General features: G+C 45.4%; 40 protein-coding genes, 1 tRNA gene and 2 pseudogenes (1 of these 43 only partly in view). 20 read left to right on the forward strand and 23 right to left on the reverse strand.

Features of this window, described 5'->3' with window-relative positions:
* Together ABUL11_RS00275 and ABUL11_RS00280 are read left to right on the forward strand one after the other, a co-directional pair.
* Positions 1–1,150, forward strand: partial view of a S41 family peptidase gene (locus tag ABUL11_RS00275; protein ID WP_350281862.1) — the 3' portion only. It extends 281 nt beyond the left edge of the window; only the last 1,150 of its 1,431 coding nucleotides appear in the window; the start codon falls outside the window, past its left edge; its stop codon occupies positions 1,148–1,150.
* Positions 1,151–1,178: 28 nt separating this feature from the next.
* Positions 1,179–1,955, forward strand: a complete 777-nt coding sequence (locus ABUL11_RS00280) for a HesA/MoeB/ThiF family protein (protein ID WP_350281863.1) — start codon at positions 1,179–1,181, stop codon at positions 1,953–1,955.
* Between the two features lie 6 nt (positions 1,956–1,961).
* On the opposite strand, the gene ABUL11_RS00285 is transcribed toward ABUL11_RS00280, so the two are convergent.
* Positions 1,962–3,710 carry an ABC transporter transmembrane domain-containing protein gene (locus tag ABUL11_RS00285; RefSeq protein WP_350281864.1) on the reverse strand — a complete coding sequence of 583 codons (1,749 nt, stop codon included), beginning with the start codon at positions 3,708–3,710 and terminating at the stop codon, positions 1,962–1,964.
* A gap of 122 nt (positions 3,711–3,832) precedes the next feature.
* Between ABUL11_RS00285 and ABUL11_RS00290 the strand changes: the two genes are divergently transcribed.
* From ABUL11_RS00290 to ABUL11_RS00300, 3 genes are all read left to right on the forward strand, one after another.
* Entirely contained in the window at positions 3,833–4,333 is a 501-nt protein-coding gene (locus ABUL11_RS00290; RefSeq protein WP_350281865.1) for a low molecular weight protein-tyrosine-phosphatase, read from the forward strand.
* 132 nt (positions 4,334–4,465) lie between these two features.
* Positions 4,466–6,613 carry a PQQ-dependent sugar dehydrogenase gene (locus ABUL11_RS00295; protein ID WP_350281866.1) on the forward strand — a complete coding sequence of 716 codons (2,148 nt, stop codon included), beginning with the start codon at positions 4,466–4,468 and terminating at the stop codon, positions 6,611–6,613.
* Positions 6,614–6,675: 62 nt separating this feature from the next.
* Positions 6,676–8,049: an alkaline phosphatase family protein gene (locus ABUL11_RS00300; RefSeq protein ID WP_350281867.1), complete on the forward strand. Its 1,374-nt coding sequence runs from the start codon at positions 6,676–6,678 to the stop codon at positions 8,047–8,049.
* Positions 8,050–8,054: 5 nt separating this feature from the next.
* On the opposite strand, the gene ABUL11_RS00305 is transcribed toward ABUL11_RS00300, so the two are convergent.
* From ABUL11_RS00305 to ABUL11_RS00340, 8 genes are all read right to left on the reverse strand, one after another.
* On the reverse strand, positions 8,055–8,951 hold the full coding sequence (locus ABUL11_RS00305) for a TatD family hydrolase (RefSeq protein WP_350281868.1): 897 nt from the start codon (positions 8,949–8,951) through the stop codon (positions 8,055–8,057).
* A gap of 157 nt (positions 8,952–9,108) precedes the next feature.
* A complete protein-coding gene (locus ABUL11_RS00310) occupies positions 9,109–9,861 on the reverse strand; it encodes an EboA domain-containing protein (RefSeq protein WP_350281869.1) in 753 nt (250 codons plus the stop codon).
* Positions 9,858–10,724, reverse strand: coding sequence for a UbiA family prenyltransferase (locus ABUL11_RS00315; RefSeq protein WP_350281870.1), 867 nt, complete (start codon positions 10,722–10,724; stop codon positions 9,858–9,860). The genes ABUL11_RS00310 and ABUL11_RS00315 overlap by 4 nt, the downstream gene beginning before the upstream one ends.
* A gap of 2 nt (positions 10,725–10,726) precedes the next feature.
* Positions 10,727–11,941 carry a metabolite traffic protein EboE gene (gene eboE, locus ABUL11_RS00320; RefSeq protein ID WP_350281871.1) on the reverse strand — a complete coding sequence of 405 codons (1,215 nt, stop codon included), beginning with the start codon at positions 11,939–11,941 and terminating at the stop codon, positions 10,727–10,729.
* 2 nt (positions 11,942–11,943) lie between these two features.
* The gene (locus tag ABUL11_RS00325) at positions 11,944–13,107 is read right to left on the reverse strand and encodes a 3-dehydroquinate synthase (protein WP_350281872.1); all 1,164 of its coding nucleotides are present in this window, start codon (positions 13,105–13,107) and stop codon (positions 11,944–11,946) included.
* 768 nt (positions 13,108–13,875) lie between these two features.
* Entirely contained in the window at positions 13,876–14,172 is a 297-nt protein-coding gene (locus ABUL11_RS00330) for a transposase (protein ID WP_350281873.1), read from the reverse strand.
* Between the two features lie 405 nt (positions 14,173–14,577).
* Positions 14,578–15,846: a putative O-glycosylation ligase, exosortase A system-associated gene (locus ABUL11_RS00335; RefSeq protein WP_350281874.1), complete on the reverse strand. Its 1,269-nt coding sequence runs from the start codon at positions 15,844–15,846 to the stop codon at positions 14,578–14,580.
* 9 nt (positions 15,847–15,855) lie between these two features.
* Positions 15,856–16,668 (reverse strand): transglutaminase-like domain-containing protein, encoded by an 813-nt coding sequence (locus ABUL11_RS00340; RefSeq protein WP_350281875.1) that lies wholly within the window; start codon positions 16,666–16,668, stop codon positions 15,856–15,858.
* Positions 16,669–17,332: 664 nt separating this feature from the next.
* Between ABUL11_RS00340 and ABUL11_RS00345 the strand changes: the two are divergent.
* From ABUL11_RS00345 to ABUL11_RS00370, 6 genes and pseudogenes are all read left to right on the forward strand, one after another.
* Positions 17,333–17,901: pseudogene (locus tag ABUL11_RS00345) on the forward strand (transposase).
* Between the two features lie 247 nt (positions 17,902–18,148).
* Complete coding sequence (locus ABUL11_RS00350; RefSeq protein WP_350281876.1) at positions 18,149–18,412, forward strand: hypothetical protein; 264 nt, start codon at positions 18,149–18,151, stop codon at positions 18,410–18,412.
* 751 nt (positions 18,413–19,163) lie between these two features.
* Positions 19,164–20,600 (forward strand): lipopolysaccharide biosynthesis protein, encoded by a 1,437-nt coding sequence (locus ABUL11_RS00355; RefSeq protein ID WP_350281877.1) that lies wholly within the window; start codon positions 19,164–19,166, stop codon positions 20,598–20,600.
* An 80-nt stretch (positions 20,601–20,680) separates the two neighbouring features.
* Positions 20,681–21,814 (forward strand): sugar-transfer associated ATP-grasp domain-containing protein, encoded by a 1,134-nt coding sequence (locus tag ABUL11_RS00360; RefSeq protein WP_350281878.1) that lies wholly within the window; start codon positions 20,681–20,683, stop codon positions 21,812–21,814.
* Between the two features lie 81 nt (positions 21,815–21,895).
* The gene (locus ABUL11_RS00365; RefSeq protein WP_350281879.1) at positions 21,896–23,035 is read left to right on the forward strand and encodes a sugar-transfer associated ATP-grasp domain-containing protein; all 1,140 of its coding nucleotides are present in this window, start codon (positions 21,896–21,898) and stop codon (positions 23,033–23,035) included.
* Between the two features lie 3 nt (positions 23,036–23,038).
* A complete protein-coding gene (locus tag ABUL11_RS00370) occupies positions 23,039–23,731 on the forward strand; it encodes a GNAT family N-acetyltransferase (RefSeq protein WP_350281880.1) in 693 nt (230 codons plus the stop codon).
* A 55-nt stretch (positions 23,732–23,786) separates the two neighbouring features.
* Here ABUL11_RS00370 and ABUL11_RS00375 read toward each other — a convergent pair whose 3' ends face one another.
* The 12 genes from ABUL11_RS00375 to ABUL11_RS00430 form a co-directional block, all read right to left on the reverse strand.
* The gene (locus tag ABUL11_RS00375; RefSeq protein WP_350281881.1) at positions 23,787–25,022 is read right to left on the reverse strand and encodes a GNAT family N-acetyltransferase; all 1,236 of its coding nucleotides are present in this window, start codon (positions 25,020–25,022) and stop codon (positions 23,787–23,789) included.
* 513 nt (positions 25,023–25,535) lie between these two features.
* A complete protein-coding gene (locus ABUL11_RS00380) occupies positions 25,536–27,473 on the reverse strand; it encodes an XrtA/PEP-CTERM system amidotransferase (RefSeq protein WP_350281882.1) in 1,938 nt (645 codons plus the stop codon).
* 12 nt (positions 27,474–27,485) lie between these two features.
* A complete protein-coding gene (locus ABUL11_RS00385; protein ID WP_350281883.1) occupies positions 27,486–28,652 on the reverse strand; it encodes a TIGR03088 family PEP-CTERM/XrtA system glycosyltransferase in 1,167 nt (388 codons plus the stop codon).
* 16 nt (positions 28,653–28,668) lie between these two features.
* Positions 28,669–30,201 carry an exosortase A gene (gene xrtA / locus ABUL11_RS00390; protein WP_350281884.1) on the reverse strand — a complete coding sequence of 511 codons (1,533 nt, stop codon included), beginning with the start codon at positions 30,199–30,201 and terminating at the stop codon, positions 28,669–28,671.
* 109 nt (positions 30,202–30,310) lie between these two features.
* A complete protein-coding gene (locus ABUL11_RS00395; RefSeq protein WP_350281885.1) occupies positions 30,311–31,525 on the reverse strand; it encodes a TIGR03087 family PEP-CTERM/XrtA system glycosyltransferase in 1,215 nt (404 codons plus the stop codon).
* 6 nt (positions 31,526–31,531) lie between these two features.
* Positions 31,532–32,581 (reverse strand): FemAB family XrtA/PEP-CTERM system-associated protein, encoded by a 1,050-nt coding sequence (locus ABUL11_RS00400; RefSeq protein WP_350281904.1) that lies wholly within the window; start codon positions 32,579–32,581, stop codon positions 31,532–31,534.
* A 25-nt stretch (positions 32,582–32,606) separates the two neighbouring features.
* Positions 32,607–33,455: an XrtA system polysaccharide deacetylase gene (locus ABUL11_RS00405; protein WP_350281886.1), complete on the reverse strand. Its 849-nt coding sequence runs from the start codon at positions 33,453–33,455 to the stop codon at positions 32,607–32,609.
* Entirely contained in the window at positions 33,452–34,285 is an 834-nt protein-coding gene (locus ABUL11_RS00410) for an XrtA/PEP-CTERM system-associated ATPase (protein ID WP_350281887.1), read from the reverse strand. Before ABUL11_RS00410 ends, ABUL11_RS00405 begins: the two co-directional genes overlap by 4 nt.
* A 17-nt stretch (positions 34,286–34,302) precedes the next feature.
* Positions 34,303–35,784, reverse strand: a complete 1,482-nt coding sequence (locus ABUL11_RS00415) for a TIGR03016 family PEP-CTERM system-associated outer membrane protein (RefSeq protein ID WP_350281888.1) — start codon at positions 35,782–35,784, stop codon at positions 34,303–34,305.
* 95 nt (positions 35,785–35,879) lie between these two features.
* Positions 35,880–36,815 (reverse strand): XrtA-associated tyrosine autokinase, encoded by a 936-nt coding sequence (locus tag ABUL11_RS00420; RefSeq protein ID WP_350281889.1) that lies wholly within the window; start codon positions 36,813–36,815, stop codon positions 35,880–35,882.
* An 82-nt stretch (positions 36,816–36,897) separates the two neighbouring features.
* Positions 36,898–38,448, reverse strand: a complete 1,551-nt coding sequence (locus tag ABUL11_RS00425) for an XrtA system polysaccharide chain length determinant (protein WP_350281890.1) — start codon at positions 38,446–38,448, stop codon at positions 36,898–36,900.
* 42 nt (positions 38,449–38,490) lie between these two features.
* Entirely contained in the window at positions 38,491–39,108 is a 618-nt protein-coding gene (locus ABUL11_RS00430; protein ID WP_350281891.1) for an XrtA/PEP-CTERM system exopolysaccharide export protein, read from the reverse strand.
* An 803-nt stretch (positions 39,109–39,911) separates the two neighbouring features.
* Between ABUL11_RS00430 and ettA the strand changes: the two genes are divergently transcribed.
* Positions 39,912–41,579, forward strand: coding sequence for an energy-dependent translational throttle protein EttA (gene ettA / locus ABUL11_RS00435; RefSeq protein WP_350281892.1), 1,668 nt, complete (start codon positions 39,912–39,914; stop codon positions 41,577–41,579).
* Positions 41,580–41,847: 268 nt separating this feature from the next.
* On the forward strand, positions 41,848–43,215 hold the full coding sequence (locus tag ABUL11_RS00440; protein WP_350281893.1) for a DEAD/DEAH box helicase: 1,368 nt from the start codon (positions 41,848–41,850) through the stop codon (positions 43,213–43,215).
* Positions 43,216–43,316: 101 nt separating this feature from the next.
* Here ABUL11_RS00440 and radA read toward each other — a convergent pair whose 3' ends face one another.
* Entirely contained in the window at positions 43,317–44,666 is a 1,350-nt protein-coding gene (radA, locus tag ABUL11_RS00445; RefSeq protein ID WP_350281894.1) for a DNA repair protein RadA, read from the reverse strand.
* A gap of 174 nt (positions 44,667–44,840) precedes the next feature.
* Here radA and ABUL11_RS00450 point away from each other — a divergent pair.
* From ABUL11_RS00450 to sucD, 4 genes are all read left to right on the forward strand, one after another.
* A tRNA-Ser gene (locus ABUL11_RS00450) sits at positions 44,841–44,933 on the forward strand.
* 377 nt (positions 44,934–45,310) lie between these two features.
* A complete protein-coding gene (locus ABUL11_RS00455; protein WP_350281895.1) occupies positions 45,311–46,261 on the forward strand; it encodes an HpcH/HpaI aldolase/citrate lyase family protein in 951 nt (316 codons plus the stop codon).
* 192 nt (positions 46,262–46,453) lie between these two features.
* Entirely contained in the window at positions 46,454–47,629 is a 1,176-nt protein-coding gene (locus tag ABUL11_RS00460) for a malate--CoA ligase subunit beta (RefSeq protein ID WP_350281896.1), read from the forward strand.
* A gap of 30 nt (positions 47,630–47,659) precedes the next feature.
* Positions 47,660–48,547, forward strand: coding sequence for a succinate--CoA ligase subunit alpha (gene sucD, locus ABUL11_RS00465; protein ID WP_350281897.1), 888 nt, complete (start codon positions 47,660–47,662; stop codon positions 48,545–48,547).
* 487 nt (positions 48,548–49,034) lie between these two features.
* Here sucD and ABUL11_RS00470 read toward each other — a convergent pair whose 3' ends face one another.
* Positions 49,035–50,045: an SAM-dependent methyltransferase gene (locus tag ABUL11_RS00470; protein ID WP_350281898.1), complete on the reverse strand. Its 1,011-nt coding sequence runs from the start codon at positions 50,043–50,045 to the stop codon at positions 49,035–49,037.
* Between the two features lie 248 nt (positions 50,046–50,293).
* Here ABUL11_RS00470 and ABUL11_RS00475 point away from each other — a divergent pair, with 248 nt between their 5' ends.
* The 3 genes and pseudogenes from ABUL11_RS00475 (at position 50,294) to murI (ending at position 52,531) form a co-directional block, all read left to right on the forward strand.
* Entirely contained in the window at positions 50,294–50,428 is a 135-nt protein-coding gene (locus tag ABUL11_RS00475; protein WP_350281899.1) for a hypothetical protein, read from the forward strand.
* A gap of 201 nt (positions 50,429–50,629) precedes the next feature.
* Positions 50,630–51,601: pseudogene (locus ABUL11_RS00480) on the forward strand (integron integrase).
* Positions 51,602–51,718: 117 nt separating this feature from the next.
* Complete coding sequence (gene murI, locus ABUL11_RS00485; protein WP_350281900.1) at positions 51,719–52,531, forward strand: glutamate racemase; 813 nt, start codon at positions 51,719–51,721, stop codon at positions 52,529–52,531.
* Positions 52,532–52,583: the final 52 nt, after the last annotated feature.

Below are 52,583 nucleotides of genomic sequence, written 5' to 3' on the forward strand. Positions count from 1 at the left end.
ACTGCAAATCGGTACACAGGGAGAATTTGGCGGACTGGGCATACAGGTAACAATGGAAGATGGCCTGGTCAAAGTTATCTCTCCGATCGAAGACACACCCGCTTTCCGTGCAGGCGTCAAAACCGGTGACCTGATCATAAAAATTGATGACACAGCCGTAAAAGGTATGACTCTCAACGATGCTATCAAACGGATGCGCGGAAAACCGGATACCTCGATTGCACTGACTGTCATCCGTGAAGGTGAGGCAGAACCCCTTACTTTCACACTCGTTCGTGCCATTATCAAGATTGACAGTGTCAAGTCCAAGCTTATTGAGCCCGGTTATGCTTATGTCCGCATTACCCAGTTCCAGGAACGTACTGGCGAAAATCTGGCGGAAGCTATTACTAAGCTTTACAGCGGAAGCAAAGTTCCTATGAAAGGTCTGGTACTGGATCTACGAAACGACCCGGGCGGATTGCTGAACAGTGCTGTCGCAGTCTCAGCTGCCTTCCTGCCGAGCAACGCATTGGTTGTATACACTGAAGGACGTACAAACGATGCCAAGATGCAACTTCGTGCCAATCCCGAGTATTATCTTCGCGGATCAGGGCGTGATTTCCTGGCGAATCTCCCTCAAAGCATCAAAACCATACCGATGGTAACATTGGTCAATGGCGGTTCAGCTTCTGCTTCAGAAATTGTGGCGGGTGCTCTGCAGGACCATAAACGATCCATCGTCATGGGTTCACAAACCTTTGGTAAAGGATCGGTACAAACTATCCTGCCGCTCAGCAATAACACCGCTATCAAACTAACGACAGCACGTTACTTCACGCCCAATGGCCAATCGATACAAGCAAAAGGTATCACGCCGGATATACTGGATGAAGAAACTGACAATGACTCGCGCCTGTTAAGAGAAGCCGATCTCAACCGTCATCTGAGCAATGGCCGAGAAGAAAAAACCGATAAAGCGTCAGTATCTGGCAAGAAAGACGCACAATCTTCCAAAAAGTCAAAAAACAAGGCAGATAAGAAACAGAAAAAGCATGAACCTATGGAATTTGGGTCTAGTGACGATCTACTGCTAGCCAAAGCAGTTAACCATCTGAAATCCATGGCTCAGAAATCCAAGCATAAAACAGCCAAATCAACTCAAAGCTGATTTTTTCTGAATAGATGGCGGAAGCAACGTGGATGATCAACAGCTTTTGCGTTACAGCCGCCATCTTTTATTACCGGAAATCGATATTTCCGGTCAGGAAAAGTTAACACAATCCAGTGTTTTCATTTTGGGAGCAGGCGGTTTAGGTTCTCCTGCCGCACTTTACCTCGCTGCTAGTGGAGTTGGAAAACTGATTGTTTGCGACCACGATCAGGTCGATCTGACAAACCTGCAACGTCAAATTCTGCACGAAACCGCTTCAATTGGTAAATTTAAGGCTGACTCCGCCAGAAACACGCTCCAACGTATCAATCCGGAAATAGAAATTATCTCTTTGCCAGAACATGCTACTGCCTCCCTGCTGAACCGAGAGATCGGAAATGTTGACGCCGTCATTGATGCCAGTGACAATTTTTCAACGCGCCATCTCATCAACCACGCTTGCATCGTCCATTGCAAACCTTTGATATCAGCAGCAGCTGTCAGGTTTACCGGGCAGATAACCGTATTTGATCTGCGCCATCCTGACAGTCCCTGTTACCACTGTCTGTTTCCTGATTCAGGTGACAGTGATGACCCCACGTGCGCAATTATGGGTGTATTTTCTCCACTAACAGGCATTATCGGTTGTATCCAGGCAGCCGAAACCCTCAAAGTATTGCTGGGAATTGGTGAAACACTCCATGGCCGGCTCCTTCTCCTGGACGGACTGACCATGCGCTGGCGCTCACTCAGGCTGGATAAAGATCCGCAGTGCACGATGTGTCACCCTGCCTCAGTACAAAGCATATCCGATTTTCAGTAAAACAAATCAGCCAGAGACGTGAAACTGCGCCATCGCCAGACGTGCATACAGTTCACTAGATTCCATCAATTCTGCGTGTGTACCCAATGCTTCCAGGCAGCCACGATGGATAAGAGCAATACGATCAGAAGTAACAACAGTACTCAGGCGATGTGCAATGATGATAGTTGTCCGACCGGTACTCAATCTGGCAATTGCCTGCTGCACCCAATGCTCACTCTGACTATCCAGTGCACTGGTAGCCTCATCCAATAGTAAAACCGGAGCATCTGCCAGAATGGCCCGGGCAATTGCCAATCGTTGTTTCTGACCACCCGACAACCCTAATCCAGTATCACCCAGGTTGGTCTGGTAACCCTGTGGCAGCGAAATAATGAAATCATGGATAAAAGCAGCCTTGGCTGCCATTTCGACTTCCACATCCGAAGCGCCCGGGCATGCATAACGCAGATTCTGCTCGATACTGCCGTGAAACAGTACAGGGTTCTGAGATACCAAGGCAAAACTACCCCTGAGATCAGATAAATTCAAATCGCGGAGATCCACATCTTCCAACCTGATACAACCAGACTGCACATCGTAAAAACGAAGCAACAAATCGAATAAAGTGGATTTACCCGCGCCCGAGAGACCGACCAGCGCCAACGTTTCACCCGGATGTACCGTCAACGAAAAATCATCGATCACTTGTATTTCAGGCCGTGATGGATAAGCAAAACATACTCGATGGAATACGATATTACCTGTCACTGCCGGTAACTGACGAGGATCGGCAGGTGAACTAATCTGACTGGGCTCCTCCAGCAGCTCCATGGTACGCTCTGCAGCGCCCGCAGCACGCTGCAATTCCCCCAACACCTCCGATATAGACCCCACCGCCGAGCCAATGATGATGCTGTAAAAAACGAATGCCGCCAGCTCTCCCCCGCTGATTTTACCTTCAATCACATCCATACCACCAACCCAGAGCATCATGCCGATCGCACCGAATACCAGAACAATCACCACCGCAGTCAACCAGGCGCGTTGCACCGTCCGCTGGCGGGCTATATGAAACGCATCTTCCACATATTGATCGAAATGTACTTTATCCACAGCCTGATGGTTATATGCCTGTACCATCTTGATTTGCCCGAGTATTTCTCCAACATAAGCACCGACAGCCGCCACCCGATCCTGGCTTTGTCGCGACAATACACGCACACGCCGGCCAAACAGCAGAATAGGGACTACAATCAATGGAGTGCTGAGCATAACGATCACTGTCAGCTTGACATTGGTAATAAATAACCAGATGACGCCACCCACTAGCATAATCAGGTTACGTAACGCTACCGAAACGGAAGAACCCACTACGGATTGCAACAAGGTCATATCTGCTGTCAGACGAGACTGGATTTCAAGGCTGCGGTTGGCTTCGAAAAATCCCGGATGTAACTCGATCAAATGTGCGAAAACTTTACGCCGTATATCTGCAATCACTCGCTCGCCCAGCCAGGTTACCCAGTAGTATCGCGTAAATGTACCTATCGCAAGCAATACCACCAGCAACAGAAAAATCAACACATACCGGGCCAGCAGATCGGGGGACTGTGTAGAGAATCCACGATCTACCATTAATCGTATCCCTTGCCCTAGCGATAAGGTAATCCCGGCAGTCAAGAATAACGCTGCCAGACTGAAACTTAACGATAACTTATAAGGCTTGAGGAAAGCAGCCGTTTTCAAAACAGCTTGCCAGCGATTGCTCGTCATGAATAAATCCCGGAGCTGAATCTCAGATCGGGCAGAAAAAGGAAACAGAGACGAAAATTCTGAATTTTGATGATCGACAGTATAATTACAGAGTTTTCGGTTTAATTATAACAGCAGGATAAATGAAACATTCAGAAGTAGAAAAAATCGGCGTGCTATTCGTTTGCATGGGAAACATCTGCCGATCACCCACCGCAAATGCGGTTTTCAACCATCACGTCAAATCCGCCGGACTGGAACACCTCTTTCATATAGATTCCGCTGGAACACACGCCTATCACATCAACGAACCTCCGGATCGACGCTCACAACAGGCCGCACTCAAACGGGGCTACAACATGCAGGGTTTACGTGCCAGAAGAGTTGTACCGGCAGATTTTTCACGTTTCCAATACATCCTGGCAATGGACCGTCGTAACCTGGAAGAATTACAGCAGAGCTGCCCGTCACAATATACCAACCGCCTGGCAATGTTCCTACAATACAGCAAACAATGGGATACCCACCAGGAAATACCTGATCCATACTACGGCGGCAACCACGGATTTGAAAGAGTGCTGGATCTAGTAGAAAATGCGAGCCAGGGACTACTAAGGCATATTCTTGGAAAAAATATATACTAGATGGGTAATCTGCCTATCAGATTAGATGTCCAATGTTTAATACAGATAGAGCCTAAATCAAACTTCATAGATTTTATTACTTGATAAAACTTAACCGGAAAACAAGAGTACATCTATATTCTGCCAATGAAAATGGACAAAAAAAGAAATTCACCAATAGAAGTACTGATTCAGTTATTTGTTATATTTTTATGTACATACATTGCATACAAATTTACTCAAACTCACGACATTATTCCTAAATCAGTTATTCGGCTCCCTGATGTTTATGTGAGCGAAAATGATGTATGGCACTTATCAATAATATTTACAACCATCTTCGCCATAATATTAATTCCGTCACAACTTATCCTTGGCCATGGAGTATTTTATAAACCCCAAAGGTTTGCCAGTGAATATTTGGTTTATCTTTGTGCTTATACAACTGCCTCGCTATATGTTTTCTTTGTCACCACCATCAACTATCATCCTCAGCTGATCGCCGCCATCGGCCTGTTCTCGACAGTTGCCTACATTTTGGTTTTTATAGGCTGGTACGCAGTCAAAGAAACAAAAAAAAGCAAGCTTAGCAGTTTGTATCTCCTTCCTTACAGTGTCCTGCGCAAACTTTTTTCGATCAAAGGCATTCTGGTACTAATCTATTTTCTATCTCCATTATTATTAGGAAAAGCTTTTGTTTCGGATAGAGATACCGCAAATCTGATCACTCAGATCAGAATTTGGTTTAACCCGGCTGAAGACTCCGGCTGGGGATTAAAACAAATTTACACCAACATCGATCTCTCCCAGCCCATGCTTGTCAGGCAAGCACCAGGCGATTCCGAAAATTTATATGTTCTGGAAAGAAATGGCCGGATCATCAAGCTGAACTATCCAGAATCAGGTCAAGTTGACTTGGTTCTTGATGCTACAACCTTACTCGGTGAAGTTGAAATTGAGAATGGGGCACTCGGATTCGATTTTCATCCTGAATTTAACCAACCAGACAGTCAAAACACTGGCTTTATTTACCTTTACTACACAGAATACCGTGGAGATACACAGGTAAATAAACTTTCAAGATTTGATATCTCTTTACCAGACATTGATGCCAGATTGCATTCTGAGACGACTATTCTTTCCTTACCCAGAAATCCTGATGGATTTCATAATGGCGGCTCCATAGAATTCGGTCCGGATGGATTGCTCTACATCGGATTGGGCGAAGGCGTACATCCGAAAGGAGCTTCCAGCTACTCGGAAACACTGAGATCAGGGATATTAAGAATCGACCTCGATACCAATAATACTCATTCAAGCTATTCTCCTCATGAACCATTTGCACATGGGATACGACAAAATTATCTTATTCCCAAAGATAACCCATTCGTAGGAAACCCTGAAGTAATGGACGAATATTGGGCAATTGGCCTCAGAAATCCATTTCGCTTCACTTTTGACCCTGAAACCAGAAAACTCTGGGTGGGAGATGTAGGATCAACTGTATGGGAAGAAGTCAATATCATCGAAAAGGGAAAACATTATCAATTTCCTTTTATTGAGGGAAGACATCCAACAGGTAAAGAAAAACCCGAAAAACTACCTGCCCCCGAACAGGCACCTTTTTATACCTATGAGCATACGGCCTATGATCGAGCTGTTATAGGAGGTACTGTTTATCGCGGCAATAAATTCCCGGAGTTATTTGGAAAATATATCTTTGCAGATAATTATTCAGCAAAAATATTCCTATCAGACACAGACAAAGAAGAAGTTACTGAAGTCAAACTGATTGCACAAGGGTCACAGTTTGCGCAACGTGGTATCAGCTCAGTAGTACAGTTAAAAAATGGAGATATCCTAGTTACGCTGCTTGGTGCCGCCTCACATCCAACAGGTGAAATTTTATCTCTGATTAAATCGGATCAGAAAACGATACAACAAGCAAACCATACCACTGATGATCAAGCAGCTGAATCTGAAACTAGCAGCGAATATGATGAAAATCTTACACGTCAGCTTTTCTCAATAAACTGTTCCAGATGTCACGGCAGAGAAGGCCGTGGTGATGGCCCTGATGCAGAATCACTTGACGTCAAGTTACCAGATTTCACCTCTGAAGAATTTCAGTCAACCAGAACTGATCATGAAATTCGGGACATTATCGAAAAAGGCGGAGCTCCGTTACAAAAAAGCCCGATGATGCCCCCCTGGGGAAGCTTTCTGAAAGAAAATGAGATTGATCATTTAACGATCTACACCCGTAACCTAGGGAAAACCAACAAACATCATACCCACTGAAGTATTCGGGTGGCTTGCAGTCTTTGAGCCACCCTTCTCCTCATTTACCTAAAAATACTGTAATGCGTAGAACTCTGGTTATAAATGTAGTTGGCCTGACCGAGCCGATAATTGGAGAAAATACACCTAATCTTCATAAGCTTAGAACAGCAGGACAGTTAAGTTATATAGAAACCATCACCCCCGCCGTCACCTGTTCTGTTCAGGCAACCTTTTTAACTGGAGAAATGCCGGATCAACACGGCATTGTAGCGAATGGATGGTTCGACCAGCAATATAATGAAATCTGGTTCTGGCGACAATCAAATAGATTAATTAAAGGAGAAAAAGTCTGGGAAACTGCAAAACAAATAAATGCTGAATTCAGCTGCGCCAATATGTTCTGGTGGTACAACATGGCAACAACTGCTGATTTTACCGTTACACCCAGACCGATGTATCCAGCTGATGGCAGAAAAATTCCAGACTGCCATACCAAACCAGCTGAATTACGTGATGTTCTTACTGAGAAATTTGGTTCCTTTCCCCTGTTTAATTTCTGGGGACCCAATACTTCTATTAATTCAAGCCGATGGATTACTGAAGCCTCAAAGTACGTCTGGCAAACCAATCATCCAACACTGATGTTGGTCTATCTTCCACACCTTGATTACAGCCTCCAGCGCTTGGGCCCCCAGCATCCTGAACTAATAAAAGACATAAAGCTCGTAGATAAGCTCTGTGGGGAGCTGATAGATATGGCTTTAAATGATGAAGCCCGAATAATTGTATTATCAGAATACGCCATCACTCCTGTAACCAAGCCTATTCATATTAATCGCTTACTCAGAGAAAATGGTTTTCTACAAACAAGAGATGAGCTAGGGTTAGAACAACTGGATTTATCCAACTCAAGAGCATTTGCTGTAAGTGACCACCAAATCGCTCACATATATGTCCACAACCACGCTGATATACCTGCTGTCAGAAGATTGGTTGAATCCATGGACGGAGTAGAAAGAATATTAAGCAGGGAAGACAGCGAACAATACTCCCTAAACAACTCAAGATCAGGCAATCTTATTGCGTTAGCAAAACCAGATGCATGGTTTACCTACTATTACTGGCTGGATGATAGACGGGCTCCGGATTACGCCAGAACGGTAGATATACATAGAAAACCAGGATTCGATCCTGCAGAACTATTCTTCGATCCGACTATTCGTATATTGCCGTTATCAATAATGTGGAAACTACTCAAGCGAAAACTGGGATTTCGTCAATTGCTAGATGTAATCCCTTTAATGCCCGAATTAGTAAAAGGCTCTCATGGTATTGTACATAACGACAAAAAATACAGCCCTATCGTTATTTCATCTGAAAGAAACCGGTTATTCAACCCGACAATCCACGCTACAGCCATAAAGAAACTTATACTTGATCATATCTTCGCCTGACCAGGCTATCTGCCTTCCTCAATTCTTGGTTGCTGCCCTCTTAGTACCGAATTATTTTCGTACATATTCCTTTGATCCACAGCCAATGTACCACTGGTTTCCATTTCGCCCAATAAATTGCTCAGTCCATAGGCTGTCAACGCATTTTTGCAACAGGATAAATAAATTTGCTCCTGTGAAATACCTATCTTCTGCATCTGTGCAGCCGTTTTGGGAACAGCCAGTGGATCCGAGTAGCCCCAATCGGCCGAAGAATCAACAATTACTCTATCAGCCCCGTACTCTGCCACAACACGAGCCATCCTTTCGCTATCCATTTTTGTTTCCGGATAAATAGTAAAAGCAGCCCAATACCCTCTTTCAAGAACGGCCTTAACTGTCTGTTCAGTATTGTGATCAATAACCACTTTATCAACATTAATGCCAAGCTCCTGGATTATATCCATTGTACGCAAAGTCCCTTTGAGCTTATTTCTATGAGGAGTATGGATCATTACAGGCAAATCAAATTCCTTGGCCAGAGCTAACTGCTCTTGTAAAAATCTTTCTTCCAGCTGCGTCTGCTCATCAAAACCGATTTCACCTACCGCCACAACACCTTCTTTTATCAGAAATTTTGGTAAAATTTCGATCACTTCTTCAGCCAGTCTCTGGTTATTCGATTCCTTGCTATTGAGCCCAATCGCACAAAAATGCCTGATCCCATATTGTGATGCCCGAAAACGCTCCCAACCCAGCAATGAAGAGTAATAGTCAATAAAAGTACCAGCACTGGTCCTCGGTTGCCCCAACCAGAATGCAGGTTCAATTATCACAGCGATACCTGCTTGTGCCATAGCAACATAGTCATCCGTTGTTCTGGATGACATATGAATATGAGGATCTACAAAAAAAGTCATCATAAAATTTTCTATTTTGGACTAACTAAATACGTTTTTAATATTCTCGATGTCGGTATTCTTAGTTAATGTGCTATTTCTGCCTGAATAAAAATTCCTGACACCAGATAACGTCAATTACAAGCTAACACGCATACGTAGAGATAAATAAAACCTCTCCCTACACTTTAGGAGTTATCGAATCCCGCTGGACATCAAAATCCGAAAACTTATTTTCATTAGTATACGCATCAATATATTTCCATAAATCATCAGATACCGGTCTTTTAGCTCCCATCTGCTCCTTAGCATATTCATAAAGCATTGCAGCCAAAGCTTTGTTATCTCTTGTAACTGCACTATAAATATCTCGCAATGGATAATTCCAGGAAACAGCCTTAAGAATCATATTGTTCCACTCATCTTCGGAAAAATTATCAGTAGGGAAGGGATTAAACAAAGCAATCGCAGCGAACAACGGACGAATATTGGAGCGAACAGCCTCTCTCGCACAGTTTAGAAAGAATTCAGTTCCCCCATATAGAAGCACTCCTTTCAGGAAAGCTACTTGTTCATTTAATTCAGGCAGTTGATATGCGTGTGACAAAACTTTTTCCGCATTATCTGTCTTGTATATAACAGCCAGATTAAACAATATCCTGACAGCTTCTATTAAAGACCATTTCTCAGGTTGCCATCCTCGATAAATACTATGCACCCTCTTTATATCATTTTCATTAAGAATCAATCTTCTATCAACACGTATCTGTTTAGGTACAGATGCAATATTTAAACTCAGTTTCACTGGATCTGAATACTCAAGCATACTCCCGGTGACTTGCTTGATCCAAATGCCTGCTGTCTCTCTATTCACCTGACGCAATATACTAGATTCTAAGATTGCATACGCTTCAAGACCCAATGTGGAATTCATGTTGCAGGAATAAACCTTTGTAAAACCAAAGTGTGGGGCATAACGCATACAGCCAGTAAAGCAGCTAATTCAAACCCGTTGGAAGCCAATAATAATCCATCCAATAATGAAATTGCCGCAATCAGAGTTGCTATGGTTACTCCATAGCTGCCCTTTCTAAAATGAAAGACAGCATACACAATCACAGTTAGCAGAAGAAACAGTATCATCAGCCATACACTCTCTCCAACTGATATCTTTGTCATACCGTAAACTATGGGAGCCATCAAAAATAATACAGGCCATAGTTGGGTGCGTTTTTGTGTTTCCTGTTTGGCTAAGAAAGTTATTCCGACGACCCATAAAAAACCTATCAACGCAGCTAGAATCAACTCGCTATTCAGAGTAGAAACATATACCAGACTCGCTGTCAGATAGACGCCTCCTCTGCACGCACCCATCAAGAAGGGACTCAATGGATTTTCCTTATGCTGCCAATCATAAAAAATAATCAGTGCACACAACGATAATACTGAAATAGTGCTGCCTAACCCTCCTAAATTTGCCTCTTCAGTAATCAAGCTAAGGAAAAAACACAGCAAACCAAAAAGCATTAACAATATTCCCCATGCAAACACTGTTGCCCGAGGCACCTGTCCACTTGGTATGGGCCTACAGGGACGTTCTTTTACGTCTATCAAATAATCAAAAGCATCATTGAGAAACATTCCGGAAACATACAGCAGAGACATCGATAACAGTAAAAGAAATATCCTGTAATCAAAAATAAAATTATTTGAAAGCCAAGCCCCGACCAGGCAATTTGTCCAAACTGTCGGAAGATTGGAAACGCGTCCCAAACACAAAGCCACCTTGATATTCATACCTAAAGCTGATTTTTTACCCAGGTCAGCTCACGTGTAATCAATTTGACTATATCTTCGTTACGGAACTGCTCAGGCAGAACACCCCAGGTATAAGTCTCTACTTCCAGATGTTGAGTCAAACTACTCTTGGAATGTTCAGCCAGAACAGATCCTAAAAATGCTTGGGAAGTGTGAAATAAAGACATGGAATCTAAAAAGACAGGCACATGAAAATGCACTCTCCATTCACGAGACTTGGGATTGTTCTTGTTAGAATCTGAATAGTAATGAGATACTGCTTCTTCAATATCTTCGTAGCGATTTAAATGCCGATCTACTCTTTCCACAACCTGGTGCAAATAAACACCATCATTAAATTTCAGCAACTGTTGAATTTTCTTCTCATTTACAGAAGGAATACATAATCCACTACTGATCTGTATCTTTGGAATCAGGATCCCTGATGAACGGATTTGCTTAACGGTATTCTCAGCATCTTCAAATTCAACTGCGGCATGACATAAATCAAGGCAGATTCCAATATGTTTGCGAATTTTAGAAACTGCACTCGCATCATCTATTTTCAAGCTCTCGCAGATTTTCTTGACACCTGTACCAGCAAATATATTTCGATTAAGAAAATCAACAGCTTCACTGATTGTTTCAAGGAAACAACAAGGTTCAGGTTCCAATGCTAACAAAACTCTTTTCCCTGTTTTGTACTCCAGATTAATTAAATGATCGACCACAAACATCAGATTGCTGACAGCATTCTCGATAGCATCATTCGATAAAATATGCTTTCTAAACCCAACAGGGACAGTCGAAATACTCCCGTAACCCACACTGTCTTCTGGAAGCAACTCAGCAAGTAGATCACTTAACAACAGCGTATAATCCACCCGCAGCTTGCTGCTCCAGTCTGGAAGATACACATTCTCCTTTACCTGCAAACCATGAAAGCTGTCATATGGAAAACCATTCATTGTGAAAACATAGCAGTCGTTCATAGCAAGCCAGGATTTAAATTCTCGTAATCTCCCCGGTCTCACAAGCTCCGCTGCTGCTTGCGCAGATAATCGCAACCCGATCCCGAACCGCTTATTATTCGCTACCGATGCTTTAACTGGCAGAACATACTGATCCAGATTCTGCCGAATTTCACTCCAACTCTCACCAGGGTGAATATTGGTGCAATAAGTCAGCTCTTCTCCGTGAGAAGTTTTTAATTTCACCCTTACCCTATCTCACGTAACAGGAGAATAATTGATTGCTCCATCATATCGCTACAAACATCATTAATCTCCGTACTAGATCCTATAGAGTTAAGTACCGTTATAGTAGATTCACCCCCAAGATGTTCACGAAATTCATCAATTCCATCCAATAAAACCAACGCACCATTCTCATGTCTTTGCTTCATTGCAGGGTGTACAAGCTTAAAACCCAGCTTTGCCATAAGTGATATGATTCTTTCGTAATCAGCTCTTGTTATCCTATGTGTATCAAGCGAATATCGTGTATCAATCGCCATGCCTATAGCTACGGCTTCCCCATGCTTTAACTCATATCCAGACATTGTTTCAAGCTTATGAGCCGCCCAATGACCAAAATCCAGTGGACGGCTTGACCCTGTCTCAAATGGATCTCCTCCTGTTGTTATTTGTAGCAAGTGTAGTTCGGCACACCTTTTAATCATATGCTTCACTGCATCTTCTTTAAAAGAAGTCAGATCCTCAACATTGGATTCGAGCCACTCAAAAAACACACTGTCACGAATAAGTGCCGCTTTGATTGCCTCTGCCATACCAGATCTTTTATCGCGATCAGACAGAGAGTTTAAAAAAAATGTATCGTTAATCACTGCGCTTGGAATAACAAAAGAGCCGATAAAATTCTTTATTCCAAATCGATTTACTCCTGCCTTGACACCAATCCCAGCATCATTCTGAGCTAGAACTGTAGTAGGCACACGCAGCAACCTGATCCCTCTATGTGTAGTTGCAGCCACATACCCCACCGCATCCAGCATAGCTCCTCCGCCAATGGCAAGCACAAAAGTATGTCGATCAACTCTATCGTCGTACAGCTTATGATAGATTCTTTCAAGTACATTAATATCCGTCTTGCAAACCTCCCCCCCGGGCACCAAAAATGGATTCCCCAGAAGTTTCAATTTTGTACCATGAACTTCAAAGTAGTGAAGAATCTTATCTATCAAACCCTGGTGACTTTCTACTACCCCCTGATCAACAAAAACACTTACTGTATTTATTTCCTTGATATCAACTTTAGAAATTGTATTAATCAGATCTACATTCTCGAAGTGAAAAATATCTTGAGAAAAATGAACATCGTAAAAAAATTCAAGCTTAATATTATTTTGTATGACTTCATTCATTTGCAGATCTAAGTTTTTATGCCTCTGGAGATTTTAGAAGCTCGTTGGTTAAAACGTTCAGTCGTCGAAGACTGTCATTTTTCGATAAGCATCGAACTCCTCCATTTTTAATGGATGACAGCAATAGATATATTATGCAGTCATGACCAGCCGCTGTTTTGGTGTAATTCCGCCCAATGCCATGTTTGAGCATTCATGGTTGTAGTATCCAGTCAGTGGCTGCTTGGAGCTATAGTTAATGTGGTGTATGGGAGAATCAAGTGGCTTCCTGTTTTTGATCTGTATTTTGTTTAATGCCGTTAACGAATTCTATGCCTTGAATGACGCTTGCCAATCATTTATACCCCCTCAACCGAAACCATTTTTCTGAGCTGTTTCCATCAGTTTGAACGCCATGGTCGATGTGGTTGTTCTGATGTGCTGCCAGTTTTCTCGCGGGATAATCATAGAAGGTCCACATGGAATCCTTATCCTTTGTCAGATATGCCATTGTTTTTGTATATTTCAGGCTGAAACGTTCAATGCAACGTCAAATGCTTGATAAGCTTGTTCTCATGTTTCTGCCTCCCAGATATTTGTGCAGTGCCTCCTTGACTTTGAGTTGCATGGCCTTTGGGCAGCTTTTCCAGCACATTGGCGGTTTCATGCACCCAGCAACTGCTGACTGGTATCCGTCTAATATATTGGCTGCCGCTTTCTAAAATCCCAGCGCACCCTCGCCAACAGCTAATTCTGGTACATCTGTAAGCCCGCGCTGCTTCAAATCCATCAACACTTCCGATCAGAGCCAATAATCACCAGAATACATAGCTGGTCATCCATTCTGATCGTACTGTAGACCCCATCCGCCCAGACATAAATATATCGTTTACTACTCAGATCCCGGCGAATCCAGTTTTGATAATTCTTTTCCCAGGCCTGTTTCAAACGGCTGATCGCCGCAGACGACAATCCTTGTACATCTGCTCCCAACGGGTATTTGAGCGTCTCAGTAAAATCTCCCGTTGAAATATCTCTCAGATATAACCAAGGTAAAAATTCTTCAATACTTCGAGTGTGTTTCAAATAAGAAGAGTATCAAACTGCTGTTGAATCTGATGCCTAAATCGGAACGATCCCGTAACTTTCGGGCACTTTGACTGCAAATCTCCAAGTCCAGTCTGAATGGTACGCTCAGGCAGATAGCCATTTCTCACCCCTGCCGCTTTACCCTCTTCAGTTTCTAAACTGCCATAGTGCACCTTCCCGCAGAACTGCCTGTAACCGGCCATTTTGCTCCGGATCGTTCAGTTCTAAAACATTATCATCTGTCATTGTGATGTTTCCTTTACATTGGTTGATCTGCCCAGATCTCCAACAACAACGGGTTACACCACTTCCTTCTCCCTTGTGACATACACCCACAATAGGATCATAGCTCCGGAGTCTGCGGAATGCTTCCTATTCACATAATTATCAGGGATCGGACAGTTATAACTTATGACTCGCCCCTTCATTCTGCCAAGCCTTAGAAGTTACCCACTTTTTGCTCATTACTACCAGCGCCATAATATTGTAGGGCAAATCATAATAACCCAAACTTAAAAAAGCTCCTCCCACTGCATACCCAACCAAGCTGACCTGCGCCATAGCTCCCAATTGAGCCGCCCATAAAGTATGTGGTTCGCTACGCGCATTTTTCATTAACCATCCAGCATCGCGATAGGTGGTTATCCATAAAAGAAGAAAAAGAAATAGCCCTATGAATCCATGGTTACCTAAAATCTGGAAATATATACTGTGTGCGGCCCGTACAATCGCTTCATATTCTCCATAAAGAATAAAATATTCAGGATGTTGGTAACTCATCCCACTACCAAAAAATTTATGTTTAGCTACCTCCCACGCTACACCCCAAGCGTTGATCCGACCCATGGCAGACCCATCTTCCTGATAATCTGAAATAGTATCCATCCGAGCCCACCATTGCTCTGGAAACATTGGAACCATTGCGATAGCAACCAGAAGAATAAATATTGCCACCTCTCCTTTTTTCGGACTACGCCACCAAAACACGGCCCCCATAGCTACAATAGCAATCAAAGCTCCTCTGGAATACGACCCAAAAGCAGAAGCAGCACACAGTAACATCACCATACTAAGCGCATGACGCCACACTTTTCGCGTAACCTGAAGCTGTAAAAAATATACCAAAGGGATAATCATAATCAAAGCCAAGGCAAACTCATTATTACCCTCAATAAAAGAGTCAGGAGGACCCCATACACGATGATTTCCTAATGTAATAAGAGTAAAAAACCCGCCCTTCGCGCCCAATATTGCCAATGAGCCAATCAGAACCCAGGCAAACGCCATGATATGTTCTTTGGTATATATCAAAGCCAGGGTGACAAATATCATCAAATAGATTTTGGCAGATCGGCTCCAAGTCCAATAATCTTCTGAGACATCACGACTCATAAGCCAAGACAGGGTCATCCATCCCACAAAAAAAGCAAAAATAACAACCGGTAGCCCAATGAATGGAGAACGTCGCTCCTTAGTAAGCACTAATCCAAGTAATGTCACCCCTGCAGCAAAGGCAGCAACCGGTGCAGTGGAAAGTATCCCCCATGTATAACGATGCGGGTTCATGGTGCTCACCCATGTCCAAAGTAACACTCCTATCCATGCACGGCGTAATGCATGTAGGCCTACACCCAGAACAATAACCGCTATAACAATATCGCGTAAAGGCAAGATAATAGGCTAGTTATTCTTTGCTCGTAACTTGAAGCGCGAAAGCAAAAGAGTTATCAAAAACAATATAAAACTGAATATAGAAATAGTTCCAAGAAGAATGGTAACCAGGAGTTTTGGATCTTCAAGCCATCGGGGGCGGTAAATCAAAGAAGGCTCCTCCGTGTACCGTGCCAGAAACCGGCCAATAAATCGTGTTAAAAAATTTTTCTCCCAATTTACGGTAACTGGATAGGAGTAATGTATACCATCGGCACCTCTGCGATAAAATGCAACCTTGCTTTCTGGGCCGCGCTGAAGGGTCAACTCATCAAGTCTTGCCTGGAGAATATCACTGTTGTCACGTAAATCTCTCACCCCATAATAATGGCCCGCTGATGAAGGAAAGGAAATATTATAAACAGGATCGACAGCTATTGGCCCCCCCTTAGTCTTAGCTTCTACAACAGTATGCCCAAATGAACATGTATTGCATGGAGCCAGCATTACTAGTGTTGCAGGAATTTCTATCTCATCCAGGATCGCTGCCAATAATCTAGATTTATCTGAACAATCTCCACCTTCTCGTAAAACTTGAATGGGAGTTGGACCCAGTGATGGCAGAAAAAAATAGTGATTATTTTTAGCAAAACCACCGGTATGGTATACAAGATCATTTAACCGTTCAATATCCTGCTCATTAACGTTATTGTCCTGTACGACTGTTTGGGCAAATGTCAATAATTCTCTATTATCAGAACGCCAATCAAATAGAACGTATATCCCAGCCACACCAGAAAGCAAAGCAAATAACGCTGCTGTCACTCTCATTTTATATAACATTCAAACTCCATTAACTATTGATTTACTGCTCTATCCGGAAAAATTAACTTGGATTCTTACCATTCATTATTGAGCAGAAATTCTCTGAACCTATCCTTTGGCTTGGGATGTTTAAGAGTATAGTTCACTGTCGCTTGCAAATATCCCAGCTTATCACCACGATCATAGCGCTTACCTTTAAACGGCAGGCCGAAACTTTTTGTTTACTAATTAAATTAGCGGTAGCATCAGTAAGCTGTATTTCACCTCCCGAATCAGAACTGGTGCGCTCCAGAAAATGAAAAATTCGCAGTGTCAGCGAATAACGGCTGATAATAGATAAACTGAAAGGTGCTTGATCAGGCTTGGAGGGTTTCAACAATTTCAGAGATATTTACTACAGTGCCGTTATCTGCAGTAATTTCGACAATGCTGTACTTATCAGTTATTTGCTCAGTACAAAGAATACTGGGACCGTACTCTTTAAATGTATCCACCATCTGATGCATTGCCCCACTGCCAGAGCAATCAAATCCTCTGCTAATAAAACGACAAAAGACTCATTTCCCACAATCGGCCTTGTACAAAAGTACAGTATATCCAAACGCTCCGGGCTAACGAATATAGCACAAGATATTCCTTTAAGAGGCTGTTCACGATCAATTGCATGTCGTAGAGTGGTGGTATGAGAAAGATCTACTCCAGTAACATCAGCAAGGAGGCATTTGAAGAGATCAGACCTTTGCTGGAAAGTGTGCGCAAGCAAACGAAGCCGCAGACGGTTGATTTATACGAAGTATTCTGCGGTGTGCTGTATCTGCTGAAAAGCGGTTGCCAGGAGCGGATGCTGCCGAGTGAGTTCCCGAAATGGCGAACGATGCACGCCTACTTCGCCAAGTGAACAAGCCTAGTCCAGACGGTATGAGTGTTCTGGAGCAGGCTTTAAAAAAGTATCAGAGATCAAGCGTCATATTGCCGTCGATACTCAAGGTTTTCCTCACACTATTGCTGTTACGACTGCTGATGTGGCTGACTTCGGAACATTGCTGGCAATTGCTTGGGACCAAGGTTCAAATTGCCAAGCGCAGTGAGTTGCACTCTTTTGCAGTGATGTCTCAGCACTGAGTCGTTGAACGATCATTCGCATGGATTGAGAAATGCCACAGACTCTGGAAAAACTGCGAACGAAAACTCAACACCAGTCTGCAATTCATCCACCTCGCATTCCTGGTGCTCTTGCTTAAAAGATCGTGAACAAATTCTTAGAGCAATAGAGCATAGCTGAGCGGTAATCCCCTATAAAAGTGAGAGATCAGAAGTAGAATTTTCTTATTGAGGAGAGTTTTACAGTATGAAGAAACCGAGATTCACAGCTAGTCCGCTCAAGCGCATCGAAGCAGGGAATGTGATTGACACAACTTTAATCAGGAAGTCCTGGGAATCGAGGTGAACTTTTTACTGCCTTCAGGACGTGTAATGCGCGCTCTGGCACGAAAAACAAATGGCGATTCATGGCGATAATGGGCCGGAATACCTGAATGCGGCAATTGTTACGCAGGCTCAAACATGGTTAAAACTGAAAAATACATTCACCCAGGAAAACCTCCGCAGGACGCCTGCGTGGGATGGGGAACTACAATCACGAACACCCAAACAGGGCATTGGGCTAAATCACACCAAAACAATGGCTGGCCATGGCGGCATAATATCTCTATTTCTGCCATCCATTAAAAATGGGAGAGTACCAAAGAATCACGATAATTGACGGGAAAACTCCCCTGTTTCTCATTAAAATACGATAGCTGGTTGAGGATAAACTTATAACCCATGTTTTCTAGAGTATTAATTCTCAAGCCAGTTACAAAGTTACAACACCATGCCATCTTCCAGCAGTATCGTAGAATATCTCTATTTCTTGAAAGGCAAGATACTCGGTTAGCTTATAGCAAGAGCTATGACATTATCGTTATATTTCCAGGATTTAAAAATGCATTAAAGAATATCCTTCAATATCTCCCGTTTTTCATTTATCTACTTCTTGATATTGATTAACGCCAATTTCCGCCGGAATTTTTACACATCATAAAAATAAAGCGATATCCATTCCACCCATAAACTAACTCAATCTGTAATATTACGCACAGACATACCCGGACCACATACCTTACCCTTGCCCAGCCAGAGAAGCTTGCCAATGCAAACAGATAAACCACTGAATATGTTGAAGCAAGCAAAATTCACTGCGTATAGATTCTTCTACCAGTACCTTAGACATTTTTACCCATTTATGGATATTGTAGATACGATGAAGATACGGTGATCGTGTACCTCCTCCAAACTGTGGGAGTATTTATACCAATATTGATAATCCAACGTTACTTAGAACAGTAAAAATCAAACATAAATCAGAACATTGGCAGGAATTTTTTGTATTCAGCAATATTTTATTGCAATTAATTCCTGCAGCTGGCAGCAATCAGATCTAATCCTATGAAACAATGTGAAATAACCTCTCTATGACAACGGTACGTGAACAAGTAGTGACAGGACTTAAGTGGACAGCAGGCGGGAAGTTTGGAGCGCAGATCATTACATGGGCCATTACAATTGTCGTGATGCGCTTGCTGACACCCGAGGACTACGGCCTGCTGGCCATGGCATCGGTATTCGTTGCTTTCATGCTTATGCTGTCCGAGGCCGGGCTTGGCCCCGCACTGATTCAAAAGCAGAATCTTGATGAAACTGCTTTACGCAGCGTCTTTGCTATCGTAATTGGCACAAATATTGGATTATTGTTACTACTCAATTTATCTGCTCCTCTTATAGCCGCTTTTTTTGATGAGGAAAGACTGATCCAAATCCTGCATGTATTGTCGCTTCAGTTTTTATTGAACATTTTCGGCACGCTTCCCAATGTTCAACTATATCGTCAGTTAAAATTCAGGAGCTTATCACTGATTAATTTCTCGACCACAATTGTCGGTAGTATACTGACACTGTTACTGGCATTTGCACAGTTTGGCGTATGGGCGCTCATCTTGGGAAATCTGTTCGCCAATATGCTGAATGTGGTAGCAACAAATATCGTTGCTCCTTTTCGTTTGTCTCCAAGATTTTCACTGGAAGGGATGCGTAATCTTTTGTCATTTGGCGGAAACGTCACTTTATCGCGTCTGCTATGGTTCTTTTACTCTCAGGCAGACACTACCATTGTTGGAAAATTACTGGGTAAAGAAGCTCTCGGATTCTATTCAATTTCAATGCAGCTCGCTTCATTACCAGTTCAGCGAATCTCATCCATCATCAACCAAGTTGCATTTCCAGTATTTTCCAGAATTCAGAATGACCGTGAACAGTTTCGCAGTTTCGTGCTCAAGGCGGCCCGGGCACTCAGTTTGATTACTTTCCCCGTGTTATGGGGGATTTCCAGTATTGCCGACGAAATGATTCCGCTATTTCTGGGAGAAAAGTGGCACAGTGCAATACTGCCATTACAATTGTTGGCACTGATGATGCCCTTGCGTGTGCTTGTACACTTCCTGCCTTCTTCCATTGATGCATTAGGCAGGCCGGATGTCACCATGAGAAATTCACTCTACGCCTCAATCATTATGCCTGTTGCTTTTCTGATCGGGTGTAGCTGGGGCTTAGAGGGAGTTGCACTAAGCTGGATCATCGCTTATCCGTTAGTGTTCTTTATTAATACTTTGCGCATGCTCCAAGTAATAGAGCTACGATTATCTGAGTTTTTTTATACCATCATGCCAGCAATAGGCTCTACCATTGGAATGTATCTGGCAGTATGGACAACAGCCGCACTGCTTGCGGATAATGTTGATCAATGGACAAAACTGTTGATTATGATTGCCGCAGGCGTACTGTCTTATGTCAGCCTTACGCTACTTTTCAACAAACGCGGCTACCATGAAGTCATTAATCTAATCCGCAGGTAATATTTTTTTATTAAGATTCTGGAAGGATAACTATTTTAATGCCGTTTTCCGGATAAACCTTATTCCAGGAATATACTGTTATGAATGAACTGCTGACCATATTGCGCGAAAGCCCGGAACCGATTACCCGACTGTATGAGGCTGTGCTCATGAAAGTAGGCGGGCATAGGTTGTCATTTCGAGAATATGTGGATTATCAGCTTCATACTGATCAGATATTAACTACAGAGGACCGCAGACGTTTTATAGGGGAAGACAGGAAGTGGCGCTTGCACATTCGCTGTAATAAGAAACAGTGGTTCATGTTGCATTACAAAATCCCGTTTACCCAATTTGCGATGGGTGGCAAGTTTCCGATACCCAAAATTTACGCAATCTATGATAAAAATTCCGCTCATTACTTACCTGATACGGTCTTACTGGACAATGAGGCTGGTATTACTGAATATCTCACCAACAAAGCGGTTTACCCGTTATTCACAAAACCGGATGATGCCATGCTTGGGGAAGGCGCAGCTGGAATTCAAGAGTACGACAAGCTATCTCGACAGCTGATTTATCTCAATGGAGAACGAGAATCAGTCGATAACTTTGCCCGTCAGATCGACCGACAATCAAAAGTTGTTCTTTTTCAGGAGTTGCTAAGACCGGGAAAGATACTCGCCAGCATTTGTGGTCAAGCCATTTCCAGTTTGCGTGTAACAATGGGCCGCACTGCAAAAGGTCTTAAAATTATCAGTGCATGCTGGCGGATTCCTGTTGGGAAAAATATGACAGATAATTTCCGCCATGGTGTATCGGGTAATTTGCTGGGTGGCATTGATATCGAAACTGGCAAGGTAACCCAGGTGTATAGCCGTAAAAACAATAAAGTAAGTCCCATAAAATATCACCCGGACTCGGGTTATCGATTTGAAGAACTCGTCATTCCAGAATGGGAGCATATTATCCGGATGTTGATGCTGACAGGTAAGACGATGATTGGACTCAATTTACAGAATTGGGATGTTGCGCTGACTGACCGGGGTCCTGTTATTACAGAAATTAATGTATTCGGTGATATGGATATCCATCAATATTCAAATCGGCAAGGTTTCCGTTCACCTCAACTTGAAGAAGTACTTGCTTACTCTTACCGACCCTATTTAAGCGAGCTTTCATGGATCACCAGAAAAATTACACCTTTCTTACGGAAAATTGATTCTTTACGATAGTCAGCAAAACTTAAAGTCATCACACAATCTGGCTTCAGTAAAAACTGATATTTCTGCAAACCGCTTTTAAGGAGCCTGTGAATGAATATTCTCCGGATTCTGTTAGGTAAGCGCGCACGCAAAGTACCTTTCTCGACACTGCGCGAAATTCTGAAGATGCGTTTTGGTTCACAACGTCTGCTGTTTCAGGAATATATCGACTATCGCCTGCATGATCTGGATGACCTGAATGCCAGCGAACGCAGCAGATTTCTGGGAAATGGCCGGAAATTTCGGCTTAATTATGTGTGCAATGATCTTCACTGGTTTATGTTGGGTGAAAAGCTGCCAATGACCCTTTTTATGATGGCAACAGAATTGCCCATGCCCAAGATTCATGCGGTATATGATCTCAACGGCAGAAATCTGCCCGGCGCTGTTACGTTAAACAATCTTGATGAAGCTACTGATTATCTTCGTACTTCCCGGCATTACCCGCTGTTTGCAAAACCCAGTCACGGTGCGTATGGCTGGGGAGCCCTGGGTTTACGAAATTATCTGCCGGAATCAGACAGCATTATTTTTCTAAATGGTCAGCAACGTAAAATAACCGAATGGGTTGAATCACTCAATCCGGAATTTGCACGAGGTATTCTGTTTCAAGAACTGCTCAAGCCGCATCCGGAAATTGCCCGTGTCTGTGGCCCTCGCGTCAGTAGCATACGTGTCACTTCCACCCGGATTGGTAGGAGAAATACAATCGTCAGTGCAGTCTGGCGTATTCCTACCGGATCAAACATGATGGATAATTTTCAGCATGGTGCTTCCGGTAATCTACTGGGTGGTGTCAACATACTCAGCGGCCAGATCATCCGAGTAGTCGGCAAGGTTAACGGCCGAATCGAAACAGTCGCCACTCATCCGGATACAGGTATGCAATTCGATCAATACATACTGCCTGACTGGCCACAGGTAACGGAAATCTGCGAACGAGCAGCAAATTATCTGATGGGTATGAATCTCCACCACTGGGATATCGCTTTGACTGAACGTGGCCCCGTTATCATAGAAAATAATGAAATTGCTGATCTGGATCTGCACCAGCATGCCAACCGTAAAGGTTTCTGGTCAGAAGAAATTGAAACTGTACGTCAGCAGTCCTATCCACGATACTGGGAGCAATTGAGCTGGCCGCAGAAAAAGGTAGCCGACCTGATGCGCAAAATTGATACTTTTTTCTGAGTAATGAATATCTGGCAAGAAAGGTTATCACTCCTGAAATACAAGGGAGGCCTCAAAGCTGCCCTATTCTGGCTTATAAAAATACTAGGCCGGATTGAAATACATTTTTTCTATGCGATTGACTTGACTCGACAGCAATACCCGATATCACAAGCATTCGGTGAAAGTCCTGAGAGAGATACATTCCACTTCCTATCCCTGAATACCGCTCAGGATTTGATCATGTGTCCATACGAACTGATCGAACAGATTAACTTACAAAGTGGCAGGAGTGTATCTCGGCTCATCCACGAAGACGCAGGAGTTTACGCACTCATTCAACAAAAACAGGTTGTATCCCAGACAAATATCGACCACAGTACTATAATTCAAGTCGATTCACCGGCAGCTCTGGATATTCATTTGCACCCGGGAGATGTTTTTCTCGGCTATTTGTACACTTATCCAGATTATCGGGGAAAGGGAGCAGCAGCAGCATTGCTAAGAAAAGTGGGTAAAGCTACCCAAAACCGTGGTTATTCGAGAATCGTAACCCATATACGTTCGACCAATGTCGCTTCACTGAACACCTTCAAAAAATGCGGATGGTCCAGTATAGGTTGGATCGTTACCAGTGTCAGAGGTCGTCTTTTACTGACTGGTCATCTGTCTAGAATCGGAATTACAATTTCACCAACCAAACAGATTAAGCATTGAGGAGCTCATTCTTCCGCAAATAGAAGAACGTGCCAGTACAAAACTCTGCAAAAAATCAACTTCGATTTACCGATCGCTTACGCAGGTAACGACGGATTTTGGATTTTAACCCCCATTTCTCAATAAAATCTCCTCCCAACTCGGAAATTTTATTAAAAACTCGCAAAGTAAGGGCAAATACCCCCAACGGGAACCTTCTTGGAATCAGATAAATGTTCTGCTCTATTCGGTACTTATTGGATAAACTTCTTTTTCTTTCATTATCTCCATACAGAAAATCAAGCTGAGTAATTCTTTTATTGGCAATCAGATCACGTATCCGGTAAATTTGTACGACCGTGCCGATGGACTTATCTCCCCATGCCGGATCATAACCGGTGTGTTCCGCATAATAGGTTCCGTCATAAACATAACCAAGCTGAAAAGCAACCGGTTGCTGATTACAAATCAGAAGATAGCTCTGGAACCAGCCATTTCTCGCAGCAATTGTAAGAATACGGCGTGTTTCAGCATTATCACGAATTCCCAGACCCAGTAAATTACGCTGGTAGGTCTTGTCCGATACCTGTTGAGCCAGTGGCAGAAATTCCGCTATATCTTCAGGCGTAGTAAATATACGATGGTCAATCGTGATTTCAGAATCTTGTTCCAAACGACGCAACACACGCCGGATTTCCTTCCGGGTACCATATCCAAGATACTGAATATACTGATCAAAATTTGAAGGGAGGGTGATCAACCTTCTGTGGTAAGGCTTTCCTGAAAAAACAAGCTGATATTTTTTGCGTAGATCAGCATTCTGTCGAATAAACCGGCCAAAGAGTGAGTCGAGCTCCATACCCAGCACGTATAAAGCCTCACGATTCCCGAGCAGTATCCACACATAATCAAAAAGTGTGGATAGCACTTCATCAGTATTGACTCCATTCGCAAATAAAGGTCCTGCAGTAATACTGTAACGGCGAATCCGATATTCCCAGAGCGAAACCCCAAGTAATTCAAAACTCAAAGCTGTCGGATGTACAAAGAACGGAGCATAAGCCACTACAGTACCGTCATTCGCAAGCGAGAAAAGAATTTTTACTGATTTATCATGACTGCATTTAGTGAAAAGCCAATCCGGGTCATGATCCATCACTGCAGCAGAATGATCTCGAATGAAGTCCTTGATGGCAGCCAGCATCTGCATCCGTATCGTGGTATCCAACTGATCCAGATCCTGCCAGTCATAACGTTGATCAGAACGTGTGATGTAATGCGATTCTGAAGAGAGGGGATTTGATTGAACCATAACACTTTCTGAATAAATCAATATATTGTTGTTTTTATGCTGCTGTTCGAAGCATCTGCTTTATGTATGCTCTCAACTCAATTATCTCCAGCAACCGGACAATCATCGCTGATGATGTATCGTACTGCCATGTCATAGGTTGACATAAGATCGTAGGAAGCAAAGCACTGATATTCGTGTATTTTCTTCAGCTTGCAATACTTCCCAGCCACTTCTTCCTCGGGAAACTCAACAAATTTCTTTATTCTTATAAAAATGTACTACTGAATTTTGCATAAATTTTTCAAGCAGTTTTCAAAATTGTCATCAGGTACAATCCGGTACCCAGATAATATATGCGGGATTATCTCAGCGAACCAGGCCTGAGTATCAGTGATAATCACTACCGGCTTAAGGTGTCAGAAACTACTGAAATTTGAAATTTATCGAATCAGGCTTGCCCACTCCGGAGCACGATCTTTAGTTGACTCAAAACCTGCAGAATGATTACAAACATAAATCAGTCTACTTTCGTCAAGCAACTTTCTGATCTCGGAGTTTATTCAATACATGCCCTGTATTATTGAATGTATTCCTAAGAAAAGATTCGAACATTAACAACGTCCAGATAGGCGCACTGTAATCCCGGCTCCCGGACTGGTGCTGGTCGAGCATTTTTTTGATGAATCCCATATCGAAAATTCCAGTATCAGCCAGTGTATTGCCAAGCAGTGCGCTATGGACACGATCACGCAATGGGCCACGAAACCAGCTTGCCAGAGGTACCGAAAAACCCATCTTGTTCCGGTAAAGCACTTCGTGCGGTAAATAGGGTTCAAGCGATTTCTTGAGAATGTACTTCCCTTCCTGATGGCGCAGTTTCAATGAAGCTGGCAGCCCCGAAACCCATTCGACCAGCTCATGATCCAGCAGTGGAACTCGAACTTCCAGCGAATGAGCCATACTGGCGCGATCCACCTTAGTCAAAATATCGCCCACAAGATAGGTTTTCATATCCAAATACTGAATCAGTGATAAAGCCTCTTTTGTCGGGCTTTTATCCGCGTAATCACGTAATACTTCTACCGCCCGATAACCCTGCAGAGCATGATAAAAATCCCGGGTAAACAACTGCATACGCAGCTTATTATCCAGAATGGATACGCTGTGGAAATAACCTTCCACGGAATCACGGGCAAGGGATTCGAAAGTAGTTTTAGCACGCAAAAATTTCGGCGCCCAGTCAGCTTTAGGGTACACGCTACCCAGCAGACCAAATAAAGGCTTCCGCAATCCCAGTGGCAATTTCGAGCGTAACTGCTCTTCCAGCATGTGCCAGCGATAACGGCGGTAGCCGGCGAAATTCTCATCTCCTCCATCTCCGGAAAGGACCACTGTCACCCGCTTTCTGGCCAGCTCACATACACGATAAGTCGGTATGGCGGAGCTGTCAGCAAATGGCTCGTCGTACAATGCAGCCAGCCGATCTATGAGATCAAAATCATCCTGTTCCACCTGTTCGACAAAATGCCGGGTCTGGTAGCGATCAGAAACCAATCGGGCATAGTCCGATTCATCAAAAGCAGGATCGGCAAAAGCGATTGAACAGGTATTGACCGGTTCTTTCATCAGTCCCCCCATCATCGCGACAACAGCGCTGGAATCCACCCCACCGGAAAGAAATGCACCCAGCGGCACTTCGCTCATGAGGTGACTGTCCACCGCGTTTCGCAATCGGGCAATCAGTTCTTCTGCAGCTTCCTGCTCATTCAAAGGGTCATGTGGTGTAAACGGTATATCCCAGTATTGACGGGATTGCACAGTCTGTTGTCCGCGCTGCAGTAACAACAGATGACCAGGATTCAGTTTGAAGGCCTTCTTAAAAATAGTTCTCGGCTCAGGGATATAGCCATAGGCAAAATAATCTTCTATCGCCCGATGATCGAACGTTTTGTCAAAATCCGGATAAACCAGCAGCGCTTTTAGTTCCGAGGCAAAGAGAAATAATCCGTTATCCAGCAACGTATAATAAAATGGTTTAATACCCAGCCGGTCACGTGCCATGAACAACGTTTGCCGGTTACGATCCCATATACCAAAGGCAAACATACCACTAAAACGCTCGACACAACGTTCGCCCCACTCTTCCCAAGCATGTACGATCACTTCCGTATCGCAATGGGTACGAAATCGGTGACCCAGCGCGGTCAATTCCCCGACCAGTTTCTGGAAATTATAGATTTCACCATTGAAGACAACGACCACGCTGCCGTCCTCATTGAACAACGGTTGCTGACCGCTGGATACATCCATGATCGACAGGCGGCGATGCCCCAATCCCAATCCTGGTTCAACATATACCTCTCCTTCATCCGGCCCCCGATGCATCAGTGTCTCATTCATGTGATGGAGCAGATTACGGTCAATCTCACTCGAGCTGCGTGTATCAAATACACCTGTTATGCCACACATATTTTTATCCGGTCAGTTGATCGTTTCAGTGTTTGATTTATAATCCAGTACCCGATCATAAACCGTAAGATAACCATTTGTCATTGCACGCATACTGAACTGCCGCTCAATGACCGCTCGTGCGCATTGTCCGTGTCTGTGTGCCATAGTATCGTTTTGATAATACTGACGTATCGCACCCGCCAGTGCAACCGGATCTCCCGGCGGCACCAGACAGCCGGTTTCTCCCTCCAGGACCAGCTCAGTATTACCCCCCACCCGGGTTGCAATAACTGGCAAACCACTCGCCATGGCTTCCAGAACAGTATTGGAAATTCCCTCCCCTAAAGAGGGCAGTACGAACACATTCATTGCCTGCATCAATCGAAAAATATCGTCACGTTCCCCCGGAAGCCAGGCAAATTGCTCAGCCCCGGCCGAACGCAGCATGGTCTCGCACTCCGCTTTCGCAACACCCTCTCCCGCAATAATGAGTCGTAATGGCCGCCTACCGGTTGCAGATAACTCATTTCGCAGCATCAGAAAAGCTCGTACCAATGTTGGGAAATCCTTGACTGCCGCCATTCGGCCGACACTACCCACGGCAAACGGCCGGTCATCGAAAAAACCCGGAGGGAATATCTCAATCGGGACAATACCACCAGGATGGAAACGCAGATGCTCCACACCATTATAAATCTGGTGTACTTTCACTGGAGATACCTTCACCGTATTGATTAGCCAGTTTTCCAGATCTTTACTGACAGTAATGAAATGATGAATGAATGGGCGAATCGCCTTGCGCAACAAATTGTATTTCCAGTTTTTACCATCGAGGTCAAAAATATCCCGGCCATGCTCTCCATGTACTCGCGCCTTCACCCCTGCCGCAGCAGCAACCACCTGAGCTTCCATGGCCGCAAGATTGCGTGTATGTACGATATCCGGCTTGAGGCGCTTGAATACTCTGTAAAGTTTGCCGTAAATACTAAAATCTTTTCCTTCGCGTTTGTTCAGCGCAATGATCTCGACATCATCTCGGTTAAGGCGTTTGTGAAATTCTGAGAATCCTCTGAGACAAATAATGGCATGTCGGTAACGATTCTCAGGAATATGATTGATCAGATTCACCAAGCCATTCTCAAGCCCGCCTACTCCAAGATGAAAAATCACATGCGCAATCAGAGGAGGATGAGGCATTACTCTGGCTTCTGTTTCAGTCAGTCTGTGCGCTGTGAACAGCCAGCAGTTTTCTGGCAATCACTGGTTGCATATCAGTGATAAATTCACGCAACACTACTGCAGCTTCTTCCAGATCATGTTCATAGCTCGCGGCAATAATAATTTCGGCACCATCATCCCCGTTACCCCGAACCCGATTCAACGCCTGGATCATCTTAGCAACATAAGGATCAGCCGTTTCATGGTCGGTCAGCCAGAACCATCTCCAGATCAGCAGACGCTCTTTCGAAGCATGTAACTGGTTCTGGTGTACGGTAAACGGTGTATCACCCAATGAAATATTACGCCTGCTCCCATCCACATTTCGCCATCCGCTATCCCGATCAGTCACCAGAACGTTGCTGGAGCTGACCAGTTTGTTATCCTGATCCTGGTTCCGGTAATACGTTATATAAAGACCAATGTGTTTATTATTATGAGAAAAATGGCCGATGAATTGCTTGGGAGAGCCGGTATATCCAGGCATCCAGTCAGTAAGAGGAACCGGATGTGTACTCCATTTCCCGGAAGGATCCACCATACTGATTTCCGGTACCGAGCGCATATCAGATTTATCATTCAAATAATTCAGATAAACCGGCCAGATCGTAACGACGGCTATCACCAATCCAGCCATACCCAGTATGGATTTAACTGGAACAGAAGAAGATTTCAAACTGGCTAGAGGAGCGTTCTCAACTGATCCGACCTCATCGAAGTAATCTTCTCGCCAGAACGAGCCGATCCAGAACAGCAGCAGCATGACCAGACCAAAGAAAATCCAGCCATAAACCAAATGATCGACACCGACAGCCAATTGCATATTACTGAGATGACCAGTCATCACGATCAAGTACGCGCGTATCCCGTTGGCAACAATCGGCACCGCGATCGAGAACGCGATGAATACCAGTCGCCGGCTGATACTGTGATAGGTCAGATAGGCGTAAAGTGTTCCCAACGTCACTGAAGCAATCAGATAACGTATTCCACTACAGGCTTCCACAACCGACCAGTTACCACTGGGAATACTGAAGAAGCTCCCCTCACGATAAACTGGAATACCCGTTGCCTGTAACGCACCGACGGTAAAATCAGCTGTGAAATCAATGAGAGGTGGAATGAATACCTCACCAAACGGTACGGCAAACAATAGATATGCGAGTGGAAACAGAATAGTATTGAAAGCGCGAAAACCAAGCAAAGCCCAGACGACGACAGGTATCATTGCTGTGAGAGCGTACTGCTCCGCCACTTGGACATTTGAAGCAGAAGCCAATAACCACCCCAGCCCCAACACGACCAACACCAACAATGAGATATAGTCAGGATAGTATTGAATTGTCGCCAGCATTGCACGCTTTTTCCAAATCATATACATACTGAACGGAAAAATCAGGTAACCGTGGGCATAGGTATCAGATCGATTCCAGGTCGCTACCATCGATTCAACGGTTGGATGATAAATACCCAGGATGACAGCGATTACAAACAGGGTAATTAATACCGCTACACTTCGTTTATTCATCCTTCTGTTCTCGACAACATCACATTGTGATTGAATCGTAATACTCATAACAAAACCGTTAATTAAAACAACCTTCCGATAACATGATACGGGTAGAAACGGCTCGTTCTTACTGAACCTTAACCTCTGAAGGTCCTGCAAGTAATGCATCAATTCGCGACAAATTGGCTCGCCAGGTGTAATCTCGCAAAACTCGTTCTCTCGCCAATCGTCCCATGGTTTCCTGTTTATCAGAATCGAGAAGCAAGAGAATTTGCTCAGCAAAACCCCTGGCATCTCCAGCCACTACCAGTTCCCTTCCTGATATAGCATGAATTCCTTCCATCGCCTGCATGGAAACAACAACAGGTTTTTGCATGGCCATTGCCTCCAGCACCTTGTTCTGGATGCCGCGCGCAATCCGCAAGGGAGCAACTGCTACCGCCGCATGCATAAGATATGGGCGGATATCTTCAACGGCACCAGTTACATAAATACCCGGCAAATCTGCCAACATCTGTACCTGTCTAGCTGGTTTAGCACCCACAATATAAAAATCGACATCAGGCTGTTTCATGCGTATAGCAGAAAATACTGAATTTACAAACCAGCTTACTGCATCAATGTTAGCCCAATAATCCATGGCGCCTGTAAATACCAGCACTTTCTTTGCAGCCGCGTAAGGGTTGGAATAACTTCGTTGAGGGGAGAAAAAATCAGTATCGACACCGTTATTGAAAAATGTCGTCTTACTTGCTGCGTCTGGAGCAAGCTGTCGGAATAATTCCGCTTCTTTTTCAGAAACAAAAGTCGAATAACTGAATTTTTCCGCTACCTTCCTTTCATAATTCAACAAGCATCGTGATTCTCTGTGATAAATCAGGCTGAACGGCCAAGACTTTGATAAAGCATACTGTCGCCATTTATCCGAATCTACATCCACAAAATCGATGATACGTCTGCAAGCAGGTAAGCGCTCCACATATTGCGCCATGGCAGAAGAAAAAATCACAATATCTTGTATATGTTCATTGCTGTACACCGCTTTAACCCATTGCATCAGTTTCGTATTACGATAATAAGCTAGCGTCAGCGGATCATTCCCAGATAACGCAAACAAACTTCTTATCTTGGCTGACAGTGGATCTAACTCGACAATACATACATCCTGACAGTAATTCCTGACTTTATCCTCATACTGCCAGTCCTCTTCATTATCGATGAATGTCCCCAGATACACACGATAGCGTTTGCTCAGGTGTTGCAGGAGATGAAAAGAACGTATTTTGTCTCCCTTATTGGGTGGATAAGGGATTCTGTGTGTCAGGTAAAGAAGCCCTTGCATCCCTTCTCAGCCTAAATTCTTAACGACATGCGGGCCTATCATATTGGCGAGAGCTAATGGCAGCTTCTGCCATGTCTTGATAAAAAGTTGATATTTTGGATTAAGTGGATTATGTTCAGGAATCGTTTTTGCTTGATGAAGCTGATATTCATAAAATAACGGCTGTGGTTCAAACCCCCAGTTCTTTTTAAAACTATACGATCCGGTTCCTTGCTTGCTACGTCCGAAATCAAAAATCCGATAACCTCGTTCACAGGCATGCCGCATCAGTTCCCAGTACATGAAATCATTACCCGCCAGATCTCGAGCTGCATCTGTTCCACCGCCATAATAAGGCAGCACTTCATCTCGAAAATAGAAGCTCATAACTGCACTAACCACATTTTCATCTTTAGTGATGATGAGCAGTTCACAATCTTCTGCAAAAACAGTTTTCAGTAACCGGAAATATTTGCGGGAGAAAACTGGTGTCCCCAGGCGATGCACACTAGCCGAGTAGGCCTGGAAAAAACGTTCTATATCTTTATCTAGATAACTCTGCAGCTCGTATTTTATTCCTTTACGTACCATAGCCCGCTGTTTGCGGGGAATCGCTAACATGTTTCGCTCCACATCCGGATCCATAGTTTTGCGAAACGTAACATATAGATCTTTGGTGGCCCAGTCGTGATGAAACGGACGAAGGTGACGATATTCCAGATAATCAACCTTCAGATGTGTTGCCAGCATCTGGGCTACCTGATCAAGACGGGTTCGTGCGTCATCCGATATTGCAGCAATACCGCCATATACACAAAATGGCAAAGCACTCAGACTGTGTCCAAACAATAAACTGTCAACCTCCGCCAGAGGCAGCACACCTTGAATACACCCGTCCTCTTCTACATACAGGAACCAGGTTTTATGTCCGAAAGCTTGTTCTATTACCTGCTGCCACCCAGCACGATGAAAAAAGGTTGCTTCAGGACAGGCCATAACGAACTCATCCCACGCCTGGAATTTATCTGGAGATAACACAGAAATCCCTGGTAATGCGCCTGGAAATAGACAAAGCATATTCTGCACAAGAATACTGTTGAACTTACACTGACTGTCGCAGGAAAATCTGATCCATACGCCCCCAGTCAAAATGCTGGGTCAGGGCACTAAGGCGTTTTTCCATACGATTCAGATTGAGATAATGGCGGAAACGTGTTCTGAAGCTGATTCCTGTTTGCCGAGGCTGATTGGGATCAATCTCCCACGGATGAAAATAAAAAATCGCAGGTTGACGATCAACTGTGTTGACTCTTTGCAGGAACCAGCGTGAGATCACATAGGGCCAGAGACGGAAATAGCCACCACCACCCGCCGGAAAATTACGTCCGAACAAACGTACGGTAGTAACTGGTAATTCGAGTATTCCTCGGGAAGCCTCGGGGTTAAAAGCAAAACGAGGTGCATCCGGCATACCGTAATGATCGTGCGCTACCGGATAAATGCTTGAACTATACCGATAACCCGCTTCTCCCAGACAATCCAGTGCCCAAAGATTATTTCCATTAATAGAAAAGCTTGGAGCACGATATCCCTGTACAGACCAGCCACCAATATCTTCCAGCAAGGATTTACTACGGGTAATGTCATCATAAAACTCCCTGCGGCTTAACTCAGTAACACGGTGATGAGCATAACCATGACTAGCTAGTTCATGACCATTCTCAACAATTCTTTTTACCATAGACGGATAACGTTCTGCTATCCAGCCTAACGTGAAAAAAGTAGCTTTGATTTCATGCTCATCCAGCAACATGAGGATCCGGTCAATATTACGCTCGACCCTGCATGGCAGATTATCCCAGGAAGAACGCGGGATGTGGCGGGCAAAAGCTGATACCTGGAAATAATCTTCCACATCAATAGTCAACGCATTACGGATCATAGGACTCATTCAGGGGAAACCGTCAGATCAAATTCTTTCTGAATATCAAACATTACTTCATTCGCTTCAGCTTTACCCAAAGTCTGTAATTCTTCCAAACATCCCATAATCAGCAATCTGTCACAAAACAGATTGATTTTACGAGGAATTCCAGCAGAAAAATTATGTATCACCTCAAAAATTTCATCCTGTAATACAGGATTACCACTCCAGCCGGCTTTCTGAAGACGATGTTCAATATAAGCTCTGGTTTCTGCCTGATCCAACGGACCCAAATGATAGGTGGCAATGACTCTCTGGCGTAGTTGCTGCATTTGATTGCCGAGCAATGTTCTCCTGAACTCTGGCTGGCCAAGTAAAAAGGTCTGTAACAAAGGTCTGTTATCTGATTGAAAATTGGATAACATTCGCAACTCTTCAAGTGTTTGTGGAAGAAGATTTTGTGCCTCGTCAACCACTAGTAAGGCTCGTGTACTTTCCCGTTCACACTTGCGCATAAACCGCTCAAGTTCGAGCAACAGTGCAGCCTTGGACAAACCTTCATAAACCAGCCCAAAAGCAGCGGCCACCATTCTTAGAGCATCATCCGGATCCAACCTTGTACTTACCAGTTGTGCAGCCGCCACCCGCTCCTGCTTCAACTTCTGAAACAGGTAGCGCATCAAGGTTGTTTTCCCAGCGCCTACATCACCTGTAATGATGATAAAACCATCTTCCTGCGAAAGACCATATTCAAGATAAGCCGCAGCACGTTTATGGCCTCGACTGGGGAAAAAGAAATTCGGGTCAGGCTTTAACTGAAATGGTTTCTCGACAAAACCATAGTAGGCTAAATACATAATAAAGCTTCAACTTTCTAAAAATTCATATTCAAAGTCGCTGTCACCGCATTGGCATCATAGCTACTATTATTGCGATTGGATTCACGCTGCAGGTGATAGTACATGATCGAACCAGTGATATGAGAGGTAAATTGTTTATTCAAGCCAGCCCTCACTATCATGTTGTCATCTTTCAGATTAACTGCATCATAACTGGTTCTTATGTATCCCAGATTGATATTGGCACTTGTTCTAGGAGACAACCGATAATTCCACAATATATTACCCCCAGTCTGAGTAGTATCCCGGGTCAGTACTGCATTACCAATACCAATCAAATCAGCATCCTCCTCATCCGAACTGAATGATTTTCTGGAATAGTTAAATCCACGAAATACAAGTGAGTTTTTCTTACCATTTATAGTAAGCGAAGCCTGTAAACGTCTAAGTAAAAACAAACGATTAGTCAGAAAATTATTTGGATCAGCAAATGAGGATGGAAGCCCTTGGTTCAATAACGCTTCTCCTCCCTGCAAACCAGAAAATAACTGGCTCAACATAGAGGCATTCAGAATCGAGCCACCAGCCAGAGATTGCTGACCGAAAGTGGAGATATCTTCTATGTAACTCAGATTCCATACTGTATTGCGAGTACGGTGATCAACTGACGCCGCGTAAGTATTCCCGAAAAATCTTTTTCCTCCCGATGCATCAATTTTTGTCCTTTTGGTAGGCGTCCAGGAAAAACCAACCGTCCACAAAGGGCTGGATGTTCGCCCTCTTATCGAAATAAAACTGTTACGTTCATACCCCGCTGTACCGATCAGGTTAAATTGTGACGTTACAGCATATCTGAGCATACCAGTAGTTCGTTCCAGCTCAATCGTTTGCAACCTCCCAAGATTGGGCCTAGCATATTTTCTATCGATCTGTGTATGACTGTAATTGATTCCCCAGCCAAGCGTCTTGAACGCCGAACCGCTATTCAGAGAAAGAATTGCTGTATCAGAACTGCTATTGGAAAAATTGTTGACATTTGAACTAACCTCGCCGTGAACGTAGCGAACTTCACCTGAAGCAAGATTGCTGAAACGCTGACGCACATAGGGGCTGATACTCCACCTGTAAATATTTCTCAGATTCCCTGTCAAGGTAGCATTATCCAGCGCCTGAGATCCAAATAAAAAAGCATTCTGCTGGGAAATTGCTGCTCGACCATCTATAAAAAAATGGTGCTTGATAATTTCAGCACTCGTATCAGCATTCAATAAATTCCGTATCCGGAATCGCTCATTTTTTGCATAAACGAGATTATTCAAAGTGTAATTGAGATTTGACTTAAAACGATGCCCTTCGCCTGTTATATTCACTCCCGGACTGATCTGTGTAATAAATTCACTACCACTGCCAAATCCGCCTAATCCCCCAAAACCGATTCCTCCCCCCAGTCTTACGTTATCAGTATAGGTCTCACTAACCGTTAACCGTGGCTGGATATTCCACTCTGCTGCACTCACCTGAAAGACCCAGCTGCCCAACCCAATAACGCAGCTAACCCTAAGATACCTCTCCCAACGAGAGAAGCTGCCATTATTGCATCCAAGTAATTTCATCAATAATAGCCGTAGTATCCGGTACTGCCATGTGCCCTGGCTTTGTTATAAATGAGGTTAACCACATCACACGCTTCGATCTGCTGCAAAGCTTCCTTTACTGTCTGCTGAGTTGTTCTCTCTGCCTCGACTACCAAGACAATTTGTCCCATCTGGCCTGCCAGTACTCTCGCCTCACTAGTCAGCAATAACGGGGGAGAATCAAAAATTACCACACGATCATGATAGCGCTGTGCAAGCTCTACCAGAATAGACCGCATACTCTGGCTGGCCAGCAATTCAGTCGCATGTGTATGGCGCCTTCCCGCTGGTATCAACGTCAATTTTTTTACATTGGTTTTCATCATCACATCAGATATCGACAACTGTGAATCACGAAGTACATCCAGTAATCCCAGTTCTTCCGGACTGAAACCTAAAGTTGCAGGAATAGAGGGGCGCGCAACATCAGCATCTACCAGCAAAACCCGGTGATCCATTTCCATTGCGATACTCATTGCCAGATTCAGTGAACAGAAGCTTTTCCCTTCCCCGGATAGAGAACTGGTAACCATGATCAGATTACCGTTCTTTACTCCACTGTCCGGATTGAATGCGTTAGCAAGTAATGGACGCTTTATCAGCCGAAACTGCTCAGCTATCTCAGATTTAGTATGATGAAGTGTGACAACACCCTTACGGTGCAAATTTTCCAAATCGATTTCGATTTTTTTAACTGTTTTATTTGTACCAGCAGGTTTATTAAAAAGACTGGCTCCCCCTTTTTCTTTGACAATCCTGTCATGTTCGGTCCTTTCACCCGACACGCCGTCAGGGGGAAACAACGAATCAGGGCCGATTCCTTCACGAGAACCATGCTGCGACACACTGCTTGGCGTAAAACGATTCATATCATTTTTTACAAGCTTGTCCGCAGCCCTTTCTATCAGGCTCATATCCACTCCGTTATTATTCCAGTCGTATCCAAGTAAACCTGTGTTTTTGAATAAACATAACCACAGCCTTTACACCATCAATTCAGGTGGCCATCATTCCATGCGGTTTTACATACATCATCAAGACAACATAACATGCCATCAGCATCAGAAAAGAAATACCAAATGCATAAATTTTTCTCTTGTCTTTCAATTTTTCCTGTTCTGTCCACACCATTGGAATCGTCCCCAGAATCGGTAAACCTGTCAGTTCTCTCAAAGTACTCTGACTGTGAAATGTGGGCCGAATCTGACTGATAATGAAAGCAAAACCAATCCCTCCAGCCAAAGCTCCAATCAAAACAAGTGTAAAAAATTTATTACGATCCGGTCCGGATGGAGTTTCCGGAACTGTAGGAGGATCAACAATCCTGAATGACATCAGGCCTGAAGTAGAAGTCAACTCCCCAGAAATTTCAGCGGATGCTCTGCGCTCCAGCAGCTTCTCATAATTAGCTTTATTCACATTGTAATCACGATTAAGCTGCTGCATCTCCACCTCTACGGCGGGAACTGTATTACTCATGGATTTCAGACGTTCAAAGCGGGCCTCATACTCCGCTACACGTGCCTTCATGGACGCCACTTGTGCTTCGGATTCAGCTAGCGCAATATTCAGTTGCTGCATCATCGGATCATAATTCTTACCACGATTATTACCCGTACCGATAAGTTTGGCCTCTTCAACCTTACGCTCCTCTAATTGAGCAATCAGCCGCTTAGTAGCAACCACATCAGGATGTTGATCAGTAAAATTCAACATTAAATTATCCAGATTCGTATTCAATGCCTGAATACGGGAATCGATCTCCGGATTGACGATACTTTGTGGTGATACTTCACCCACTTCGAACAACAGCATCGGTTCATCACCCGTTATTTGCTTCTTGACCGCATCACGCGCCTGCTCAGCCTCAAGCAAGGTAAGCCTGGCTTTTTCCAATTCTTCTGCGGCTAACACCAGTTGACTGTAATAGTCCCCTCCTTGCCCGGGTAAGAAACCAATATTCTTTTGCTTGAAAGCTGTCAGCGCTGCTTCGGCAGCAACCAGTTTTTCCTCATAAGCAGCAATCTGCTGGTCGATAAAACGCAGCGCAGAAGCTGAATCCTGTTTTTTACCTTCCAGCCCACCTTCAACGAAAATAGTCAACAGCGACTGGACGATATCTTTAGCTAACTTTGGATCCTTGTTATCATAAGAAATCATGAAAATATTATCGCTACCCGTCGTTGCAAGCTTGATATCCTTCATTAATGTAGTGGCCAGCTTCTCTCTGACACTATCATCAGTAACCTTGATATCCAGATCAACCATACGAATGATTCTCTCGACATTCGGTCGACTGATGAGCGTCCGGCTCATTATGGTAATCTGCTGATCCGGATTAGGAGATACTGTCATGCCCGCCATCAGCGGACGCAGAATACTCTGGGTATCGACGTAAATCCGTGCAGAAGCCTGATAATTATCTGGCATCTGGTAAACGAAGAACCAGCCAGCAATCGCGATAGCCCATGCAGCCACAACTGAAACCCATCTATACTTCCAGATACCCTTGATATAAACCAGCAGTTGAGCAATCAACTCACTCATATCGGGTCACCTCTTCATTTATCACGATTGCGATCAGATCAATCAAAAAAAACTTTCAGGAATAACCAGCACATCACCCTGATAAACCGGAACATTGGCGGAGATATCACCATCCCGAATCAGATCTTCCAGTCTGACCCGAAACTGCTGTTGCTCACCATCGACTTTCCGAATAATTCTCGCTTTGTTTCCTGCTGCAAAATCAGTTAACCCTCCCACCGCAATCATGACATCTATTAATGACATATTCTCCCGATAAGGTAATGCCTGCGGTTGCGCTGCCTCGCCGATCACCCGGATCTGCTCACTAAATGGTCCAACAAAATCAGTTATGACAACGGTAACTACCGGCTGCTGCAAATACTTTGAAAGAGTCTCTTCGATACTACGCGCCAGTTCAGTTGAGGTCTTTCCACTTGCCGGCAAATCCTCTACGAGTGGCGTAGTAATCTTCCCATCCGGACGCACCGGCACGCTCATAGATATTTCCGGATTGCGCCAAACGATGATATTCAACGTATCGCCCGGCCCGATCAGATAATCGTGCGGTACCTGTTCACCTTGAGTAGAAAGTAGTGGATAAGTCGTGCAACCACCGAGCGTAAGCAGATAAAAAATAACTGATAGACTAACTATCCAGGCTTTAATGGAAATATTCACTCGAAACCCTCAATAAAAAACAAACGTGCCTCTAACCCTGATTCTCACTACAGGCACTACAGCCATACATATTACTATTACTTATCTGCAGATCGGGTAACTTATAGTTTATCTATCAGTTCAGCAGCGCTCCGCAACAACAGGGACCGTAACGAAAAATCTGCTTATGAAATAGGTATAACCTACTACACTTTTAAATGATGGAATATGACTAATATCACTTATTTTCACCCCGATATGGCATCCGATAAACATACACCCCGGCTAGCGTCAGAAATATTACGACTAAACTATATCGGTAAATCAACCAATATTTTTAACATGACAAGTTTTTTAGAACTATAAGGCACATTTTTACAACAGTGACCAGCTATTCAGAGTTGCTGCTAGTGCTTCCGTTCTTCGGCATGATACTGATGAGGCCTTGAATCCAACGATGTAAATTCAACTCTAAGTACTTCTCCCCCCACTTTTTCGGCTATCTTTCGAAATTCAGTAACGTGTATTTCGGCTGGAACAATAAAAACTTGAACTCTCTCCGATGTATAGTGAACCGTAACTTTCATATCCCCCCGCTAGTATCTACTTAAACAACAACTCCGTCCGCTCGATAGAACACTTCATTTCTTCAGTGTTGCCATTTGCCTTTTACATTTTTGCCTTTTAATATAGCCAGACGTAGATCATTGCTCTACTACACCAGCTGCCAGCCTTAAACCACCACTTTTTATTAAATCCCGGCAGAAACTCCCCAGATTCTAGATTGTTCAGATCAATTTAAATTCAGGATCAATAAAGCATTTATGGCTCAATACGTTTTAATCATGAATCGCGTCGGTAAAATCGTCCCTCCCAAACGCGTCATTCTTAAGGACATCTCACTGAGTTTCTTTCCAGGAGCAAAAATCGGTCTGCTCGGCTTGAATGGCTCTGGCAAATCCACTCTGCTAAAAATCATGGCCGGGGTGGATAAAGATTTTGAAGGGGAATGTACACCCATGCCGAATCTCAACATTGGCTACCTGCCGCAAGAACCGCAATTGGATCCCCAACTTACTGTGCGCGAAACAATCCAGGAAGGACTCGGAGACGTATTCAATGCACAACAACAACTGGAAGCGGTTTATGCGGCCTACGCCGAACCAGACGCCGATTTCGAAGCACTGGCAGCCGAGCAATCACGACTGGAAGCAATATTGACCACACAAAATGGGGACAATCTGTCCCAACAGATGGAAATAGCTGCTGATGCACTACGTCTTCCGGAATGGGATGCTCACATCCAGCACCTTTCAGGAGGAGAGAAACGTCGCGTTGCACTCTGCAGACTGCTTCTATCCAAACCGGATATGCTGCTTCTGGATGAGCCCACCAACCATCTGGATGCGGAATCGGTCGAATGGCTCGAACAATTTCTTGCACGTTTTCCCGGCACAGTAGTAGCCGTTACACACGACCGGTATTTCCTGGATAACGCAGCAGAATGGATATTGGAACTGGATCGTGGCCATGGTATTCCCTGGAAGGGGAACTATTCAAGCTGGCTGGAACAGAAAGAAACACGTTTGAAACAGGAAGAAAGTACAGAATCCGCCCGCCAGAAATCACTCAAACAAGAGCTGGAATGGGTACGGCAAAATCCCAAAGGCAGACAAGCAAAATCCAAGGCCCGACTGGCCCGATTTGAAGAACTCAGCTCCCAGGAATACCAGAAACGTAACGAAACGCAGGAGATTTTCATTCCTGTTGCAGACAGGCTAGGGAATGAAATCATCGAATTTATCAATGTCTCCAAGGGATTTGGAGATCGCCTGCTGATTGACAACCTGAATTTCAGAATACCGCCTGGTGCAATCGTTGGAATTATCGGCCCCAATGGTGCCGGAAAATCCACCTTGTTCCGTATGATTACAGGGAAAGAACAGCCAGATACGGGTGAAATCAAAACAGGTGAAACAGTAAAAATCGCCCATGTGGATCAGTCACGTGATGCTCTAGCTGATAGTCAGACCGTATTCCACGCCATCTCTGGCGGAAACGACATGCTCATCGTTGGCAAATATGAAGCACCTGCACGCGCCTACCTTGGCCGCTTTAATTTCAAAGGTCCTGATCAGCAAAAAATTACCGGAACACTTTCCGGTGGGGAACGAGGCCGGCTACATCTTGCTAAGACATTGATAGCGGGGGGTAACGTACTGCTGCTGGACGAACCTTCCAATGACCTAGATGTAGAAACACTGAGGGCACTGGAGAACGCTTTGCTGGAATTTGCCGGTTGTGTACTGGTAATCTCTCATGATCGCTGGTTTCTGGATCGCATTGCCACTCATATCCTGGCCTTTGAAGGCAATTCACAAGTCACGTTTTTTACGGGTAACTACCAGGAATACGAAGCCGACAAACGCCAGCGCCTTGGAGAAGAAGAGGCCAAACCCAAACGAATTCGCTACAAGCCGATTACCCGTTAATCAGCTGCTTACGCTCAGCAATCCCACAAAATTCAATCTTTACTGTAATTTACTGTATACTTACCGCCCTGCCTCTATCAAGTTCAAGGCAGGGTTTTAGGTTTCATCGTTTCTGACCTCTCCAGATTTCTCTGTTTCTTCTCGAAATTGTGCGGTATCCCTGGTTAGCAGCGATGTTTTATTGATTTGCGCCAGCGGTACCAGCAATTATTTGCTGCGGTATATTCCTGTTTGCGCATTAAATTTCTTCATTATCAGGAAAACCAAAGTGTCATTTGAAAATTTGAATCTGCATCCCGCAATTGTAAAAGCCGTAGTGGCAGCGGGTTATACCACCCCCACCCCAATTCAGCAGCAAGCCATTCCGGAGCTGATCGTGGGCCATGATGTCATGGCAAGTGCACAAACCGGAACCGGTAAAACAGCTGCCTTCATGCTACCAGCATTGCATCGTCTGGCCACACCCACACAAATTCGCGGACGGGGCCCACGCATACTGGTTCTGACACCAACACGTGAACTGGCTCTACAGGTTTCAGATGCCGCCAGCAAATATGGAAAATTCCTGTCACGTGTCAACGTCGTCAGTATTCTGGGCGGCATGCCTTACCCCCTGCAAAATAAGCTCCTGTCACAAACCGTCGACGTACTGGTTGCCACACCCGGTCGTTTAATTGACCACATCGAGCGCGGGCGGATAGATTTCTCGCGACTGGAAATGCTGGTTCTGGATGAAGCAGACCGCATGCTGGATATGGGATTCATCCAGGATGTCGAGCGTATCGCTCTCTCGACACCTGCCACCAGGCAAACTCTGCTGTTCTCAGCAACCCTGGACGTTGCAATCGAGAAAATCGCTGCGCGTCTGCTGAAAACACCGAAACGGATTCAGGTAGCTGCTCAGCATACCAAACTCGATCACATTGAACAGCGTATGCATTATGTAGATGATCTCATACACAAAAACAGGCTGCTGGATCACCTGCTGCGTGATACCACCATCAAACAGGCGATCGTATTTACTGCAACGAAACGTGATGCCGATTCCCTCGCGGACAACCTTTCTTCCCAGGGACACAAGGCTGCAGCCATGCACGGAGATATGACGCAGCGTGAACGTACACGCACTCTAACCGGCCTGCGTCAGGGTCGGCTCAAGATCCTGGTAGCTACAGACGTCGCTGCACGCGGGATCGATATTGCCGATATTACCCATGTCATCAATTTCGATTTGCCAAAGTTTGCAGAAGATTATGTGCATCGCATCGGGCGAACCGGCCGGGCTGGTGCTTCCGGTATCGCGGTTTCGTTCGCATCCGGAAAAGATGTTGCCCATCTGAAAAGAATCGAACGGTTTACCGGCAATCGCTTTGAATTTCATATCATACCCGGCATAGAACCTCGCACTAAACCAAGATTTGGTCGCGGTGATGATAAACCGGGAAGAAGATCATCTTCTGCCGCACACAAACCCCGGCGTTCATGGTCGGATAGTTCCAATACGCGTAATGCTTCCCCGAGTTACCGAGGAGACAAAGATACTGGATTCGGGCAACCATTTGCTCGCGAAACCCGGAAACGCCCGTTCAGGGACAGTAAATTCAACAGTACCGACCGTTTTGCTCGCACGGAGTAAAACCGGCATTTCCCGGGTATTGACTATCACGCCAGTACCCGGGTCATTTGGCTCACTGCGTGCTAATCACATGAAAAATCTGCACATAATTCGTTCAAAACTCAGAAAAGTGCACTGACAGCTTTTTCTACCCGCTCCACAGCGATGATTTCAATTCCTTTGACAGCCTGCCTGGACTGATTGGCCTTTGGAATAACCGCACAGGTAAAACCCAGTTTGGCAGCTTCTTTAATTCGCTCCTGTCCTCGCTGCACCGGCCGTATTTCACCTGCCAGTCCAATTTCTCCAAATATGACTGTTTTTTCAGGTAAAACCCGATTCTTCAGTGAGGAAACGATCGCCAGCATTACCGCCAGATCAGCTCCTGGTTCAGTAATCTTGACCCCTCCAACTGCATTGATGAAAATATCCTGGTCGAAACAGGGAATGCCGGCATGGCGGTGCAGCACCGCCAGCAACATTGCCAACCGGTTCTGTTCCAGTCCAACACACAATCTTCGGGGACTGGGTGCATGCGCCTCATCCACCAGCGCCTGGATTTCTACCAGCAGAGGACGTGTGCCCTCTTGCGTTACCATCACGCAAGTACCTGGTACACGTACACTATGGTGGGAAAGAAACAGCGCCGAAGGATTTCCCACTTCCCGTAATCCTTTTTCAGTCATGGCAAAAACGCCCAGCTCGTTAACTGCTCCAAAACGGTTTTTGAAAGCACGAACCAAACGAAATGTCGAATGTGTATCCCCTTCAAAATAGAGCACCGTATCCACCATGTGCTCCAGAACACGCGGCCCGGCCAATGCACCATCCTTGGTTACATGCCCTACCAGCACGAGGCAGGTACCACTGGTTTTGGCGAAGCGAGTCAGTCGCGCCGCACATTCACGCACCTGAGCCACCGAACCGGGCGCAGAGTGTAATGTTTCGGAATAAATTGTCTGAATCGAATCGATAATCGCGATACACGGACGATGTTCAGCCAAAATCGATTGAATCGCCTCCAGCCGGATCTCGGTCAACAAATCAACCTTGGCCACATCCAGAGACAACCGCCTTGCACGCAACGCTACCTGCTGCATGGACTCTTCACCACTGACGTACAACACCCGATGGTGAGCAGACATTCGGGACAATGCCTGTAACAACAGCGTCGATTTACCTATACCCGGATCGCCGCCTAATAATACAACCCCGCCTTGTACCAACCCTCCTCCCAGCACCCTGTCGAACTCATCCATCCCCGTCAGGAAACGAGGCATATCCTCAGTCTCGACTTCGCTCAGACTCAGCACCTGCTTCTGCGCCGAATCCGGGGAAAAACGCAATACATTCTTCTCTTGAACGGTTTCAGTCAATGTATTCCATTCACGGCAATGCGGGCACTGACCCTGCCATTTCAAAGTCTGTCCGCCACAAGAATTGCAGACATAAAGTGTCTTGAGCCTGGTCATGAACGGATCACATGATTGGAATTTTCGAACAGATGACAGTAAAGCTCGCCATTACGACCAGCGCGCTCTTGCCAAATAGAACAGTAATACAAGTGATAACCCTTTATGCAAAGCAGCTCAACGATAAACAGGCTGAAAAACTGATAAAATAACACCCGTTGCTCGCCGCACACCGGAGAGGTACCGAAGTGGCCATAACGGCGCTGACTCGAAATCAGATGGTCAGGATTTCCTGGCACGTGGGTTCGAATCCCACCCTCTCCGCCAAATTCCAAGTATATATCAAACGTTTTACACCCTCGCCAGATAGTCCTGCGACCATACCCTCCAGCAGCAAAACTGACTGATCCACTCATTGCAACCAGAGAACCCGAAAGCTGTATCACGGCAGTTATGCTCGGTCACACTTCACCGGCGCACTGCGTGATATCAAGGAATGCCTGAAATCGGATCGTTGCCAGTGCTATAATTTCGCAAATCCGACTGGTAATGCTGCCAAATTTTCAAAAATATCACTCCCGTGTTTCCGGTTTTACCCTTCAATTCCACACATCTGCTGGTCTTTATGAACGACCGGAACCCCACCGGCAGTATTCATATATTTTAGTATCCACATATAACATCTTTAATCCGTTGGAGGAATAATGAGTCACACACTATATGAGACCAAAACATCGCGTGTACAACGCTGCGAGCTGGCTGTTCCAGGCTCTCGTCCCGAAATGTTTGAAAAAGCGCTGAAAAGTGGAGTGGATTTCATATTTCTGGATCTGGAAGATGCAGTTGCACCGGATGATAAAATCCAGGCAAGAAAAAATATCATTCAGGCAATCAATGACCTGGATTGGAAAGGCCACGGTGTCACGCTCTCCGTACGCATCAATGGCCTCGATACCCAATACATGGTACGTGATGTAGTCGATCTGGTTGAGCAGGCCGGGCATAAGATCGATACGCTCCTGATTCCCAAAGTGGGTGTTTATGCTGATATCTATATGGTGGAAGCCATGCTCAGCCAGCTTGAAATGCAACAGGGATTGAAAAACCGGATCGGTGTGGAAGCATTGATCGAAACAGCACTGGGGATGGCTAATGTTGAAGACATTGCCCGCAGAGGAACAGCCGGGCGTCTGGAAGCTCTGCATTTCGGTGTGGCTGACTACGCCGCCAGCAACCGTGCCCGCACCACCAATATTGGCGGGCTCAATCCGGATTATCCTGGGGATCAGTGGCATGCGGCCATCAGCAGAATGACCGTTGCCTGCCGCGCATTCGGTCTGCGGCCGATCGATGGCCCGTTTGGTGACATTCAGGATCCCGAAGGTTACAAACAGGCAGCCAGACGCGCTGCAGCACTAGGTTGCGAAGGTAAATGGGCAATTCATCCGACACAAATCGCACTGGCCAATGAAGTCTTTACACCACCTACATCAGAAGTCGACAAAGCGAAACGCATTCTGACAGCATTGAAAGAAGCAGCAGCTCAAGGTAAAGGTGCAGCCTCACTTGATGGGCGCCTGATCGATGCCGCCTCGGAAAGAATGGCAAATAACATCGTCGGAATGGCGGAAGCGATTGCTGCCAAAAGCAAATAGGCAAATATCCAGGAAAACCTCTAAAAATACTGAATTCAGCCATCTCCGATTAAAATCAAATATAGAACGCTCGTTTACCCATCATAGACCATGCTTCTCTGCTTGATTTCGTCCTAGCTGGCTATTTTTAGATCCCATCTTTCCAAAACTTTTTCAAATCCAACAATTCCATCAAATACAAGGGAGAAGATATTGGATATCCATGAATATCAGGCCAAGGAAATCCTGGCTGAATACGGTATCAAGCTGGCTGAAGGCGGACTGGCACACACTGTGGAAGAAGCAGTACAACGCAGCCGGGAAATCGACGGTAATGTCTGGGTCGTCAAGGCACAAATTCATTCCGGGGCTCGTGGTAAAGCAGGTGGCGTCAAAGTATGCCGGACACATGAAGAAATCGAAGTAGCAGCTGAATCACTGCTGGGGAAAAAACTGGTTACACACCAGACCGGCCCGGCAGGTAAACTCTGCTCTAGACTGTATATTGAAGCCGGCACTGAAATTGCACGGGAAGTTTATCTTGCTTTCATGATCGATCGCAGTCATGAACGTATCGTCATGGTGGGTTCCGCACAAGGGGGAATGGATATCGAGACCCTGGCAGCCACGAACCCTGGTGCCATCAAAAAAATCCACATCGAGCCTGCTGTCGGCTTACAGGATTTTCAGGCGAGAACCATGGCTTTTGCACTGGGTCTGGAAGACGCTCTGCTCAATCACGCTGTCAAGACAATCAGAGGTTGCTACCGCGCCATGCGTGATCTGGATGCGAACATACTCGAAATCAACCCGCTGGTCGTCACGCGCAATAACGAGCTGATCGCGCTGGATGCGAAGATGAGCTTTGATGAAAATGCACTGTTCCGGCGCCACCGGATTTCCGAATTACGTGATAACACACAGATCGATCCACGCGAAATTGCTGCAGCGGAAGCCGGTCTCAGTTACGTCGGACTGGAAGGTGACATCGGCTGCATGATCAATGGCGCCGGGCTGGCAATGGCGACCATGGATATGATCAAACTGGCCGGCGGCGAACCGGCCAATTTTCTGGATGTCGGTGGTGGTGCTTCTGCTGAGCGGACTGAAAAAGCATTCCGGCTGGTACTGGCAGATAACAACGTAAAAGCCATGTTGGTCAACATTTTTGCCGGTATCAACCGCTGTGACTGGATCGCCGAAGGCGTGGTTCAAGCTGTACGAAATATCGGAATGACAGTCCCTCTGGTCGTGCGCCTGTCTGGCACCAATGTGGAAGAAGGCCGCCGTATCATCGCCGACAGCGGGTTGCCGATCATTACCGCAGAAACCCTGGCCGATGCAGCAGAAAAGGTAGTGCACGCTCGCAACCAGGCCGCCGCAGTTTGAATAACACGAACAAAAAAGGGGAACAGAAAAGTGGCAATTCTCATCAATGAGCAGACACGGATCATCATACAGGGCTTTACCGGTCGGATCGGCACCTTCCATGCTCAGGAAATGATCGATTACGGATCCAAGGTAGTGGGAGGTGTAACTCCCGGCAAAGGCGGACAAAAACACTTGGGGCTACCGGTATTCAATACCGTCCGCGAAGCGGTCGAGCAAGCAGGTGCGGAAGCCAGTATCGTCTTTGTCCCACCAGCATTTGCGGCTGATTCGATCATGGAAGCAGCCGATGCCGGTATCAAATATTGTGTATCCATCACCGACGGCATTCCAACCCAAGATATGATGACCGTCAAAAACTTCTTACGTCTCTTCCCCGAACAAAGCAGAATGATGCTGACTGGCCCCAACTGTTCAGGCACTATCAGCCCTGGACGGGCGATGCTCGGCATCATGCCCGGGCATATTTACAGCCGCGGGGTCGTTGGTGTCGTCGGCCGTTCCGGTACACTGGGTTATGAAGCTGCCGACCAGATGCGACGGCTGAATATCGGAATCTCGACTTCGGTTGGTATCGGCGGAGACCCGATCATCGGCAGTTCGCACCGGCATGTGCTGCAAAAATTGGAAGAAGACCCGGAAACCAAAGTTACGCTGATGATTGGTGAAATTGGTGGCCCGATGGAAGTAGAAGCCGGACTGTTCGCCAAGGAAAACATGAGCAAACCGCTGGTCGCCTACATTGCTGGTCTGACCGCCCCTCCAGGAAGACGAATGGGACACGCCGGAGCAATCATCTCCTCAGCCGGTGAAAGTGCGGCAGAAAAAGTAGAGCGACTGCAAGAACTAGGCGTCACCATTTGCCCGACTCCATCCCTGATGGGTGAAACCGTCGCAAAAGTTCTGGCTGGACTTTAATCTGGACAGGGTACTCTACCCGCGGCAGCATTTTGCCTGAATTTCTTCGCTTTTAATGACAGCAACAGGTGTTGCTGTCATTAAAAGCAAATTGAAGATCCGTACAATCCGATGAAATTCCGTGATATGAATCGGGGCACTCCACAGATATTATGCGCCACCATAGCCACGCGACAGACAGTGCAAGCAATGTAAGCGCAATGAACTACCTTCCGGTACTTGAGGCCGCTCAAAAGTGATGGGCTCGTACATGTTGAGCCTTTCCATGATTGTACGAAACCTGGAGTTTCCAACTGCCGTGAAGGACACGATTTCGTTTAGGCCGAGGGATGTAAAGCCGACGCGCAGTGCTCCCCGTACAGCCAAAAGCTAACCCTTTGCCCCAATGCGGAAAGGAAAGATGCCAACTAATTTCTAAGCACAGCGAGAAATCTTCAAATCAAGCGGTCGACTGCAGTAAAAGATTAGGCAAAATGGGCTTCATTCTTCATCGTTTAGCATGAAAGGCATAGAAACTGTCGCCGGGAATCAAACGTTGTGTGTCAATGCCCTGAAAGCCAGCTTGTTTCATCTGTTCGATCATTTCTTGCACGCTTGGCAATCGGCCACCATGACGGTTCGACGCACCCCAAACATTGAGCACTTCCATACCCAAATTCCCATTCTGACAGCAAGTGGTCAACAGTAAGGCACCGTCCGGTTTAAGCTGTTTACGAATCTTTACCAGCAGATCGACTCTCTCCTCAATCGGGAAATAGTAAATATTGTTGTACAGCGTTACCATGTCGAAGTCCGATGCGGCCGGTCTGGTACGGATATCTCCGATCTCTACCTTGACTCGATCTTGCAGTCCCCACTCTCGAATGTTTTCTAATGCCACGTTTGCCGCATCTTTTTGAAGCTCGAGGCCCACGGCTGTGAAATCCGGGTTTGTTATGGCAGCATGACGAATGTAGATCCCCGAACCACAGCCGACCTCAAGCAAATGACATGGGCCGGACTTCGGGATGAAGCGATCCAGCGCTTGCACCTGGAACGGCTCCAAAACACGTGACGAACGTGTGGTTAATTCCGCATCCTGATTATCCAGATCCCATAATTCACCAGTCCGAAGTTTTGTCAGGGTTTTCGTAATCAGGTCGTAGTGCAAACTGGATACTTCTTGCGCAAGTGCCAGTGTCGGATCGTTTTCCCGGCGTGCAAGCTTTTTCGCCAGTCCCTTGAGCGAATATCCCAGATCGTTTTTACTGAGGAGCCCAAGACGACAGCCCAATTGTAGCCACGCGATCAACGCTTCTTCTGTCTTTGAGTCTGATATGAAATCGCCGGCCAATCTTTCAAACGCCACTCTTTCACCTCGCAGTCTATCCATCAACCCTGAATTCTTGAGTGCAGCCAAATAGCTCAGCTTATAGAACGGCTTATACAAAGAGTTACATCTGATTGCGGTTCCTAGCTTCTTCTCTGCAGCCAATTGCAAAAACGGTTTGAAAGACATGCCTGTTTAACCCCGACTCAAAATTGAATTGAACTGCTTAAAGCTGAAATGTAGGCACGCTACTAATTGCCTAACGGATCGCGAATTAAGCACCCGAAGTAATTCAGGATATGCAAAGCGTAGATTGAATTACACAAGGGCGCAAGCGGCGAAGCGGCGTCGGCTTGAATGAGTTGTTAGGCAGCAGCGGCCGAGAGATTTGCCGAAGTCCAATGCTGCCCGCTTGAACAACGCAAGGAAGGTCGATGATGCCACAGCTTGCGGGAACGAGGCTTACCCGAGAAACCTTGCCGCGCGAAGCCACCGAAGTTGCAGGAAAGCCGAGTGCGGTAAACGTGATGCCAGGGCCGAAGCCGGGAATTTCCCGATACCGGAAACAGTGAAGAACAGTGGCCGGAGTCGACCGGGAAACCGTCAGCGAATTTGCCGAAGCAGGAGCCACTCCCTAACTTTTCCCACTGCGGCCTAACGCTAAGTAGACACCTTTTCAGGTGCATAATAATTTTCGATCATCGGTGTATAATTCTAAAAATTAGTCTATTTTCTGTGAATTTATCATGCTCGTTTATTTGTATCAACCTTTTATGAAGTATACAAGTACACCGCCAAAACTGCTGGATAAAGTCCGCGATCGTATTCGTACCAAACACTATAGTCTTCGCACCGAAACCCAATATGTACAATGGATAAAGCGTTTTATTCTGTTCCACGGTAAACGCCATCCGTAAGCAATGAGAGCTGCAGAGGTAGAGGTATTTTTAACCCATCTGGCAGTGGCTGGCAAAGTTTTCGCCTCAACTCAAAACTAGGCGTTATCGGCTTTGCTGTTTTTGTATAAGGAGGTGCTGTCGATTGACTTGCCCTAGCTGGATAAGGTCGTACGTGCCAAACAGCCACAACGGTTACCCACTGTTCTAACGCGCACCGAAGTACGAGCCATCTTGGTCCGGATGAGCGGGACCTATGGTCTGATGGCGAACCTTCTGTATGGTACGGGAATGCGTTTGATGGAATGTGTGCGCCTCAGGGTGAAGGATATAGATTTTGAGCGTGGTGAGATTTTGATCCGCGATGGCAAAGGAGCGAAAGATCGAATCACCATGTTGCCGTGGTCGTTGTCGGATACTTTACAAGCACATTTGCTTCATCGCCGGACTTTGTTCAATGACGATAGCCGCTTAGGCAAGGCATCGGTATATTTACCAGATGCGTTGGAACGCAAATACCCCAACGCAGCAACGGATTGGGCATGGCAATATATTTTTCCCGCCGGGAGCTTTTCAATCGACCCGCGCAGCGGTGTCGAGCGACGGCATCATATCGACGAAAAACTATTACAACGAGCAATGAAGAAAGCAGTACAGGCCAGCGGTATAGCCAAGTTAGCCACTCCGCATACCCTGCGCCACTCGTTTGCGACTCACTTACTCGATTCGGGCTACGATATCCGCACTATTCAGGAGCTGCTCGGCCATAAGGATGTCCATACCACGATGATTTACACCCATGTTCTCAATAAGGGTGGGCAGAGTGTCAGAAGTCCACTGGATATGTAAAATCAGTACTGCCAGCCAAACCCTGTCAACTGACGATTCACCCAAACAACGCCCGCAAGCGGGCACAGCTTGATTCAGGCCAAGCTATATTTAATCAGATCAATTCATTACATCTTCATGCAGCCAGGCTTTATAGGAATCTTCGATTCAGGAGTTGGCGGACTGGCTGTCTACCGTGCCGCTCGTAAACTACTCCCGCACCAGGCATTTGTCTATGTTGCAGATTCAGGGTTTGCGCCGTACGGTAGCCGCGAATCTGCCTATATTACCCGCCGCGTCACTGAAATTGCAGATGCCCTGGTCAATAATGGAGCGAGAGCACTCGTAGTTGCGTGCAATACTGCAACAGTGACTACCGTGACCGCACTCAGAGCTAAACATTCCCTGCCTATCATCGGTATCGAACCCGCTATCAAACCTGCCGCAGCAGTCAGTCGGAATGGCCGGATAGTCGTCCTCACAACGCAAAGAACTGCAGAAAGCGCAGCTGTCGCACAACTCTGCGTTCGCTATGGAACCCATGTTCAGATCATGCTTCAGCCATGTCCCGGGCTCGCAGATCAAGTCGAAGCAGGAAATATCGATGGAGATGAGGTAAAAAAAATGCTCAGGCAGTATCTCGCTCCCGCGGTCTCACTGACCAGTGATGTTGTTGTGTTGGGCTGCACCCACTTCACATTTCTGACGGATCAGATTCAAAATCTGGCGGGTCCGCAAGCTACCATCATTGAACCTTCGGAGGCCGTGGCCCGACAACTCGCGCACCGCCTCTCATCCAGTCAGATGACTTCGGCGAATCAGGCCCAAGCTACCGAGGCGTTCTACACTACAGCAGCCTCACCGTCCGCTGTCGGTGATGTCATGTCCAAATTACTCGGACGCCGTATCGAGGTGTTGGCGGCTAATGGTCTGGGCCTTGCAAAAGTGTGACCTGACTCGGTCGTTATCGACACTGGAAGTAAGGGAATCTCCACCTGGGTAC

It is taken from the genome of Nitrosomonas sp., assembly GCF_040256045.1.
Classification (GTDB): Bacteria; Pseudomonadota; Gammaproteobacteria; order Burkholderiales; family Nitrosomonadaceae; genus Nitrosomonas.

Bases quoted from the DNA above. Each gene is read 5' to 3' on its own strand.
- ABUL11_RS00310 (WP_350281869.1), bottom strand. From the start codon at position 9,861: ATGAATTCCACATTGGGTCTTGAAGCGTATGCAATCTTAGAATCTAGT.
- ABUL11_RS00475 (WP_350281899.1), top strand. From the start codon at position 50,294: ATGCCACAGCTTGCGGGAACGAGGCTTACCCGAGAAACCTTGCCGCGC.
- ABUL11_RS00410 (WP_350281887.1), bottom strand. From the start codon at position 34,285: ATGTATTTAGCCTACTATGGTTTTGTCGAGAAACCATTTCAGTTAAAG.
- radA (WP_350281894.1), bottom strand. From the start codon at position 44,666: ATGACCAGGCTCAAGACACTTTATGTCTGCAATTCTTGTGGCGGACAG.
- ABUL11_RS00355 (WP_350281877.1), top strand. From the start codon at position 19,164: ATGACAACGGTACGTGAACAAGTAGTGACAGGACTTAAGTGGACAGCA.
- ABUL11_RS00420 (WP_350281889.1), bottom strand. From the start codon at position 36,815: ATGAGCCTGATAGAAAGGGCTGCGGACAAGCTTGTAAAAAATGATATG.
- ABUL11_RS00385 (WP_350281883.1), bottom strand. From the start codon at position 28,652: ATGCCTCATCCTCCTCTGATTGCGCATGTGATTTTTCATCTTGGAGTA.
- ABUL11_RS00305 (WP_350281868.1), bottom strand. From the start codon at position 8,951: ATGATGACTTTTTTTGTAGATCCTCATATTCATATGTCATCCAGAACA.
- ABUL11_RS00425 (WP_350281890.1), bottom strand. From the start codon at position 38,448: ATGAGTGAGTTGATTGCTCAACTGCTGGTTTATATCAAGGGTATCTGG.
- ABUL11_RS00455 (WP_350281895.1), top strand. From the start codon at position 45,311: ATGAGTCACACACTATATGAGACCAAAACATCGCGTGTACAACGCTGC.
- ABUL11_RS00315 (WP_350281870.1), bottom strand. From the start codon at position 10,724: ATGAATATCAAGGTGGCTTTGTGTTTGGGACGCGTTTCCAATCTTCCG.
- ABUL11_RS00470 (WP_350281898.1), bottom strand. From the start codon at position 50,045: ATGTCTTTCAAACCGTTTTTGCAATTGGCTGCAGAGAAGAAGCTAGGA.
- ABUL11_RS00370 (WP_350281880.1), top strand. From the start codon at position 23,039: ATGAATATCTGGCAAGAAAGGTTATCACTCCTGAAATACAAGGGAGGC.
- murI (WP_350281900.1), top strand. From the start codon at position 51,719: ATGCAGCCAGGCTTTATAGGAATCTTCGATTCAGGAGTTGGCGGACTG.
- ABUL11_RS00365 (WP_350281879.1), top strand. From the start codon at position 21,896: ATGAATATTCTCCGGATTCTGTTAGGTAAGCGCGCACGCAAAGTACCT.
- ettA (WP_350281892.1), top strand. From the start codon at position 39,912: ATGGCTCAATACGTTTTAATCATGAATCGCGTCGGTAAAATCGTCCCT.
- ABUL11_RS00340 (WP_350281875.1), bottom strand. From the start codon at position 16,668: ATGTTATATAAAATGAGAGTGACAGCAGCGTTATTTGCTTTGCTTTCT.
- ABUL11_RS00395 (WP_350281885.1), bottom strand. From the start codon at position 31,525: ATGCAAGGGCTTCTTTACCTGACACACAGAATCCCTTATCCACCCAAT.
- xrtA (WP_350281884.1), bottom strand. From the start codon at position 30,201: ATGAATAAACGAAGTGTAGCGGTATTAATTACCCTGTTTGTAATCGCT.
- ABUL11_RS00285 (WP_350281864.1), bottom strand. From the start codon at position 3,710: ATGACGAGCAATCGCTGGCAAGCTGTTTTGAAAACGGCTGCTTTCCTC.
- ABUL11_RS00405 (WP_350281886.1), bottom strand. From the start codon at position 33,455: ATGAGTCCTATGATCCGTAATGCGTTGACTATTGATGTGGAAGATTAT.
- ABUL11_RS00360 (WP_350281878.1), top strand. From the start codon at position 20,681: ATGAATGAACTGCTGACCATATTGCGCGAAAGCCCGGAACCGATTACC.
- ABUL11_RS00400 (WP_350281904.1), bottom strand. From the start codon at position 32,581: ATGCTTTGTCTATTTCCAGGCGCATTACCAGGGATTTCTGTGTTATCT.
- ABUL11_RS00380 (WP_350281882.1), bottom strand. From the start codon at position 27,473: ATGTGTGGCATAACAGGTGTATTTGATACACGCAGCTCGAGTGAGATT.
- ABUL11_RS00300 (WP_350281867.1), top strand. From the start codon at position 6,676: ATGCGTAGAACTCTGGTTATAAATGTAGTTGGCCTGACCGAGCCGATA.
- ABUL11_RS00295 (WP_350281866.1), top strand. From the start codon at position 4,466: ATGGACAAAAAAAGAAATTCACCAATAGAAGTACTGATTCAGTTATTT.
- ABUL11_RS00290 (WP_350281865.1), top strand. From the start codon at position 3,833: ATGAAACATTCAGAAGTAGAAAAAATCGGCGTGCTATTCGTTTGCATG.
- ABUL11_RS00375 (WP_350281881.1), bottom strand. From the start codon at position 25,022: ATGGTTCAATCAAATCCCCTCTCTTCAGAATCGCATTACATCACACGT.
- ABUL11_RS00350 (WP_350281876.1), top strand. From the start codon at position 18,149: ATGGCGATTCATGGCGATAATGGGCCGGAATACCTGAATGCGGCAATT.
- ABUL11_RS00325 (WP_350281872.1), bottom strand. From the start codon at position 13,107: ATGAATGAAGTCATACAAAATAATATTAAGCTTGAATTTTTTTACGAT.